Genomic DNA, 57,671 nt, shown 5'->3' with positions numbered 1-57,671 from the left:
AATTTTTATTACTTAATTATGACATAAGTGACTTCATAAAGGAATTATTTGAACCAAAAGATATTTATATTCTCAACAAATAAAAAAAGCCCATTAACCATACTTAAATATAAGCATGAATTAATTAGGCTCTCACTTTTCAATTAACTAGCCATTTTGCGGTTCTTTGCTTCGATTTTTTCTTTTGTACGTACTTCTCTAAACTTGTTCGTTTCTGAAACAATTACACCCGACAATAAACATAAAGCGATTAAGTTCGGAATCGCCATCAACGCATTAAAAGTATCGGCTATATCCCATACTAATTGTACAGTAGTTGTTGCACCAAAGAATACCGTAACCACAAATAACGCTCTATATATAAACGCCTTTTCATCCCCAAATAAATAACCAAAACATTTTTCACCGTAGTATGACCATCCTAATATTGTTGAATAGGCAAAAAACATGATTCCAAATACAACAATTAAATTTCCTCCAGGAAGAAAGTGTCCAAACGCTTGACCAGTTAAGACCGCTTGCGAATCACTTTCTGCACCTACATATAATCCACTCATCACAATCGTTAGACCAGTGATCGTACAAATAATGATTGTATCTAAAAATGTACCAGTCATCGACACAAGTGCTTGTCTCCCTGGATAATCGGTTTTGGCTGCTGCTGCGGCAATTGGGGCCGAACCAAGCCCCGCTTCATTGGAGAATACCCCGCGAGCGATACCGTAACGAATTGCTAAACCAATCGCTCCACCTGCTGCCGCTTCAGGATTAAAAGCTGCTGTAAAAATAACACCAAACGCTTCCGGAACTAAAGTAATATTCATAATAATAATGACTAAACCACCAATTAAATAAAATAATGCCATAAACGGGACAAAAATAGCCGTTACCCTACCGATACTTTTAACCCCACCGAGTAATACTAAACCCGTACATAGCATTAATGCTAACCCAGTAATCCAAGGAGCGATGTTAAAAGAATCGCTTAACGAATTTGCAACCGTATTAGATTGTGTCATATTTCCAATCCCAAATGAAGCAAGGCAACCAAATAAAGCAAAAAGAACAGCTAGCCACTTCCAACCTAAACCTTTTTCAATGTAATACATTGGGCCACCAGACATTTCGCCTTTATGGTTGACCACACGATATTTGACAGCAAGAATAGCTTCCCCATATTTTGTTGCCATTCCAAAAAATGCGGCTAACCACATCCAAAATAGGGCCCCAACTCCCCCTAATAAAACGGCCGAAGCCACTCCTGAAATATTACCTATTCCAAGCGTTGCTGCCATTGCCGTCATCAACGATTGAAAATGAGAAATGTCTCCTTTTGCCTCCTTGTCTTTGTTGCTACTTTTGGAAAAAGTCAACTTAAGTGCATAAGGTAAATCTCGAATCTGAAGAAATCCTAAACGAATCGTTAAAAAAATACCTGTACCTACAATAAGTATAAGTGTAAAAGGCCCCCAGACAAATCCATTAATAGCTCCAACAATATCTTCAATTATACTCAATTGATTCGCCTCCAATCCGTTTTTCATGTTTGTCTACTCTTAATAAAATAAAGCATTGCCATTATTTTAGTTGATTCTTGTCAGAAAATCTATCAGAAAATATATATTATTTATTTTTTTCTGATAATAATAAAGGTCACATCATTCTCTCACCATCAGGATGACCGTTCAGTTAGATGACTATAGATACGTTTAACTTTTCTCACATCAATTCTCTCTAAATTCATTTAAGCTTGTCTTTTCCGGAAACAAAAAACAACACGTCTCTCCTTACCTGAGATTCGTGTCTTATGAGTAAGAGATGTAGCAAGATCCCTTACGTAATTTCTAGCTTTTTTAATTCTTGCTGCAACTTCTTTAATTTCTCTAATGTCTCGAGTCTTGAAATGTCATCCTCTGTTAACAAAGCATCATGTAACGTCATCAATTCATAATCAATCTCGAGCTTCAGAACAATAATACGGTTCTTCACACCTGTAAGTTCAAACCCTTCCATGATCTGTTCCATTAACGACACCCCTCAAAGTAGGATTTTAATAATCTTAGGCCAATGCAACAAAGTAATGAGTTAGTACAGTTTATTAGCCTTTCAAAAAAATGTGCGGACTTCCAATCAATAAAATGATTACATCCTACTCTGATTGTCATGTTGGAATATTTCTAGGCAATACTAACGGGATAAGAAGCATTATATTCTCATTTAGTCGACATTATGTGTTAAAATTAAAGAATAATGATTATAATTAAGGAGTGTCAAATATGACTTTTTCTGGATTTAACGATGCTGATTTTAATGTATTTAATATAAAAGGCCTTGAGGAACGAATGAACGCATTAAAATCGAATATTCGTCCTAAATTTGAAGCAATTGCCACAGAAATGGAACCAACATTATCTTCTTTAACAGGAGACGAAATGTTTACACATATCGCTAAACACGCTCGCCGTACCGTCAACCCACCAAATGACACGTGGGTCGCATTTGCTAGCAGTAAAAGAGGATATAAAATGCTTCCCCATTTTCAAGTCGGATTATTTGAAACACATTTATTTGTTTGGTTTGCCGTTATATACGAATGCCCCAATAAAGCCCCCTTTGCAGAGAAGTTGTTAAAAAACGTTAATAAATGGAAAAAAGAAATTCCAAATGATTTTGTTTGGTCAATTGATCATATGAAACCGGAAGCGAAAAAACATGGCGATCTTTCCAAAAATGAATTGGAAGCGATGTTCACACGATTAAAAGACGTCAAAAAAGCGGAATTATTATGTGGTATCCACATTGATCGAAATGATCCAATCCTAAAAGACGGACAAGCATTAATCCAAAAAATTGAGGAAACGTATAAAACTGTATTGCCGCTCTATACGCTAGCTCAAAACGCACCTATTCTAGCTAAATAAAAATAAGCCCAAAGGCATTTTCAGTTACCTTTGGGCTTATTTCATCATAAAAAAATCAATCAATATAACGCCTCTAATATCTTCTTACTTAGCTCAATATGTGGACTTCGTTTATCAATAAAAGCAAACATTTCATTTGATAATTCAATATCCAATTCATCGATAAATCTTGTTTGTTCATTAATAGAAACAGCAAATAATTGTTCCTCGCCAGTTTCTTCATTTTCAACGACATATGGAGCGCTTCCTTCTATTGCCTCATCAGAAAAAAGCCCATCTAGTGGAACTAAACCGACCGGGTCAAAGAACACCTCTTTTGATTGATCAATAAAATATAAATCACCCTCTTCGGCGGCAATAACGACAAGAATTCTTTCATGTTGAACAGGCTCAATCGAAATGTAGATCTCTTCCTCAACTTCACCAATTTCATTTTCAATCATTTTATGTAATTGCTCTTCTCGGTCTCTTGGAACATCACCAAAAAAATAAATCGATAGTTTCTCATTATTCGCTCCGTTCGAACAAGCACTGAGAACTAGAAATCCAAGAATAAATAATATATTTAAAGGAAATTTCCCCATTTAATCCCCTCCCCCAAACATCACTTATTTCGTTAATCGAATCATTTCGCCATTTTGTTTCTCTTTTGCTGTTTTAACAGCTTGATAACAGGAGACCCCTGCTTGTTCATCAAATTGCTGACAAAGTTGCTTTTCTTCACTTTTTGATGGAACGATTTCTTTAAAACGTTGATAGTAGTTTAAAAATTCCGCTCGCTCCACCCCTCGACTAAAAACATCTTCCACTGCTTGATAAAAATCGAGGACATCAACGACCTCATCCTTTGTCCAATCAAGTGAAATCGGCATATTCATATCCATAAAATAAACCCCTTTCTTCTTTTCTCTACAATATGTAACACGTTCCTACCTTTTATGCAAGAATCTTCTCCATGAACCACTTAAGACACGAAAACGTTTCGAAAAATACATATTTATTTCTTCTTTTATCTATGCAAGTGAACTCCCTATTTGGTATACTCTTATTTGTTTTATATCACTATATCTTATATAGGGTAATTTTATTTTAAAAAGAGGTGACGTCTTTGTCGCGACAATATTCTACCCCATTATTTGATGGGGTCCGTAAACATGCAGAAAAACAACCTACTCAATTCCATATTCCTGGACATAAAAAAGGAACAGGGATGGACCCGGAATTTAGAGAATATATTGGTGAAAATGCACTTGCTATTGACTTAATTAATATCGCTCCATTAGATGACCTCCATCATCCTCACGGGATCATTAAAGAAGCACAAGAGCTTGCTGCAGAAGCTTTTGGGGCAGACCATACATTCTTCTCTGTCCAAGGAACAAGTGGTGCGATTATGACGATGATTATGAGTGTTTGTTCTCCTGGAGATAAAATAATCGTCCCGCGCAATGTTCATAAATCCATTATGTCTGCGATTATTTTTTCTGGAGCAAACCCTGTTTTTATTCACCCAGAAATCGATCCCAACCTAGGTATTTCCCACGGAATAACAACAGATTCGGTTGAGAAAGCTCTTCAGACTCATCCAGATGCAAAAGGATTACTCGTCATCAATCCAACTTATTTTGGAGTATCCGGAAACTTGGAGAAAATCGTGGAAATCGCTCACAGCTATCAAATACCTGTCCTAGTCGATGAAGCACACGGTGTTCATATTCATTTTCATGATCAACTACCTTTATCCGCGATGCAAGCAGGTGCAGACATGGCAGCGACAAGTGTTCATAAACTTGGCGGTTCAATGACTCAAAGCTCTGTCTTAAATCTTAAAGAAGGGCTCGTCTCTGCGAAAAGAGTGCAATCCATTATTAGTATGCTAACAACAACTTCAACCTCTTATCTGTTATTAGCTTCACTTGATGTCGCAAGAAGAAGACTCGCAACAGAAGGTCAAAAGCTTTTAACTAATACGATTGAACTTGCTGAAAAAACACGTGAACAGCTTAATACGATCCCTGGAATCATATGTGTTGGGGAAGAAATTCTTGGTACAAAAGCCACTTACGATATGGATCCAACTAAATTAATTATTTCGGTTAAAGAGCTTGGAATTACAGGCTCAGAAGTTGAAGTTTGGTTAAGAGAGCGTTATGCAATCGAAGTGGAATTATCCGATTTATATAACATTCTTTGTATCATTTCTCTTGGAGACACAGCAGAAGAAACGGCAAAACTTGTGGATGCCCTTGCTCAACTTTCCTTGGAAACGAGCGATAGCTTCAGGGAAAAGAAGGAAGTAAAAGTTTATGTCCCTAGAATTCCGACACTAGCTCTTTCACCCCGTGATGCTTTTTATGCGGAAACAGAAGTCATCCCTTTCTCAAAATCAGCAGGTAGAACCATAGCAGAATTTATTATGGTTTATCCACCTGGTATTCCGATTTTAATTCCTGGGGAAATTATCACAGAAGAAAACCTTGCGTATATTGAGGAAAATATTAAAGAAGGTTTACCTGTTCAAGGACCAGAAGATGAAACCTTCCAAACAATTCGAGTCATTAAGGAATTTGAGGCCATTAAATAAACAAAAGAAGGAGCTGTCCCATTAAGGTCAATAAATGTCCTTATAGGTACAGCTCTTTTTATTTTTTACACATGTAAGTTAAATTGGACATCATGACTGAGTGGATCTTCGTTAACAATTTTATTTTATTCACATCGTAATTTCGCTGTTCCTACTTTTTCATTACTTATTCCCTGCTATGTGTGACCTTCCCCCTATTAATTCATAAAAAAACCGACATCACTGTGGTCAGTTCTCCTAACCATGGTGATGTCGATTTCCCATTAATCGTTTTTTACTTGTTTTTTTGGCAGTGGCTACAATGAGAGCACTTCACATAGACTTTTGTCACTTTTTCGGATTCAAAAGCCATAATCGATTCGTGACAGGTTTGACAAATGATAGTTCCTAACATCACAATCATCTCCTCAATCCTTTTTTGTAAGCGCTTCAAACCACTGTATACCTTATGTTGAATCGTTCATAATTAGACTTAAATTATTTGATTTCTTTCGGATCCACCATTTTATACCCTTTTTCCTCTAAACCGTTTATAATACCAGTCAACGCTTTTGCTGTCCACGCTCGATCATGCATGAGCAAGTTTGCCCCATTTTGAAGTTCTTTTGCATTAACCATAATCTCTGTTAGAGCATCTGCATCCTGATAGTCACTTTCCCAGTCATAACCATAAGTCCAATTCATTAAAGTCATCTGTTCATCAGCAACGATCTCACGAGCATAATCCGTATTCGCTCCAAATGGTGCCCTAAAAAACCTCGGCCGTTCACCGATTATCTCTTCTACTAATTCATTTAATTCAACAATCTCCTTTTTTTGTTCCTCTTCACTAATTTGTTGTAAGTTCGAATGGGTCATCGTATGGTTACCAATTTCAAATCCCATCTCATAAATTTCCTTTAACTTATCACGACCAGCTTCGTCCAGTAGGAAATGTCCATTCACAAAAAAGATGGCTGGTACTTCTAATTCTTTTAAGTTTTTCGCCATTTCAACTGAATAGTTATCAGGTGCATCATCAATTGTGATTAAGACAACGTTCTCGTCGCCCCCCATTCCCTCAATAGGTTGAACAGCTGATGTTGTTGCATGGATCATATATTTTTTCTCTATTTCTTCAGCGGATTCATTGGCTTCATTGCTTTCTTCCACATCATCTTCCCCTTCAGTCTCCCTTTCATGCGACTCCGACTCCTCTACTTCATCCTCTTTTTCCCTTTCGTTTTCCACCATTTCGTCCTCTGGATCCGTACTCTCGAATTGGGATGTATCCGAATCATTTCCACACCCTACCAACAAAATGATTCCTAATAAACAAACAATCTTTTTCATACCGTTCAATCCTTTCAAAATATGTCCATAATTATGTGATTCATGAAGAAAATGTATAATTTATTCCCTTTACCCCGATACTAACTGCCGTATTCAATTATAACATTTAAGGAGTTACTATGAGAATAAAATGGCCGATTGGTAGACGCATCATCAAAACAGGGGTTGCCGTATTTATCACAGCGATTTTATGTCATACGATGAATTTACCCGCTTCTTTTGCGATTATTACGGCGATAGTCACCATTGAACCAACCGTCCATGCCTCCATAAAAAAAGGACTGATTCGATTACCCGCGGCTGCCATTGGTGCTTGTTTTGCCGTTTTATGTGATATTGCATTTGGTGAAACTGCCTTAACCTATGCCTTAATCGCTATTTTTACGATTACTACCTGTGCCGCTTTAAAACTAGATCCCTCTACTCTTGTCGCGACATTAACTGCAACGGCGATGGTACCTGGGATCGTGGATGTAAGCATTCTTGACGTTCTTTGGCGAATTACAGGTTCATTTATTGGCATTACAGTCTCAACATTTGTGAATTTTCTGATTTTACCAGCTAAGTTCGGTCCGCTTCTTGTTCAACGAATCGATGAGGTTAGTCATCATATCGGTACTAGTTTGCAATCTATGATAACAAACCTGCTTGATTCCGATCATGATCGTCGAGAAAGAATTTATACATATAAAAAAATATCTGAAAAAATACAGGGTGGCTACGAACTCTCATCCTTCCAAAATGACGAATGGCGTTATCGCAGTTCATCTGAATATGAAAGACGCTCTTTTGATTATTTACAGAAAAAATTAGACCATTTAAACCATTTAGCCATTCATTTAGGAAAAATGGCTCACCTTCGCTTGAGTCACCCAATCAGTGAACTACAAAAAACATGCATTATGGAAATTATTCAAGCATTTGTTAACATCTTAAAGGACCCGTTCCATCAAATCGACACATCTATTATCGTTAAAATAAATCAATTGTCTCCATCACCAGAAAGCAAACAAAAATGGTCACCTAAAACGATTCAAACACTCCATTATGAACTTCAATCCATTTATGTATTATTAGAAGAGCTTGCTCAAATAACAAAAGATGAAAGGCAATATTATTATGAAGAAGAACAATACCCTGCCTATATTTTTCAAAAAAAATGGCAATATGACTAACTAAATCTAAAGGAAAAGGGACGGACGATAAGATATCGTACTTCCCTTTTCTTTTATTTTTCAATCTCTATTTCCATATTTCTATTTGATTACATTTCGATTACCTAGGCCATTTTAAGAGTTTAATCATGCTAAAATAATACGTATCTTAATAATTACTTAGAATAATAAATAGGATGTGACAAGCTTGAAAAAGACTAACGTAATGATTATTTTATTCTTCTCTAGTATTCTATTATCAGCTTGTTCAACAGGTTTTTTAACGTCAACTTCACCTATCAATCATGATGCCGACCAGCATATGACCGTATTATTTTCTGATTCATCCAATATAAAAAAAGAAGACAGCTACTATGATGCGATATTAGAGTTGCAATCTGAAAACCCTGAACAGGCTCAACCTTTTCTTATTATCGATTCTGATGAACGGGACATTGTCCGCTATTATGACATTCAAGTTTTCCCTACGATGATCGTTTTAAATGGTGACATGGAACAATTACGAATGGAAGGTGTACAATCTAAAGATGAAATTGTCACAAGCCTGAAGAAAGTTCTACAACTGCCAATCCGTCATGAATCTATTAGCTTTTATCATTAAAAAAAGTCGATTAGAAGAAAATTCTTCTGCTCGACTTTTTTTTAATCTTTGGAGTGGTTTTGATGGCTTTGAGTTGAGTACTTTTGGTTTCATTCATTGATTCTAAAACCAGTCTGACATTCCCCACCTTCACTCAAATTGGTTCTGTCGTACATCTCCGTCCTTCTTACCTTATTTAGCCTTTCACAGCATGCAAAAAAACACCTACCCAAGAAACATACGATGTTCCTAGGGCAAGTGTTTTCAGTTAATTATTTTACAATGTGAATTGGAGTGCCTAAAGCAACTTCTGCTGTTTCCATTGTAATTTCCCCTAACGATGGGTGAGCATGAATCGTTAAGGCAATATCTTCAGCTGTCATTCCAGCTTCAATTGCTAATCCTACTTCTGAAATCATATCAGATGCATTTGCACCAGCAATTTGTCCACCTAACACTAGACCGTCCTCTTTACGAGTGATGAGTTTCATAAAACCATCTGTCTCATTTAAAGAAAGAGCACGTCCATTTGCTGCAAATGGGAATTTAGCAACAACTACATCGTAGCCTGCTTCTTTTGCCTCTTTTTCATTATAACCAACAGTAGCTAATTCTGGATCAGAGAAGACAACAGCAGGAATAGCTAAGTAATCAACCTCTGATTTTTCACCAGCAATCGCTTCAGCCGCTATTTTTCCTTCATAAGAAGCTTTATGAGCTAATGCTAGACCTTCGACAACATCACCAATCGCAAAAATATTGCTTACATTTGTACGACATTGTTTATCTACTTTAATTAAGCCACGGTCTGTCATTTCAACACCAATTTGCTCTAAACCAAGCTCATCTGTGTTAGGTCTACGTCCAACTGTTACTAGTACGTAGTCCGCTTCAAATACTTCTTCTTTTCCTTTAATTTCAGCTGTTACTTTGACGCCATCCTTCGTTTCTTCAACACCTTGAGCTAATGCTTCTGTATGGAATGTTACGCCGTTTTTCTTCAAGCGTTTTTCAACAAGTTTAGCCATTTGTTTTTCGAATCCAGGTAGGACTTGCTTTCCGCCTTCAAGTACAACAACTTCTGAACCAAGGTTTGAAAGTGCACCGGTTAATTCAATACCGATATACCCTCCACCAATAACGACTAACTTTTTAGGCACTTCTTTAAGAGCTAAAGCACCTGTTGAGTTAATCACACGATCCGTATATTTAAAAGAAGGTAATTCAATTGGACGAGATCCTGTTGCAATAATACAATTTTTAAAGTTGTATGTTTGTGAACTCTTATCATCCATAATACGAACAGAATTCTCTGATGCAAAGTAGGCTTCCCCTTGAACAAGCTCTACTTTATTTCCTTTTAAAAGTCCTCTGACTCCACCAGTTAACTTATCTACAACGCTAGCTTTCCATTCTTGGACTTTTTCGAAGTTCACAGAAACATTTTCTGCTACGATTCCGATGTCGTCTGAATGTTTAGCACTATGGAATTTGTGACCAGCATTAATTAATGCTTTTGAAGGAATACAACCTACGTTTAAACAAACGCCCCCAACTGTTGCTTTTTCTACAACAGTTACAGATTGTCCAAGTTGAGCTGCACGAATAGCCGCTACATATCCTCCTGGGCCTGATCCAATAACTAGTGTGTCTACCTCTTTTGCGAAATCACCAACAACCATTTCTTACCCCTCCATTAATAATAATTGTGGATCGTTTAACAAACGCTTAACATGGTTTAAGGCATTTTGAGCTGTCACTCCATCAATTAGACGGTGGTCATAACTGATTGATAGTGCAAGTACAGGTGCCGCTACAATTTCACCGTTTTGAACAATTGCTTTTTCTTCAATACGGCCAATTCCTAAAATAGCTACTTCAGGATGATTAATAACCGGCGTAAACCATAAACCACGTGCAGAACCTACATTCGAAATTGTTGCACTTCCGCCCTTCATTTCCGCACTGCTTAATTTAGCATCACGAGCTTTTGCTGCTAAATCGTTAATTTCATCTGCTAATACGAAGATTGATTTACGGTCAGCATCTTTGATGACTGGTACGAACAATCCGTGTTCAGTATCTGCTGCAATACCTATATTAAAGTATTTTTTATATACGATCTCTTCATTTGCATCATCAATAGAAGCATTTAATACAGGATATTTACGCAACGCAGATGTTAAAGCTTTAACAACATAAGGTAAGTATGTTAATTTTGTACCTTGCGCCGCTGCTGTTTCCTTGTATTGTTTTCTATGAGCAACAAGTGCTGAAACTTCAACCTCATCCATGTGTGTAACATGTGGTGCTGTATGCTTCGAGTTAACCATTGCTTTTGCAATTGCTTTACGAACACCTTTTAATGGAACACGCTCTTCTAACTCACCAACTGGGATAGAAGCAGGTGCAGATTTTTTCGTTTCAGTCGAAGTTGTCACTTCTTCTGATGATGTGTCTTCAGATGCTGTTTCTTGGCTACCGCCATTTAAGAATGTATCAATATCTTCTTTTAAGACACGACCATTTTTACCAGAACCTGAAACTTTTTTAATATTGACATCCTTATCACGCGCGTATTTACGAACAGAAGGCATCGCAATTACACGAGAACTATCATCTGAATCAGTCGATGCTGCAGGAGTCTTAGTTGCTTCTTCTTTTTTCTCTTCTTTAGGCTCTTGTGCTTTTGTTTCTTCAGCTGGTGCAGCTTCTTCCTCATAGCCTTCAGCTTCAATTGTTAAAAGAACATCACCAACGATACTAACTGTTCCTTCTTCAACTTTTAGCTCAAGAACTTTCCCATCTACTGGGGAAGGAATCTCTACAACTGCTTTATCATTTTGCACTTCTAAAAGTATATCATCTTCTTTTACTTCGTCACCAGCTTTAACGAACCACTTTACGATTTCGCCTTCATGGATACCTTCACCAATATCCGGCAATTTAAACTCATATGCCACTTTAAGTGCCTCCCTTATCATACATTTAGTTTGGCGAAGAGGAAAGCAATAATCAACTTTCCTCTTCAAAAAACTTTTATTAGAAATTAACGACTTTATTTACTGCATCAACGATATCTTTATGGTCAGGTAACCAAGAATCTTCCATTGCAGCGAATGGGTATACGGTATCAGGTGCTGTTACACGTAATACAGGAGCTTCAAGGCTTAAAATTGCACGTTCCGTAATTTCTGCTACTACGTTTGCAGCAATCCCTGCTTGTTTTTGTGCTTCTTGTACAACAATCGCACGGTTTGTTTTCTCAACAGAAGCGATGATTGTATCAATATCTAATGGACTAACTGTCATTAAATCGATTACTTCAACATCGACACCGTCTTTTTCTAATTCTTCTGCTGCTTTTAATGAAGCGTGAACCATTGCTCCATAAGTAATAATCGTTACATCTTTACCTTCGCGCTTAATATCCGCTTTTCCTAATTCGATTGTGTACTCTTCTTCAGGAACTTCTGCACGGAATGAACGGTATAATTTCATATGCTCTAAAAATACAACTGGGTCGTTGTCACGGATTGCAGAAATTAATAAACCTTTTGCATCATAAGGAGTAGATGGAATAACGACTTTTAACCCTGGAGTTTGTGCCATTAATCCTTCTAAGCTATCAGCATGCATTTCAGGTGTTTTAACTCCTCCACCAAATGGTGAACGAACCGTAATTGGTGTTGTCTGCGTTCCACCAGAACGGTAACGCCAGCGGCTCATTTGACCAGCTACTGAATCCATTACTTCAAATAAGAAACCGAAGAATTGAATTTCCATAACAGGACGGAACCCTGTAATACCTAGTCCAATTGCTAAACCACCGATACCAGATTCAGCTAATGGTGTATCAAATACACGATCTTCACCGAATTCTTTTTGTAGACCTTCCGTTGCACGGAATACTCCACCATTTTGACCGACATCTTCCCCAAAAATTAGGACATCTTCATTCGTTTTAAGCTCATTACGCATTGCATCCGTAATCGCTTGAATCATTGTCATTTGCGCCATTGGTTATTTCGACTCCTTTGCTGTAAATTCTTCCATTTGCTCACGAAGGTTAGCAGGGAGTTGTTCAAACATAACACCGATGATATCCGTTACTTTTTGCTTCGGAGCAGAGTCAGCTTCTTTAATTGCTGCTTTAATATCTTCTTTTGCTTTTTCAACTACTTCATTTTCTTTCTCTTCGTTCCATAATTTTTTGCCTTCTAAGAATTTACGGAAACGGATTAATGGATCTTTTTTCGTCCATTCATCATCTAAATCAGAAGTACGGTAACGTGTTGGATCATCACCAGCCATTGTATGTGGACCATAACGGTAAGTTAATGTCTCGATTAATGTCGGACCTTCACCATTAAGAGCACGCTCACGAGCTTGTTTTGTCACAGCATAAACAGCTAAAACATCCATTCCGTCAACTTGAATTCCTTCGATACCAGCTGCTGTTGCTTTTTGAGCGATTGTTTTCGCTGCAGATTGCTTTTCAACTGGAACTGAAATCGCAAAGCGGTTATTTTGAACAACGAAAATAGCAGGTACATTAAAAGCACCAGCAAAGTTCATTCCTTCATAGAAATCCCCTTGAGAAGCTCCGCCATCACCTGTGTAAGTGATCGCAACATTGTTTTTCCCTTTACGTTTTAAACCTAATGCAACCCCAGCCGTTTGGATAATTTGGGCACCGATAATGATTTGTGGCACAACAATATTTAATCCTTCTGGGAACTTACCTCCACCGATGTGACCACGTGACCATAAAAATGCTTGGTGTAATGGTAAACCGTGGAATACGATTTGTGGAATATCACGATATCCAGGTAAAATCCAATCCTCTTTATCTAATGCAAAGTGAGTTCCAAGCATAGATGCCTCTTGACCAGCAACTGGTGCATAGAAACCTAAACGCCCTTGACGGTTTAATGAAATCGCACGTTGATCCCAAATGCGTGTATAAACCATTCTTGTCATTAATTCTTGTAGCTCTTCATCACTTAGTTCAGGCATCGCTGCTTCATTTACAACTTCGCCCTCTTCATTCAAAATTTGAAATGTCTCAAACTTTCCTTCTACTTGCTCTAAGGTTTTAGTACTCACTACCTTCACCTACCCTTTCTATTCGGAAAATGTCAATCACTTTTCTGGTCTATGTCTTCATGTTCACATGTTGTAATTCATAGTCAGAAATCCTTCATTAGGATACCCTATTGTGCAATCAAACATTACATAATGATAAAAGAAAACACATATTCTTTGTTTTCATAAACTGTATTAGTCAATAGACAGAAAAAGTAATACAATTTACCCTATGAAAAACAGTCTACATCAATAGATAGAAATCCGTCAATCCTTTTGTTTTTCTGGACTTACAATTTATGACTACTTTAACTTTTCTTTATATAAAAGCATTTCTGTGTTATAGATCACTTCGCTATAAAATAGTACAGTTAGTTATACAAGCGTTTTCATAAGATGAACAAGCCCCACTCCAGATAAACATTCCTTTTTTGCTAAAAAGTAAAACCAAAAATGACAAAAAAATACCCTCAATAAAAAAAGGCCACTGAAAAAGTTAATTTTTTTTAAATGAAAAAATCGTCCCCAAAATTATGAATCGATTAAAATGGTGTTTTGCGGCCAATAGAACAAAACAAAGATCCCAAACGGATCAATCCCCAAAGACTTTTGCGGGACAAGTAAAAAACGAGAATTCTTTTCTTTCAAGAATCCTCGTTTTTGAGCCGGTTTTGCCTATTCATTTAATTTCCAATTTAAATCGGCAGAAGAATAATAAGCTTGTTTGCTTTCATTATACTCTACTGTGAACTGATTAAATACGTCTCTTGTTTCGTTTATATTGGAGTATGACTCATTAACCTCTTCAATTTTTTCCTGTAGCTCAACTAATTCAAAATCTTCCCTTTGTAATAATTCAAATAATTCACGATCAAGATTGATTGATTTCACATAGGCTGTATGTAGGTCTTGGTAGCTCTCATAACGGGCCTTCATTTTTTCCCTTAACGTTTGATAGTGTTCGAACCCTTCACCCTCATTGATTTCATTTTCGAAGGCTTCTACTTTTTGGAATTCTTCATAACTTTGTTCGATGCTTTCTTTTTCCAATGCCACTGCGTTCTCTCGAGTTTCAATAGAAGCAAGTGCCTCCTCAGTTAATGAAAGAATCAATTCAAACTCATCCATTCCTAAATCAATCACTTCTTCGTAAAGTTGTTGTTCATTATTTTCAGCCGCTTTCAAGATCTCTTGCTGTTGCTTAAAAGTTGATTCCAACTCAACGGCTTGTTCAAGATGGACAAATACATCTTCTGCCACATTTTTCCCACAAGCAACTAACACCAGCATCATCAAAAGCGATAGTGTCACATACCATCGTTTTTTTACAGACACACCATTTCCCCCTATTCTAATCCCAACTAAATCGTCACCTACTAAAGACACTAAAACAAACGAATGGAATTGGCAACCGAAATCCCTTTTCCCTTTCTAAAAATCTATATGAATTTCTAATAAAAAATATGCACTTGTCCACTTTTATTCTAAACATATATCCTCTTTTTTCTTTAAAAAATGGGCATTCATCCAATCGCCCTCTTTACTCATGCATATTGTAAATAGTGAGTCGCACATAGTGTGATGTACCAAAAAGGAGGAATTTACATGTACGGATACGGTTCAGATTGTGGATGTTATGATCCTTGTGGATATGGTTACGGGGCACCAGCAGCACCAGTTGCAGGTTTTGGCGGTGGATATAATAAAGGATTTGCGTTAATCGTAGTATTATTTATTCTATTAGTAATCGTTGGGGCAGCTTGCTTCAATGGTGGGGGCCCAGGACCAGACTGCAAAAAATAAGGAAATCATTTACTTAGCAGCTTCTGAGACATCTCAGAAGCTGTTGTTTTTTTAGAATTAAGCCTTCATTTCAATAAAAACTTGCCAACCCGCTACACTTTTCGATAAAGTAAGACATAGTAAAAGGAGATTTTATATTTCTCTTATCTCCTAAACAAACTAAACAAATTCCATTGACTATTATATAGCATTATTTGCTCTACAAAGGAGAGGTACATATGATTACAATGAAAGATATTGTTCGTGAAGGTCACCCGGTTTTACGCGAGGTCGCAAAAGAAGTAACATTGCCAGCAACAGCCGAAGAAAAAGAAATACTAAGTGAAATGCTTCAGTTTATTAAAAATAGTCAAGACCCAGAAATTGCGGACAAGTATCATTTACGTCCAGGTGTCGGAATTGCCGCACCGCAAATCGGCATCTCTAAAAGAATGTTTGCCGTCCACACTTATGATGAAAATGACGTCCTTTATAGCTATGGACTATTTAACCCGAAAATGATTAGTCATTCCGTTGAAGAGAATCATTTGGATGGTGGGGAAGGCTGTTTATCCGTTGACAGAGAAATATCTGGACTTGTACCACGCCATGCTCGGATCACAGTTAAGGGAACAACACTAGAAGGAGAAGAAATCAAGTTAAAATTAAAAGGTTATATTGCTATTGTTTTTCAACATGAATTAGATCATTTGGATGGCATTATGTTCTATGACCGAATCGAAGAATTTCAAGATAAGTTAAAGAAATCATTATAAACTTTTCAACAAGAAGGGCTGCCCGATAAGGTCATTAAATGGACTTTACCGGTACAGCTCTTTTTTACATTAAGGAAATGTAAACGGCCTTTATTCGCCTAAAATTTTTCCCCATCTCACTTTTCCATTCATTCCCACCAAAAGACCCTTTGATTTTACATATACTAACGATAAGGACTAAAAATAAGGAGGATTTATTATGTTAAAAAAACTTCGCAAAAAACTAGTCGATGGTTGCAAAAATCTGTTACCAAAGAAACGTTTGCTTGAGGTATAGAATAATTCAATAATGATTAAACTGTACAATTAGTCATTAAAACATGTAGGATAGAGAAAAAAGTTAGTTTCATTACAAGTGTTTACACCCTTTTTTTATTACGACCCTTAAAGAAAAACATGAAAAAGATGGTGGATTGCTTTATAATGAAAAAATAACCAATGTTTAAGGAGAGGTATTGTTATGTTATTTAAAGTTTTTTTCCAAAAGATCGCAAATCAAGTTCCAGTACGCGAACTTACAGATGCTATTTATGTTGAAGGTACAAGCGAGTCAGATGTCCGCAAAAAGCTCGCTGACCGCAATTACAACATCGAATTTATTACTGAAATCTCTGGCGCTCATTTAGAGTACGAACAGGCTCGAGAAGACTTTAAGGTGGAATCCATTTAATGAAACAAGTAAAAAATAATCAAACAGCCGTATTTGCTCTTGGTGGACTCGGGGAAATCGGAAAAAATATGTATGCTGTTCAGTTCCAAGATGAGATCATTATTATTGATGCCGGAATTATGTTTCCAGAGGACGAACTTCTAGGTATTGATTACGTCATTCCTGACTTTACTTATTTAAGTAAAAATATTGATAAGATTAAAGGCCTATTTATCACACATGGTCACGAAGATCATATTGGTGGTATCCCTTATTTATTAAGAGAGATTAACATCCCAATTTACGGCGGGAAGTTAGCACTAGGTTTATTAAAAGGAAAGTTAGAAGAACATGGTCTTATCCGAAAAACTAAACTAATTGAAATTCAAGAAGATCAAATTATTAAGTTTACGAAAACATCCGTATCCTTCTTTAGGACGACCCACAGTATTCCTGACTCATATGGTATTGTCGTCAAAACACCGCCAGGGAATATTGTACATACAGGGGACTTTAAGTTTGATTTTACACCAGTTGGTGAACCAGCAAACTTAACAAAAATGGCCAAAATTGGTGAGGAAGGTGTTCTTTGTTTACTTTCTGACAGTACAAACAGTGAAATACCTGAATTTACAATGTCAGAGCGAAAAGTCGGCGAAAGCATTGATAGCATTTTTAGAAAAGTGAACGGACGTATTATTTTTGCCACTTTTGCTTCTAATATTCATCGCCTTCAACAAGTAATTGAGTCCGCTGTACAACATGGGCGTAAGGTTGCAGTATTTGGACGCAGTATGGAGTCCGCCCTTTCAATCGGACAAGATCTAGGCTATATTAATGCCCCTAAAGAAACGTTTATTGAACCAAGCCAGTTAAACAAACTGCCTGACAATCAAATAACGATTCTTTGTACAGGGAGTCAAGGTGAACCAATGGCGGCTCTTTCTCGTATTGCTTATGGTACACACCGTCAAATTCAAATCATCCCTGGGGATACGGTCGTCTTTTCATCGTCACCAATTCCAGGTAATACTGTAAGTGTCGGAAAAACCATTAATCAGCTTTACCGTGCAGGGGCAAATGTTATTCACGGACCACTTAATGACATTCACACATCTGGACATGGTGGACAAGAGGAGCAAAAATTAATGCTTCGTCTGATGAAGCCTCAGTATTTCTTACCTATTCATGGTGAGTATCGGATGATGAAAATGCATATTAAATTAGCGAAGGATTGTGGAGTTGCTGAGGAAAATTGCTTTATTATGGACAATGGAGATGTACTAGCCCTCCACCCTGATGAGGCTGCTGTCGTCGGTAAAATTCCTTCCGGTTCTGTTTATGTAGATGGAAATGGCATTGGAGATATCGGCAATATCGTTTTACGTGACCGCCGAATTTTATCAGAAGAAGGATTGGTCGTTGTCGTCGTCAGCTTAGATATGAAAGAATTTAAAGTAACAGCTGGTCCGGATATCATTTCAAGAGGTTTTGTCTACATGAGAGAATCAAGTGACTTAATTCATGAAGCCCAAAAGTTACTTGCCAAACATCTAGATGATGTGATGGAAAAGAAAACATCACAATGGTCAGAAATCAAAAATGAAATGACTGATTTATTAGGACCATTTCTATATGAAAGAACAAAACGTAAACCAATGATTTTACCAATCATTATGGAAGTATAAAAATAATAGGACAGGCAATCGCAAAAATATTTTTCTTGCGGTTGTCTTTTTTCTGTTTCGAATAGAATCTCCTTCTCGTCCTGAACCCAATTACCAAAACAAAAAAAGATTAATTTAAAATTTTCTGATTATAAAGATTGAAATTCACACAAAAACTAGTTATGATGTACACGTGTACATTAATCATATTCTTACTAACAGGACTCCTGTTAGAAGTACGAGGAAAAGCAATCAAAATTCAGTATTAAGTTGTATCGAGTGTTTTTTGTTTAACCAAAACGGAGCCAGCGGAATACCCGAAGACTCCTGCGGGAGAAGTGCAACACGGGAGACCCCACAGCGACTAGTCGCGAGGAGGCTCCCGGTTCACCCGCGGAACGCGTAGGGTATGCAGCTGGCGGAGTATACCAACTCCACCTTTTCTTCGCTTCTGACCAAACGGACTTCGCTTTATCATGCTAGCTACGCCTGTTAGAAGCTCGAGAAAAATCGCCCATCTGATTGAAGACAAAGAGCGTCTTCATCAGCTGTTCTTACCCACAGGACGTGGGTACAAGGCGTTGCGACAGGATGGAGCGAACTTAGTGTTGATCCTTAGTACTTCTCTCTTCTGAACGAACAGGCTTCGCTTTTTATCATGCTAGCTACGTCCGTTAGAAGCTCGAGAAAAATCGGTCGTCTTTATGAAGTCAAAGAGCGACTTCAACAGCCGCCCTGTATTTTTTCTCGCTTCTGACCAAACGGACTTCGCTTTATATATAAGGAGGTGTCAGACGATAGGTACTAGAAAAGATGTCGCAAAACGAGCTGGGGTATCTGAAGCGACTGTATCACGTGTTTTTAATAATGTCCCCCCTATCCGTGAAGAAACAAAACAAAAAGTATTAGAGGCTGCCAAACAATTAAACTATCATCCAAATGTACTAGCCCAAAGCTTTGCCAAAGGAAAAAGTCAAAACATTGGCGTCATCGTCCCTTATATGCCTAAGGTTCGCTTGCTTTCCACTCACTACTTCTCTGAAATATTAAGTGGAATTGGCGTCAAACTTGGCGAAATGAATTATGGTTTGTTGCTATTATTTCAATCTCCACATGAACCAAGAAACTATGTCCACCTTTTTCAAACACAAAAAGTCGACGGTTGTATCATTTTAGGCTCACAAGATTTTTTAGATGAAAAGGCCGCACTAGAACAATTACATCAGTTAGCTCTCCCTTACTGCCTTGTTAATCAAACGTATGCAGATTACCCTTTTCACTCGATTGACGCTATGCATTATCAAGGAAGTTATGAGGCCGTATCGCTTCTTTTGCAAAAAGGCTTAAAACGGATTGCTTTTTTAAACGGACCAGTACATTACTCCAATAGCTTAGATCGGTTAGCAGGGTATCGCGATGCATTGCGAGACGCTAATATCAAATTAAATGAACAGTGGATATTTCAAGGAAACTACAGTCGGAAAAGTGGCTATCAAGCTGCGGCGAATATCGGGCCTCTCCTCTCACAAATAGATGCCATTTTTACTTCTAATGATCGGATGGCTGTTGGGCTCATGCAAGGACTGCGTGAACAAGGCTACCAAGCTGGTCATGATTATGCCCTGATGGGGTATGATGATTCTGATATCGTGAGCATGCTAACCCCACAGCTCGCTTCCGTAAATGTCCCTCTTTTTGAAATGGGACAGCTCGCTGCCGAAAAAGTATTATGTATGATAGCGGAAGGGATAAAAGAACAAATTCAAGTCAAATTACCTGTTTCAGTAATTGAACGCGAATCGATTCAAATAAATTCCAAAAAAAGGAGCTAAAAAGATGAAAAAACTGAGTATCGGTATGGTCGGGTATAAATTTATGGGAAAAGCTCATAGCCATGCTTATCGAGATCTCCCTCTCTTCTTTCCAAAACATATCCACCCGCAAATGAAAGTGATTTGTGGTCGCAACAGTGAAGGCGTTGCTGATGCAGCCGAACAATTTGGTTGGGAGGAGTACACAACAGATTGGAAAGAATTGATAAAAAGAGATGATATTGACTTAATCGATATTAATGCCCCAAGTGATGTACATAAAGAGATTGCGATTGAAGCTGCTAAAGCCGGAAAGCATGTATTTTGTGAAAAACCGTTAGCGCTTACATTAGCCGATTCTCGTGAGATGTTAGAAGCGGTTGAAGCAGCAGGCGTGAAACATATGGTTGGCTTTAACTATCGCTTTACCCCGGCCGTTATGTTAGCGAAAAAATTAATCGATGAAGGACGATTAGGTGAAATTTACCATTTCCGGGCTTGGTTTTTACAAGATTGGATCATTGACCCTGACTTCCCACTCGTTTGGCGCCTCCAAAAAGAAGTGGCTGGTTCTGGTGCTCACGGTGATTTAGGTGCCCACTTAATCGACATGGCCCACTATTTAATTGGCGATATAACAGATGTCATTGGGATGAGCGAGACCTTTATTAAAGAAAGACCTCTGCCTCAAGAAATGACTGGCTTATCAGCAACAGGTAGTCAAAATAAGGAAAAAGGACCTGTCACAGTTGATGATGCGACATTATTTTTAGCTAAATTTGCGAATGGGGCCCTTGGTAGCTTTGAAGCAACTCGTTTCGCGACCGGTCATAGAAGTACAAATTCTTTTGAAATTAATGGAAGTAAAGGAAGCGTTATCTTTGATTTTGAACGCATGAATGAACTACAAGTTTATTTTGTCGATGACAAGGAAGATGTCCAAGGTTTCCGTCGTGTCTTAGCAACGGATGCTGCTCATGCCTATTCCGATGCTTGGTGGCCTGCTGGTCATACGATTGGTTATGAGCATACTTTCATTCATTCAGCTGTAGAGCTTATGGAAGCTTTCCAAGAAGATCGGCAGCCCGTTCCAAACTTCAAAGATGGGGTCAAGTGTCAGCAAGTTTTAGAAGCTGTAGAACATTCCATTGAGCAAAAGAAATGGATCAAAGTAACAGACTTATAAACTTCCGCTTAAGAAAAAGAAATGAACACAATTAAGGAGGAGTTATTATGAAAAAGAAGGCTTTAATTGTATGGGGTGGTTGGGATGGTCATGAACCAGAACAAGTCTCAGCCATTTTTAAAGGAATTCTTGAAGAAGAAAACTTCCAAGTAGAAGTTTCTAATTCTTTAGAATCATATGCCGATGGGGAAAGATTGAAAACATTAGATTTAATCGTTCCACATTGGACAATGGGACAAATCGAAAAAAAATATGTACAGAACATTTCTGCTGCCGTCATGAACGGTGTTGGTTTAGCTGGTTGCCACGGCGGGATGTGTGATTCATTTCGAAACAATGTCGACTGGCAATTTATAACAGGTGGCAATTGGGTCGCTCACCCTGGCAATGACGGTGTTGAATACATGGTCAATATTAAACACTCCTCTAGCTCTTTACTTGAAGGGATAATGGATTTTAAAGTAGTTAGTGAACAATATTACCTTCATGTAGATCCTGCTGTGGAAGTGTTAGCGACAACACGTTTTCCTGTTGTTGATGGACCACATGCAACAAATAAAGCGGTTGATATGCCAGTCGTTTGGACGAAGCGTTGGGGAGCCGGTCGTGTCTTTTACAACTCATTAGGCCATGTAGCAGACGTCGTGGCCATGCCTGAGGTTAAAACGATTATGCGTCGTGGATTCCTCTGGACGGCGGAAGGAAAAACACTTTATGGTGATAAAAAAGTGAGTACATTTGCAGCATCAGGCAATGGTTCAGGGAATATTTACACCGGCATGGGAGATAGTCAGTAAACGAATTGGGGGGAGCGATTCATCATGGAAAAAATAAAAGTAGGACTTATTGGATGCGGAAACATCAGCTCCGTTTATTTTAAAAATTGTTTAGAATTTGAACATTTTGATCTGAGCGCATGTGCTGATCTCGACCTTGAGCGTACAAAAGCTCAAGCAACACGCTATGACGTAAAAGCCTATACGATACAAGAATTACTAAACGACGAAGACATTGAACTTGTCATTAACTTAACGACTCCAAAAGCACATGCAACCGTTTGTATTCAAGCACTTGAAGCAGGAAAGCATGTTTATACAGAAAAACCACTAGCGGTCACACGCGAAGAAGGGCGACAGATTTTAGATGTAGCCAAGAAAAAGGGGCTTCGTATTGGCAGTGCTCCTGATACTTTTTTAGGTGGGGGAATTCAAACTGCTATCCACCTCATTGAAAAAGGGGAAATCGGTACTCCTATTGGGGCTACGGCCTTTATGATGAGTCGCGGACATGAGCATTGGCATCCTGAACCATCCTTTTATTACGATGTCGGTGGTGGCCCAATGTTTGATATGGGACCTTATTACTTAACTGCATTAATCGCAATGCTAGGTCCAATTAAACGAATCTCTGGTTCTGCACGTATTAGCTATCCTGAACGAACCATTACAAGTGAACCAAAAGCAGGCACAAAAATTCAAGTCCAAACTCCTACCCATATTTCAGGAGTGCTTGATTTTGCATCAGGAGCGATTGGGACGATGATTACAAGTTTTGATGTGTTTGGTGGCTCTACTCTTCCACGTATGGAAGTTTACGGCAGTGAAGGAACGTTACTCGTACCTGATCCTAATACATTTGGCGGTCCAGTGTTCATACGAAAACGCGATGAACACGAGTTTGTTGAAGTTTCATTAACCCACCAATATGATCAAAATAGCCGTGGAATTGGCGTAGCTGATATGGCAAAGTCAATTCAACAACAAAAAGCTCATAGAGCGAATGGGGACCTTGCCTTTCACGTCCTAGAAGCCATGCATGGATTCCATGACGCCTCAAGCACTGGCACATATTATCACATGGAAAGTACGTGTTTAAAACCAGAACCCTTTCCTTTAAACTACCATTTTTCTACGAGAACTAACATAACTAACTCAACTTTCGCAGAGTATGATTGACTCTTAACCGTTGATAGAGATTGATTTTAGGGCGATACAAGACTCAAATTGACTTTACATGGACGGTTCAATCGTTGACAGTCTGAACACCTCTCTTCGTAGGCTGTTGAAGGAATCTGTTCACTAAAATGAAGCGCTTCGGTTGTCGCTCCCAAACAGACACCAGACATGGGAGTGATTTATGCTCTACTTGTTTCATGCCCTCCGGCGGTCGCTCCCAAACAGACACTCCGCGTCCTGCAGGAACCTCATGAGCCTCCTCAGCACGCTTGCGGGGTCTCATTGGACGGTTTATTCCTGCGGGAGTCTCCGTGTCTGTTTGTCCGCTAGATCATGGAATCGAATCTAGGTTCAGTTTTCTCATTAGAACAAAAAAACAGTCATGACTTCAACGTACATTAGCTTGAGAATGATTTTTCTCCTTTCATGACTCATTCCGTTCCAGTTGTAAACAAATCAGTGTTGATGCTCTGTACGTTAGCTAGATGATCGAGCTTGTTTCGATTGGAATCCTGTCTTTTCATGACGGCAGACTTAGGAAAAAAATAGCTGGCAACGACCTCTTTAGTTCCATAACCAACAAAGGGAAGAAGAAGGTCCTTCTGCGTTAGAAATAGCTGATTGAGAATGGCCATATCATCAAGCATCTCCACGACACTTAGCGGACAAAACCATACGGAGACTCCCGCAGGAATAAACCGGAGCGAGACCCCGCAAGGCTTGCCGAGGAGGCTCGCCAGGTTCCTGCAGGACGCGGAGTATGGTTTTGGGAGCGACCGCCGGAGGGCCTATTATTTTTTTCTTGATGCGCAGTTTATCCGTTTGGTGTGATAGTGCGTTCTCGCTTTTCAAACATGTCAAGGGCATTTGTTTAAGAGCTTCCCTTTCGCTCTGCCAACTAGTTGAACGGATTTTCTCGATGCGAAAGTTGAGTAACTAAGTAATCAAGATCTCTAACCTTTTATCAATTACTCTTTCAAAAAAGGAAAAGCGGTGCACTTGCACTGCTTTTCCTTTTTATGTAAGATGATTTACCTCTAACAAAATTTCTCTTTTACACACCTGAATAAGATAAAAATCCTCCATCAACTGGAACCGTAATTCCTGTTACAAAGCCTGACATATTCTCATCGGCTAACCAAATCAAGGTACCGAGTAAATCTTCTGGCTTACCAAATCTTTGCATCGGCGTATGAGTTAAAATTTTGTGAGAACGTTCTGTTAATGACCCATCTTCATTCGTTAATAGTTTGCGATTTTGTTCAGTTAAGAAAAAACCTGGTGCAATCGAATTTACTCTAATGCCGACTCCTGCCATATGAACAGCCAACCATTGAGTGAAATTATCAATTCCTGCCTTAGCTGCACTATAAGCGGGAACCTTTGTCATCGGAAACGGAGCACTCATGGAAGACATATTAATAATCGTTTTCCCAGGTTTATTCACCATCTTTTTTGAAAAAACTTGTGTGGGAATAACTGTCCCAATTAAATTTAAATGAAAAACAAATTGAAAGCCTTCTGTTGTTAAATCAAAAAAGGTTTTGAGTTCTTTATTATCTAAATCTTCTAATTTAAATGTTTCATTGGTTGTTGCTCCATCAGGATGGTTGCCACCTGCACCATTAATTAAAATATCACATTCTCCCAGCTGTTCTGTTATGAGAGCTTCTGCCTCGATCACACTTTGTTTATCGAGTACATCACATGAAACCGCTAGAGCGGTGCCACCCCTTTCCCGAATATCTTGTTCAACGGCTTTCCCTTTTTCAAGTTGGCGGTTTAAAATAGCCACTTTTACTCCTTGCCTACCAAGTTCGCGGGCCATCGCTCCACATAAAACCCCACTACCTCCTGTAATAACGGCCACTTTCCCTTTTAAATTTCCATTGATTGATAGCATTGTTTCTCCTCCAGCTTCAAACGTCCAAGTGAATCCCAAATTCCCCATAAGTACATAATGCCAAGGCCACGATCGTAAAGTCCATAACCAGGTCGACATTTCTCATCCCAAATATGGCGACCATGATCGGGTCTAGCGTATCCAGTGAAACCAATATCATGGTAAGCTTTCATAATACTTAAAATATCAACCGTTCCGTCAGAAGAGCGGTGAGACGTCTCAATAAAATCACCGTTTTCATACGTTCTCACATTGCGGATATGGGCAAAATGAATACGGTCCGCAAATTCTCTTACCATATGAGCCACATTATTATTTGGATTGGCTCCTAACGATCCACTACAAAGCGTTAACCCATTTGCCGGACGGTCCACAAGCTTTAAAAAGCGCCCGATATTTTCTTTATTAATAATGATTCTTGGTAAGCCGAAAACAGAAAAAGGAGGGTCATCTGGATGAATCGCCATTTTTATATTGTTTTCTTCTGCAACAGGTATGATTTGTTCTAAAAAGTATTGTAAGTTGTTCCAAAGGTCTTCTTCCGTCACCTTTTTATAGTCATCAAATAATTTGGATAAATATTTCAGTCTCTCGGGTTCCCAACCTGGCATTGTTAGGGAAGAGTTCTCAGAAATTTCTTTTACCAGTTCCATAGGATCTATATTGGCAATCTTGGCTTTCTCAAAAAATAAAGCTGTGGATCCATCTTCAAGCTCTTTAAATAAATCTGTCCGTGTCCAATCAAATACCGGCATAAAGTTATAACAAATTACTTTTACCCCGACTTGAGCTAATCTTTCAATGGTTATTTTATAGTTTTCAATATATCGCTCTCTTGTTGGTAACCCTAGTTTAATATCTTCATGTATATTTACGCTTTCAACGACATCAATATTGAGGCCATTAAGCAGAGCTTGTTCCTCCACTTCTTTTATACGAGCCAATGGCCATTCTTCACCTACAGGGATGTCATGAAGAGCCCAGACAATTCCTTCGACGCCAGGAATTTGTTTCACATGTTCTAGTGGAATGAGCTCATTCCCTTCACCAAACCACCGAAATACCATTCTCATCTGTTTACAACTCCATTTCTTCTAGTTCTAAAGCTAATTTGTCCTTCTCTGTTTCTAGTAAAAAATCATCATTCATAAAGGAAGTCACAATATCACCTCATCGTTTAAAATAATTGGGATAAGCGATTTTCAGCTCACTTTGATCGTTGTTCACGAGCGTAAGATGATGATGGATGATTTCTTTTGCTTTTACCGAATCTTGTGCTCGTATCGCTTCAATCATTCCTTCATGCTGGGATAAAAGAATATCCCAATTATAGTTGTCTGTCAGACTCAACATTCTTACGCGATTTAAATGAGTATTCATCTGCTGAATAATCATCCAAATTCTCTTTTTTCCACACCCTTCAGAAATAGTCTCATGAAACTCCTCATCCAGTTCAAAAAATTTCTTATAGTCTCCTACTTCAACACAACGTTTTTGCATATATAAATTAAATTCGAGTTTCTCCAAATAGGTAGGGGAAAAGAGCTCACAGGCTAATTGTATAGCGGCAATCTCTAAATGTTCACGAATAAATCTAGCCTCTTCTACATGCTTAAGATCAATGAGTGCGACAAATGATCCTCTTTGTGGAAATACTTCTAAGAGTTCATCTTGCACCAGTTTAACAAAGGCTTCTCTTACAGGAGTTCGGCTGACTTGAAGTTTTTCCGATATTTCTTTTTCTGATATGTTTAAACCTGGTTCAAGTTTTAATGAGATAATATTTTCTCGCAATACATGATAAACGTAATCTCGGGTCGACGCAAACTCGTTTCGTTCACTAATTTCAAAAATCAATTTATCCCCCTCCTTCCATACTTACTCCTAAAAAATCAAAGAAACGTATCCGTATCAGGATTTTTTCATTCTTTCTTGTGCATGTCTCTATTCTTTTAGCGCTAGACTTTTAGACAAAGGACTGCCCCCACTCTAATTGACTAACTAGTCAGGGCTCAGTCCTTATTCATTACTAAACATACTTGCTCACCAAATTATCTAATCATTTTTCTACCCTGAGCATCGCTTGGTCAACATTCAGTTCAATTAAATTCCGATCTGGGTCCATGCAAAAAATTTGAGCAAATCCACTGTCACTATTTGGTTTCTCTACAATCTCAATTCCTTTATTCTTTAAATATTGAAGAGTTTTTTTATAATCTTTCACACGGATAGCAAAATGACCATCCTTTGTCTGAATATCGCCTTTTCTTAAAGTATCAGAAGTTGAGTGCACAATTAAATGAAGTTGCTGGTTCCCAATTTGATACCAAGCACCAGGAAAATCAAAATCAGGACGCTCTATTTCTTGAAAACCAAGAATCGTGCCATAAAAAAACTTTGCTTTTTCTAAATTCGTAATAGAAAGGCTCACATGATGTATCGACTCAATTTCAAACAAATGGATCACCCCTTCGATGGTATCAAGCTTACCTGTGTTTCAGCGGTTTCAATTTTTAGTGCTTGTTCCTGTGCAATAATACATAACTCAGCCGCTTTAAAAGCATGTTCTTGTGTCATCGCATTTTCCGTGCCTTCTAAACAATCTAAAATAAACTGTCCAAAATAAGGGAAGCCAACTTTTCCCGATAACTCGAAATGCTTCTCTCCTTCTTGATTAACAAGATATAAATGATTTGACGTGTTATCACGAGCAATATCAATATATTTACGAATTTCAATATACCCTTTTGTACCTAAAATAAGTGCACGTCCATCTCCCCATGTCCCGAGTCCATCTGGGGTCAACCAATCAACCCGAAAATAAAAAGTTGCCCCATTATCGGCCACAAGTGTCGCATCACCAAAATCCTCAAAATGAGCGTATTCCTTAAAATGATAATTCGCTACTTTACTGTGTAATACCTTTGCATCTTTTGCTCCTGTATAATGAAGAAACTGTTCAATCTGATGACTGCCAATATCACATAAAATCCCACCGTAACAATTCGGATCAAAGAACCAATCTGGTCTACTGTTAGCATTGGCACGGTGCGGCCCCGTTCCTATTACTTGAATGACTCGCCCAATCGCCCCTTGTTCAATTAATTGTCCAGCAAACACAGCACTTTCGACATGCAAACGTTCACTATAATAAATGCCCCACTTCAGCCCTGTTTCCGCTGTTTTCTGCCTTGCTTTTTCGACTTGCTCAAGCTTCGTAAAAGCTGGCTTATCCGCAAAATAATGCTTCCCATGCTCCAACGTTCTAAGACCTAACTCTCCCCGTTCATTCGGGATACAAGCGGACGCAATGAGCTTAATTTGAGAATCATTTAAGATTTCTTCTTCTGATGATGCGACTTTTACTTTAGGAAAAATCTCGCAAAATTTTTCTACCTTTTTAGGATCTGGATCATATACGGCCACTAGTTCTGCACCGGCTTCAAGCAACCCATTACACATTCCATAAATATGACCATGATCAAGTCCAATAGCAGCAAAAGGAAAACTCCCACTTTCGATAACTTGGTTAACCTTACCTATTGGTGCATAATTCATTCCGTCTTGTTTATCCATACTGTCCACCCCTTATCAATCGTTTTATTGATCGTGTGAATAATTTCCACCCGTCGTAATCTTATTTTCCGTAAAATTCTCAATGCTACTTTTCTTCTCATAAAAATGAGTGGCCTGCTTCATAACTCCTTCTCTTGTATAAAATGGACTGTTTTCATTTAACGGGAGAGTCACCGATGTGTTCAAACTTGAAGCTTGGTAAATAGCTGTAATAAGTTCAAGTGTTTGTCGACCTTGGATACCATCCACGAGCACTTCTTTATTTCCTTCGACCGCAAGGAGCACATCATTAATTTGACCCGTATGTCCTTCGTATTGAATATCTGGTTGTTTATCATACACTTGCTGGATTTTCTCTTCTAATTCTTGATCTTTTTCTGGAAAACCATTTGATAAAGATTTGGACGCGGTTAGTTTCCATGGAACCGAAACACGAGCTTTTTTCCCTTGGAAAATCAATTGTTGCTCTTCTCCATGATGAACAACTGAGCTCGTCACTTGCGCTAAACTTCCATCATCATAACGACAAATCGCAATTGACAAATCTTCCACCTCTGCATTGTTGTGAGAAGTATTTGTTGATACAGCTGTTACTTCTTTTGGCATCCCATTCATCCATTGGAAAATGTCAATATGATGGACGGCATGGTTTAAGGTACACCCACCGCCTTCTTTTTCCCACGTTCCTCTCCACCAAAGATCATAATAACTATGGCCTCTCCACCAAAATGAATCAACTTGTGTATGAACGATTGGACCCATCAGCTTTGTCTCAAGAACCGTTTTTAGTTTCATCATTGGCGTCTGAAAACGATTTTGAGCGACCACTGAGAGCACTTTTTGATTTCTTTTTGCTGCTTCATTCATCGCATCACATTCTTCTAAAGAAGAGGCCATCGGCTTTTCAACTAATACATGCTTGCCAGAATTTAATAAAGCAATCGCCGTTTGGGCATGAGTATAAGGAGGCGTACAAACTGAAACAAGATCAATATCCGTGCGCTCAGCTAACTCCTGATAATCTGTATACACATTTACATTCAGACGATGCTCACTTGCTAGTTTTTCAGCTTTTTCTGGATAAATATCACATAAAGCCACGATTTCACAACGTTCCGAAAATTGTTGATACGCTTTAATATGAGCTGGGGCAATCGCACCAGCTCCAATAATGGCTACTTTTATCATCAAAACCCTCTCCTCTTCCATAGTGAATTGTCGTTGGTAAGTTCATTTAACCTAAAGAACCATTATTTTTCTGATATTTTCTCTTTCAAGTTGGGATAAATCATAATTTTTATACTTGTTTCCTTTTGGGTTCTCGCCATTTCGACCGCCTCTTTAATATCTTTCAAATCATAACGGTGCGTAATGATGTTTCGTATATCAACATCCGCTCGACTTAAAGCTTGAATGGCAGCTGGATATGTATTGGCATAACGAAACACCCCATATACATCAATCTCAGCATCAATTAAAGTAGAAATATTGATCGAAATGTCATCAGTAGTTGGTAAGCCAACAAGGACAACACGCCCACCGCGGTTAACGATCGTAACCGTTTCGGAAATCGCTCGTTGATTTCCTGATGTTTCAATTACCACATCTACCCCTTGTTTTTCCGTCAACTTCGAAATCTGTTCTTTGATTGAATCTGAGAGTGGCTCTAAAACGGCTGTAGCACCGATCTTTAATGCCAATTCTCTCCGCGATGAAACAACATCACTTGCATAAATTTCTCCTACACCAAAAAGTTTCGCACTTTGAATGGCTAAAAGCCCGATCGGCCCTAAACCTGATACAAATAAACGATCCGCCGGATGAACATTGCCACGAATCATGGAATGAAAACCAACGGAGAACGGTTCAAGTAATGCCCCTTCCTCATAACTCATTTCATCTGGAAGTTGATAGAGAAAATCACTACGAATCGTGACATACTCAGCCCATGCTCCATCTACTGGTGGTGTTGCCATAAAGACGACATCTGGACATAAATTATAACGCCCGGATTTACAATATTTACAACGCCCACACGTAACACCTGGCTCAACAGCTACCCGCTCTCCAACCGTAACATTTGTCACCTCTGCTCCTATTTGAACGACTTCTCCAGCTAATTCATGTCCTAAAATAAGAGGCTCTTTCACTTCATAGCGACCTATTTTTCCATGTTCATAATAATGGATATCTGACCCACAAACGCCAATACAATACACTTTTACTAATGCCTCATCAGCTGCCGGCTTTGGTACAGCTACTTTTTTCACTTCAATTGATAATCGTTCATTTAAAATCGCTGCATCCATTAATTGTGGAGACATCAGATAGTCCCTCCTCCAAGCTTTCAGACATACTACTTCCATAATAAAAATGAAATACTTGCCACCTAATCATACTAGTATGGTATAGACGTTTAAAAAAACAGAAAACTTACTAGTTATTCTTTCTCTGCTCCTAAGACAATTCCCTTTACAAAATACTTTTGAATAAACGGATAGACAGCCAACATTGGTAATGCGGCAATAAAAATTTGAGCGGATTGTACCGTACGTTGTGATAAATTACGCAATGTTTCTGCATCTGTTATTTGGCTAAAATCTTGTTGCACAATAATCGTCTGTAAAAAAGTTTGCAATGGATAATTCCTTGCATCATTGTTATAAATCATCCCATCAAACCATGAGTTCCAATGAAAGACCATTGTGAATAATGAAACGGTTGCAATCGCTGGAACAGCAATCGGCAAATAAATTTTCAAGAAAATCTGAAAATGGTTTGCTCCGTCAATTAAGGCCGATTCCTCTAGCGACTTAGGTACAGATGTACGGAAGAAGTTTAAAAGTAAGATTAAGTTAAAAGCATTTATAGCGGTTGGCAATACTAAAGCCCAAATTGTATTCGTTAAACCTAATCCTGTTACAACCATATATGTAGGAACCAACCCACCATTAAATAGCATTGTAAAAATAAAGAACCAGACATATATTTTACGCCCTTTGAATTCTTCATCATACTTTGAGAGCGAATAAGCCGCACATAGTAGTGCCCCCATAGAAATGACTGTACCTAGTACTACTCGAAGAACCGAAATAAAGAAAGAACGAATAAAATTTTCGTTTGCTATTGTTCGTTCATAGGCATCGATCGTAAAATCAATCGGCCAAAATGAAACAATATTTGCTGCTGCAGCTCCACTTCCACTTAACGATACAGCAAAAATATGAACGAGCGGAAGTAGACAAAGAACAGACATCAAGATCATAAAGCTATAATTAAAAATTGTAAAAATGGTATAGCTTTTTGTTTTATACATCCGCATAGGAAACCCCTCCTAGAAAATTCTCCAGTTTGCATACTTGTAAGCTAAACGATATCCTACAATGATTAACACTAAGCTAATAACCGATTTGAATAAGCCTACAGCTGTACCATAACTAAAGTCGCCACTCACTAATGAAACACGATATACATATGTATCAATAATATCTCCTGTTTGATAAACGAGCGGATTATAAAGGTTAAAGATTTGGTCAAAACCAGCATTTAATACATTTCCTAATGATAATGTTCCAACGACGATAATGATTGGTAACATAGCTGGTAATGTAATAAACAAAGTTTGCTTCCAACGATTCGCACCGTCAACAACTGCCGCTTCGTATAAACTAGGATTCACAGCCGTAATCGCGGCAAGGAACACGATCGTGTTAAATCCCGTTTCTTTCCAAAGATCACTAATAATAACCGTCGTTCTGAACCAGTCATTACTTCCTAAGAAAAAGATGGGATCGACACCAAACCATAATAGTCCTTGGTTCACGAGCCCTCCATCTGGTGAAAGTAAATCAAGCAAGATACCACCTAAAATAACCCAAGATAGAAAATAAGGTAAATAGATAATCGTTTGAATCGTTCTCTTAATCGCCATTTTGTACATTTCATTTAATAACAGAGCAACTGTAATCGGTACGATTAATCCAAAAATCATTTTTAATAAAGAAATAATGAGCGTATTCCAAATGACTTGCCTTGCATAGTCATATTCAAACATCATTCTAAAATGTTCAAGCCCAACCCACTGAGAGTCAAAAAACCCTAACCAAGGCTTAAAATCTTGAAAGGCCATAACGACACCAAACATCGGGGCGTATTGAAAAATAAGGCCGAGAACAAGTGCGGGTATCAATAAAACATGTAGTTGCCAAGTTCGTTTAAAATTCCATATTTGTTTCTTCTTTTTCATTTTTGGAGTATTGTTCGTTTTTTTCCCTACTACCGGCTGACTCTCCATGACTTCCCCTCCTTATACGTAAAGAAAGTGACTGATCTTCAAAAACAAGATGCGAACGATTTCATCGGTTCTATAACCGTTCGCACCGAAAGCTTTTAAATTGTATTAATTACGAACCGAATCGTACCACTCGTTTACTTCTTCAGTAATTTGATCGCCACCAGCTTTTTTCCATTCTTCAACGAAGTCATCAAAAGCTTCTAATGGTTTGTTCCCTAAAATAATGTCAGCAAATAATTCATCTTCTAATCTTTCTAAATGCTCTGATCTAGAAATCATTGTATCTGTTGGTGGTCCTGTGAACTCTTGCACAATTCGAATATCATTTTGTTTATTCACAATCGCTGCAGCTTCAATATAATCTGGTTGTCTTCCTGCAAGACCTGCTTCATAACCATTGACTGGGTCTCTTCCCGTATCATGAAACTCCTCTAGAAGACTATACATTTCATACGGAATGGTTGGGATATTAGTAGGTAAGAAATATCTACCTGGATCGACATGCTTTTCTCCCGTAACCTCTTCAAATTCATCAATATTATAAACAGGCTCTCCATCTTGTAATACATAGTCATAACCTTCGAATAGACCGTATTCAAAATGCTCCGACTCCCCTAATGTATAACCAATAATGGCATCCCAATATTCAAAAAATTTATCCATATGTTCAAATTCACTATTAAACAAGAAAGAACCTACAATTAATCCTTCTCCTCTTCGACCTGCTTCACCATCTGGACCCGTCACATGGGCAAAAGGCTTAACGACAGCATCTGGAATAACTTGTTCTATTTCACCAATCGGGTAACCGTGAGCCCATGGAGGAGCTGCCATTATTCCAGATCTTCCAGAAATAAAACTTTCCTGAGCATCACCCGCACTTAAAATAGCAAAATCAGTTGCTAAGTAACCTTTTTCGTACCAGTCTCTAATTTTAGCTAAGCCATCTTTCACACTTGGTTGAATAGAACCGTATACAAGGGAACCATCTTCTGCTTGACTCCAAGCACCAGGAACATAATCACCATATGCACCAAACACCCAACTGGCGTCAGCGATGTTTCCACCACGGAAACCATTATCACCAGCAGCAAGAGTAATACCCATTGTATCGTTTCGCCCTGAATCATTAGGGTCTTCATTAACAAAAACATCCATAACTTGTTCTAATTCTTCTATTGTTTTTGGAGCCTCTAAATCAAATTTATCAAGCCAATCTTGGCGAATCCAAAGCAGTGTGTCTGAACCATTCCCACCAGAGTATCTAGGAATACCATAACGTTCGCCATCTCTTGTTGATGGATAAAAGGCTTCTGGAAATCTTTCAAATAATTCTTTCAGTCTTGGCGTTGCATGTTCTTCAATCGCTTCATCAAGCGTCATTACTTGCCCTGACTGAAGCAAATCTGCCTTAATATTATTATTTGAAACTAAAAATACATCTGGTAATTTTTCACGTGAGGACATCATTAAACGTAGCTGAGTATTAAACTGTTCATCATTAGGCTGTGTCCACTCTGTCACAAACTTAATTCCTAGTTCCTCTTCTGCCCATCTCGTTACAACATTATCATGAACATTTTCTCCGTCCTTAAACACCGTACCGTCATCGAGGATACGTGCGGTTGTAATCGTTACAACTTCATCACTGCCCTCTGAACCTGGATCTGAGCTTGAATCTGAACTACTTTCATCGTTTGAACAAGCCACTAAAACAAGACTTGTAAGTACAACTAAGAAAAACAGATAACTTGATTTCTTTAACATTTTTTATCCTCCTTTTATGATTCATTAAACCCCTTTTCCTTAAGTACAGAAAGAACAACTAATTATGAAAGCGTTATCATTTATTTTAAAAAACCTACCTCCATTCACCTCCTTTCATAATCCCTTCCAATCAATATGATGAACCCTTCGTCAAAAGCAGATTAAACAACTAAAACCTATTCCTAATTCCGCATACTAATCGGACTAGTATAGCAGTGCAATGAATAAGAGAGTGAGTTTTTTAAGATATTCACAAAATCTCTTTCTCATAAAATAGAAAAATAATATGATTGAATTTTTTGGTAAAAATAAAAAGTAACATACACGGTATGCTACCATGCAAGTTACTTTTATTTTAACAATGGAAATATTCAGAATCCATGTACATTTCTGTATAGTTCATTACCCAAATCTGTACTTTATTACTTTATCGTTTTTTTCGCTTCACATTTACCAATCGATATTGACTCGGTGTTAGGCCTGACCATCTTTTAAACTGTCTACTAAAATGGGCCGTATCATGATAACCCATTGTGTAAGCAATTTGTTCTACTGTATTATCTGCTTCTGAAAGTAATGCCTTTGCTTCATTTAACTTTTTAAATGATAAATATTGACGGGGGGACATATTATAAACCTTTTTAAAAATCTTGTGGCAATAGGAGCTACTAATATTTAGTTCATTCGCAATCTCTTCGATTCCTACTTTGTCGATATTATCAGAATTAGAATCTTCTGTTCGTTTAACTACCTGCTCAATCCGCTCAGCAATTCGATAAGCGATTTTTACAACTTTGTCACTTTCAGATTCATAATCGTCCTGCTGTATAAGTCCTTCAATTAAAGCACTTAATAATTCAAACATAAGTGAATGCACTTTCATTTTCTCACTCAAATTCACTTGAGGAGCCCTACAAACTTGGATCAATCGATTTAAATACGGAGTAATTAAAACACTCAGCTTTGAACTTGATGGAAAAAAAACATCTTGTGAATTTTTCAAAAATGGAAGAAAGAGTTTATCATCGATATCAAAATGGAGACAAAAATAAGTAAATCCATCTTTTCCTCCACATTTACTTGAATGAACATCACCAGGGCGAGTAATGATGATATCCCCTGCATGCTGCTCATACGGTTGCCCCTTAACATAAAAAATTTGATGGCCTTCTAACACCATATTAATTTCATATTTCGGATGCTCATGTTCAGGGTATTCCCACGTATTTTTGACCGTACGAAGATGCATTCCATACAACTCAAATCCCGTTTTCATATCTGGATAAGTGTATTCTTCTAAACTGTATTCGGTTGTACAATAATGTTTATCAACTACCTTCCTATCTAAAAAAGTAAATTCCACACTTGCCCCTCCCCATTTAACTGAAATCGTCTTTTCAGTTCTGGTAAACAATCAGCTCATTCACTAAAAATAGTTTTGCGTTATCAACTTCGATATAGAAGATCCTTTTAGTGAGTCGACTCTTTTAACTCTTGTGCTTTTTGTTTTCTTGTCTCCAAACGTTTAAATGCAAAGTATGCGGTTCCCATCATGATACAACCAAATACACTCACACCAAATACGGGAATTAATCCAGGAACTAACCAAAAAACATAGTACGTTAAGGACAATGTAATAACCAAAATAATCGTCATTAAAGGGCTCAATAGTCCAATTAGAAAGGCATTTTTAATATATTGAAAAAATTTAAGATCATAGTGAACAAATACTGGAATAAGATAAGCAACTGCAACAAAATAAAAGAAGCCAACCATAACAAATACAAAAGTTAAGATAAGTTGTAAGACACCACTCACATGGTTGATGAATTGGAAATCAATATACAAAATATAGCCAACAACCCCAACAAGCACTCCGAGCAAATTTGCCTTTATAAACTCTTTTTTATAAGTAGTAAAAAAAAGTTTAAATATACTTACATCTGTTTCACCCATAAACCATCTACGGATGACCGTAAACATGGCAACTGTCGCAGGCATCCACCCAAACACAACAAACCCTATTAAGGTAAAAAATATCCATAATAGATTAATATAAGCCAATCGCATAATCCACTCACTTATTCGATAAAATCCACCCATAAAGCCGCCTTGATTTAGCATAATTCACCTCCACCATTCATTTAGAATATGTAACCCCTTTCATTATATCATTTTAATTTTTGCTTTTTACCAGTATGCTCATAGATACTTACTATTAAGCTAACCTCCTTCCTACTTTCCTTATGCTCCACTCTAATAGATGGTCCTATTCTTTTCGTCCTTTATTCCTGACTTACGAAAAAAATAAGTATTGATCATATCGCGCCATTGTTTGGCATTTTCAATTTGTCGTTTCAAGCGTTTCATGACATTTTGATAACGCTCTTCATCCACTTTATCTTTTAACAAACTCCAACGTTCCTTTAAACCGACCGCTTGCTCCACCCCTTCAAAGTGAGTGTTATAAATATGCTGAATAACTGTCACACCTGACTTTAACTTATGTGTATACGGAACGTGATGGAAAAATAATAATAAATCATCTGGACACGTTTCAAGAGATTCATATATTTCTTTATTCTCTTTAAAATATTGTGCCGTATATCCTGTTCCACTGCTTACTGTTCGATCGACACCGATTCCTTGGTTATCAGCAAAGTGATACGTTCCCCACACAGAGTATTCGTATCCGTCTACATTAGGTCCATAATGATGATTCGGGTTCACCATCCAACCAACACCAAGTGGTGATGTATAGTTTTCATAAATAGGCCAAGAATCTAAGAGCATGGCTGTTACGTACTCGACCACTTCAGGATCATGACCAAATGTCGCTCTAACCCACTCATCCGTAATCACTTCCGTCGAAAGATCTGGATTCCATATTAATCTTCCATACCCATACAAGTTTGCTTGAGCTAGTTGATGGCCCGTCCAATTGTCATCATTTCCAATATTAGAGACAGCCGCAATACCACTTAATTTATTTTCAAAAGTCGATCCGTCTACAATCCTTTTGATAGGCGTCCCTGCTCCAGCTGCAAATGTATCAAACTCAAGAATTTCCTTCCACTGCGGAATGAGGTAACATAAATCGATCTGTTGTCCTGTGTATTCTTGTGTCACTTGAAACTCTAACATTTGATTCGTTTCCGTCATCGCTCCAAATAATGGAGAGTTTGCTTCACGTACTTGAAAATCCATTGGTCCATTTTTAATTTGCAAAATAACGTTATCATGAAACTGTCCATCTAATGGTTTAAAATGATCGTAGGCCGCCCGAGCTCGATCCGTTTTACGATCGCGCCAATCTTGCATACAATTGTAAACAAAACATCTCCAAATCACAATCCCACCAAAAGGTTCTAAAGCTTCGGCAAGCATATTTGAACCGTCCGCATGGTTTCTGTCATATGTAAAAGGACCTGGTCGATGTTCGGAATCCGCTTTGACAACAAAACCTCCAAAGTCTGGGATAAAGCGATACACATCTTTGGCTTTTTCTTTCCACCAATCGCGAACATTTGGATCAAGAGGATCAGCTGTTGTTAATTGATCTAGTTGAATCGGACTCGCATAGTTTATACTTAAAAAAGTTTGAATGCCATAACTTCTAAAAATATTAGCAACACTAGCTACATCTGGAAGAAATTCATCTGTAATCAATTTCGTTTCAACCGTATGAACATTGACATTATTAATCGAGATTGCATTTATGCCGACAGAAGATAACATTCTTGCATAATCTTTTATTCTCTCTAAGTTTGTCGTAAGAGCATTGTTCTCAAAGAAAATCGATTTTCCAGCGTAACCACGTTCAATACTACCATCCATATTATCCCAATGATTAATCATCCTTAGCTGATTTTTCGGATTTTCAACAATATTCAGACTTCCTAAATGCTGTTTGGTTTGAATCAGTCTTAAAAAATGAAAACTTGCATACAAAACTCCTTTATCTGTTTTACTAGATAACAGAATAGTAGGTTTCTCACCATCAGCGATTGTACGGATTATATATCCCTCTTCATTTAAACGCTCAAAAAGTTGATGACTTACCAAACTTTGATTCTCCGCAGTCGCTAAAACAATCTGATGAGGAGAAGTAGAGTCAACCGTTGAAGGCTTTTCACCGCTCATTTTTGTAATCGCATCATAAAGCTCCATTTTTGCTGAGCTACCTAGCTCTGTATCCACTAAAGAAACAATCACCTTTAGCCACTTTTCGTTTTCATTTAACCAATCTTTATCCGAAATCGTTTCGTACCTCAACCACGCTTTGTACGCTTCCATGCTTTTTTCATTTTTAATCATCAAAGTTCCTCCATTCATTAGACTTACTTTCAATTAACAATATACTTCTTCTCCTACATGAGCGAAGTTTAAGAGAGTTTAACAGCTCACACATGTAAACACTTACATTATAACTTAAATTGAAAAGCACGCAACCATAAAACGAAAGATCCGACAAAACGGATTTTTTTCTCCGCGGAACGCGTAGGGTATACAACTGGCGGAGTAAGCCAAACTTATTTTAACTACAAGGACTTTTTAAGTGGTCTCACCATTAATAAAAAAACTACTAATTCCCCGTATGATTTCGGGAAATTAGTAGCTATCATAAAGCTTTGAATATTATTTAATACCTAATACTCGGTTTACGCGTTTTGTGAGCATTTTCATGCCACCGCCACCTGCTTGAAAGTGACGCAATTGACCTTCTTCATCAAATACATAATAAGCAGGAACGTATTCATTTTCGAATGCATCTGTTAATTTATGTTGGTTATCAACAAAAATCGGTTGTGTGATCCCATGCTCTTTAGCCACTTTTTCAATTTCTTCTAAGTTTAAGTCCTTTTCAGAGCGCGGCATATGAACCGCAATGACTTCTAATTGATCTTTGTACTCATCACGGAACTCATTTACATTTGGCATTGCTTCTTTACATAAACCACAACTGATCGACCAGAAGTGAATTAGTACTGGTTTTTTTAAGTCTGCTTTTGAAACTTCACCGTTTAACCACGTTGTCGCTCCATCAAGCTCTGGCATTTGAGATCTTAATTTTAAAGCCATATCATCATCCTCCTAAAATAAAAAGCGAAGTCCGTTTGGACAGAAGCGAGAAAAAATACAGGGCGGCTGTTGAAGACGCTTTTTGTCTTCATAAAGACGACCGATTTTTCTCGAGCTTCTAACGGACGTAGCTAGATTGATAAAAAGCGCAGTCCGTTTGCTCAGAAGCGAGAAAAAATAAGAACAGCTGATGAAGACGCTTTTTGTCTTCACTCAGATGGGCGATTTTTCTCGAGCTTCTAACGGACGCAGCTAGATTGATAAAAAGCGCAGTCCGTTCGCTCAGAAGCGAGAAAAAATAAGAACAGCTGATGAAGACGCTTTTTGTCTTCACTCAGATGGGCGATTTTTCTCGAGCTTCTAACGGACGCAGCTAGATTGATAAAAAGCGCAGTCCGTTCGCTCAGAAGCGAGAAAAAATAAGAACAGCTGATGAAGACGCTTTTTGTCTTCACTCAGATGGGCGATTTTTCTCGAGCTTCTAACGGACGCAGCTAGATTGATAAAAAGCGCAGTCCGTTCGCTCAGAAGCGAGAAAAAATTAGGGGCGGCTTCTGAAGACGCTCTTTGTCTTCATAAGACGAACCGATTTTTCTCGAGCTTCTAACGGACGCAGCTAGATTGATAAAAAGCGCAGTCCGTTCGCTCAGAAGCGAGAAAAAATTAGGGGCGGCTTCTGAAGACGCTCTTTGTCTTCATAAGACGAACCGATTTTTCTCGAGCTTCTAACGGACGCAGCTAGATTGATAAAAAGCGCAGTCCGTTCGCTCAGAAGCGAGAAAAAGTGGAGTTGGTTTACTCCACCAGCTGCATACCCTCCGCGTTCCGCGGGTGAACCGCGAGCCTCCTCGCTCATCGCTGCGGGGTCTCCCGTGTTTCACTTCTCCCGCAGGAGTCTCCGGGTATTCCGCTGGCTCCGCTTTGGTTAACAAAAAACCACTCGATTCAACTTAGTACTGAATTTTGATAGCTTTTTCTCTCTAAAGATGAAAAGCCTAACACATGGTTAGACCTCATCGCTAAAATAAATTAAACGTTAAGTGTTTCTTGACCTGGCTTCCAGTTTGCTGGGCAAAGTCCACCAGTTTGTAATGCTTGAAGGACACGTAATGTTTCTTCTACGTCACGACCAATGTTGTTATGGTTAACAACAGAGTACATTAACTCACCTTCTGGACTAATGATAAATAACCCACGAAGAGCGATACCTTCTTCTTCAATTAATACTCCGTAGTCACGAGCTACTGTGTGGTTTGTATCAGCAGCTAATGGGTAAGCTAAATCGCCTAAACCATTATCATCTCTTGAAGTGTTGATCCATGCTTTATGAGTATGAACTGTGTCTGTAGAAACACCGATTACTTCAGCGTCTAAATCTTCAAACTCATCGAAACGGTCACTTAAAGAAGTGATTTCTGTTGGACATACAAAAGTAAAATCCATTGGGTAGAAGAATAATACTGTCCATTTGTCTTCTTTCATGTTTTCTTCTAAACTTACTTTACCAAATTCTTTATTCGGTAATACCGCATCCATTTCAAATCTTGGAGCTTGCTTTGCAACCATACGCTTGTCTGTCATATATATGACCTCCTCAAATTATCATGCTGTAAACATGTGCAAAATGAAAAAGTTATTTGTGAACTTTTATCATAATTCCTTTGCTACAACATTTCTTATACAAGAACTATTATAACTAATTTCTAATCAAATTGCGAAAGGAATAGACCCTATTTTCACTGATTTGTCATATTCGCATGAGAAAAATGTAAAATAATCATCAATCTCCTACCTCTCTCAGCTAATTATTAACAATAAACCATCATTTTATGATGTTTATAGACTATTTTTCCCAATAAATCATTCGACAATTTTTGCAATCGTTACCTAGTCATATTATCAGTCCGAGTCTTTTAATTGAAAATGAACGTATAAAGATGATGAGAAATATAAAAAAGAAGTCTAATCAAATCGACTAGTCCTTCTTTTTCTTCATATATTCCAGCTAAATTTAGAGAAAACTATTTCCCTATTTTTTGTTCCACCTGCTGGCACACTTCTTGGGCGGTCATCCCATCTGCATTAATAACTGAACCTTGAGTAACGGCCGTTTGAATACCCATTACGTTTTGATCTTGACCAGAAATCACACAACAATCACAACCTTGTGCATCCTGCTCGTTATTTAACTGAACAATATCATATCCCTTTGCTTGAAGCTCTTGTTGCACATCTGTTAATGTTTGTTCAACACCAATTCTTGCCATTGAAATACCTCCATTATTTAGGAAATTCGTACAGTTGTTAGAATCTCCTTAAGCAAAGAAATTATTCATCGATGACTCAAATTAGCTTGCTGCTTTTTTCGTTAAATAATCGGTTAACAGACTTACTGCAAGTGGAATCGCTTCTTCATTTGGTTCTAACCTAGCATCATGTAACCCATATGCACTGTCAACCCCGAGCCAAAACATAAATCCAGGAATTTGTTCTAAAAAGTAACCAAAGTCTTCACCTGTCATCGCTTCTTGACAGTGAATGTATTCAATCCCTTCCCATTCAGATACATAGTGGGAAAAATCAGCAATTAACGCTTCATCATTATATACTTGGCAATAGTTTGAGCCGTAATCAATCGTCACTTCACATTCATATCCTATTTCAATGCCTTTTACTAAAGCTTCCACTCGTTCTTTGATTCTTTGCATCGATTCAATTGATAAAGAACGAATCGTCCCTTCTATTCTAGCCGTCTCAGCAATAATGTTTTGTTTTGTTCCACCTTTTATCACACCGATTGTGACAACCCCTGAATCAAGTGGGTCGACATTTCTTGAGACAATCGTTTGTAACTGAATGACTAAAGAGCTCGCTGCAACCACCATATCATTTGCTGTATGAGGGTAGGCTGCATGCCCACCTTTCCCTTTTAAATCAATAAAAAGCTCAGATGTATTCGCAAATAAAAGCCCTGGTTTTGTCGCAACTTGCCCAACCTTATATTCCGGTGCTATATGCAAAGCAAAAATCTCATCAGGTCTCCAATGTTTAAATTCTTCTGATTGTAATAATGGTAATGCTCCACCAGGACCTTCTTCAGCTGGTTGGAAAATAAACAATAAATTATCGGTCGGTTGATGAGCAGCAAAATGGGTTAAGACCCCTAACGCAATCGTCATATGAAAATCATGTCCACAGGCATGCATGAACTCTGGATGGGACGACCGAAACGTTTGATACGATGTTTGTTCAACGATTGGCAAGCCATCAATATCTGCTCGGTATCCATACGTCTTATTCCCTACTTTACCATTCACTTTTACTAAAATACCTGTTTCCCACGTTTGGACATCTAAATACTCATTTGGTAATGAATGTATATAGTGTAATAAATAGGCCTGTGTTTTAAATTCAGCAAAACCAGGTTCTGGAATTTGATGTAAATCTCTTCTTAATTGAAAGAGTTGCTCTTTATTCATGCTTCTAACCCTTTCTCTTTTAACCGCTCTAATTCTTCCTTAATAGCTGAAATCAATAAATCAATTTCAGCGATACTTATCGTTAAAGGTGGCAATAAACGAATGATTGTTTGTTGAGTCACATCAACCATAAACCCTTTCTCGAGGAGACGCTTTTGCACATCCTTCACGACCGGACCTTCTGCAGATAACATGAGACCAACCATCATCCCTTTTCCGCGTATACCTAACACTAGTTCTGAATAAGTTTCTTTTAATTGAACAAGTTTAGTCCAGAGCTTATCCGAAGTTTCTTTACTCTTTTCCATTTGACCATCTTCTAATAAAACTTCTAATACCGTATTTCCTAAAGCCGCACTTAACGGGGACGGAGCAAAAGTTGTTCCGTGATCACCTGGTTTAAAAAGCTCGGCATATTGTTTAGCTACAATGATTCCACCAAGTGGCAACCCACCACCTACACCTTTAGCAAATAAAATCAAATCAGGCTCCACATTTGTTTGTTGATAAGCAAAAAAGCTTCCCGTCCGACCGATTCCAGTTTGAATTTCATCCATACAAAATAAAACACCATGCTTGCGACATAATGCCTCTGCTCCTTCTAGAAATTCCTTAGATAGCGGCAGAATTCCACCCGAACCAAGAATTGGCTCCATAATCAAAGCTGCTGGCTTATATTGTTCAATCGTCGTTTGGAGCATATCTAAATTTTCTGGCTCGACCTCATAAACAGGTGTGTCTGTTGTCGGGAAATCTTGGTAAACCCCAGGCTGTCTCGTTAATTTAATCGCACCTAATGTTCTTCCGTGGAAGCTCTTTTTTAGGACGATAACCCCTTGACGATTCTCTCCTGTCGATACGGAATGTTTATGAATTAACTTTAAAGCCGCCTCAGTCGCTTCTGCTCCTGAATTGGTATAAAAGACTTTCCCTTCGATCGATTGCTTCATTAACTTTTCAGCAAGGGTGATCGCCGGTTTATTTAAAAAGACGTTAGAGATATGTAAAAACTGTTCTCCTTGTTCTTTTAAAGTCTGAACAATTTTCGGATGTGAATGTCCTAATAAATTCACGGCAAGCCCTGTAAATAAATCAAGATACTTCCTTCCGTTCACATCGATTAAATAACTTCCTTCCCCTTTTTCAATCGCTACAGGTAAACGATTATAGGTCGACATAATCGAATTTTTATCTCGTGTAAACCAATCTGACATATCTATTCCCCTTCCCTCTATGTAAGGAAAGAGCCTTGCTGACGAGTCGACTCGCACAACAAAGCTACTTTCTCCCTTACTTTTTAGTTATCTTCATTTAAACGACGTAGTTCTTGTTTAATTTCTGTTTTACCTTTTGTTTTTTCATCAATCTCTTTAATAACTCGTGCTGGAATTCCTGCGACAACGGTGTTAGGAGGAACATCTTCTGTTACAACTGCTCCAGCTGCTAATACCGCACCTTTCCCAACACGTACGCCTTCTAATACCACAACGTTTGCCCCAACCACAACATCATCTTCAACGACAACTGGCTGAGCAGAAGGTGGCTCGATCACTCCAGCTAATACAGAACCAGCTCCGATATGACAATTTTTACCGACAGTAGCTCGTCCACCAAGAACAGCATTCATGTCAATCATCGTTCCTTCTCCGATAACCGCCCCAATGTTAATGCTTGCTCCCATCATGATAACGGCATTGTTGCCAATTTCCACTTGGTCGCGGATAATCGCACCTGGCTCAATACGAGCTTGAATGCCTTTTAAGTCAAGCATTGGAATCGCCGAGTTACGACGGTCATTCTCAACGACATAGTCTTCTACTTTGTCTTCGTTTGTTTGAATAGCTTGTTCGATGTCTTTCCATTCACCGAATAGAACGCCTGTATTACCTGTAATAAAAGCTTTTGTATTAGCACCGAAATCAATACCTTCGATTTCGCCTTTAATATGTACCTTTACTGGTGTCTTTTTTTCACTTGTAGAAATATACTGAATTATTTCATTTGCATCCATCATTTTCATCGTTATGTATCCTCCTAAAACAATATCTAATCTTCTCTTATGATAGAGATATCTAAGAAAAAAAGCAAACAAAAATCGTTACAAAAAACAAACTTTTGCCTTATCCAAGTAAGATGAGTAAGCCTGTAATCGTAAAAAGGCTTAAAACGGTTGTGATAAAGGTAACAGTTGAGACAAATTGTGGTTTTGAGTCAAATTGAACCGCAAACATGACAATCGTAGCCGCTGAAGGCATTGCCGCTGAGACAATTAGCACTTTTTGCAATAACGGATCAATCGGTAATAGTAGAACAATTCCAAAAGCAATGAGCGGTGATAAGATCAACCTTATGATGACTGAATAAGAAAGCAAAGACCATTCAAACTGGCTCATGCTTATGTTCGCTAGCTGCATCCCCAAAATAATCATAGCTAACGGGATCGATGCCTCCGCTAACATATTAATAGGGAGAAATACATTTTCAGGTAATTCAACATTCATAACATTAATGATTAAAGCGACAAGCATCGCATAAGTTGCCGGCATTAACATCACCGTCTTTAACGCAACGCTTACCCCTAAATTTCCTCTTGCCGCATAATACACACCGAATGAGTTCATAATGATCGATTGTAAAACCATATACATAACAGCTAAAGCGAACCCCGCTTCTCCGTAAGCAAATAAAATAATCGGAGCTCCGTAATTCCCAGCGTTTTTAAAAACAGTAGCTAAAATTAACCCACTTTCGGTTGCAGGATCTAGTTTTTTTATTCTCGAAAAAATTTTATTTATCAAAATCAAACTAAAAAGTATCGTAAGAGCAAAAACGACCATATAAAAATAATCCATGTTTAATTCAGAAGTCGCAAACGTGCGAAAAACTAAAGCAGGTGTCAATACATAAATAACAACCGTCGAAATCGGCTTAATATCGACTTTACGCCATTTTTGAATCAAAAATCCAATCGCAAAGATCATAAATACTGGCAATACTACTTCGATAAATATTGTCATCTTATCGCCTCTTCTACTCTATCTTCTTTAAACTAGATTAGTATATCATAAATCCATTTCCTACATATTACATTCTGTGTCCGTAAAATAAAGCCTTTTTGGAATAATTTTTAGAAATATTCTCATCCTAAAAAGGTAATAACTCAACTTTTGCATCGAGAAAATCCGTTCAACTAGTTGGCAGAGCGAAAGGGAAGCTCTTAAACAAATGCCCTTGACACGTTTGAAAAGCGAGAACGTATTATCATACAAAACGGATAAACTGTGCATCAAGAAAAAGATAATATAGGCCCTCCGGCGGTCGCTCCCAAACAGACACTCCGCGTCCTGCAGGAACCTCATGAGCCTCCTCAGCGTTTCACGCTTGCGGGGTCTCATTGGACGGTTTATTCCTGCGGGAGTCTCCGTGTCTGTTTGTCCGCTAGATAATGGAATCGAATCTAGGTTCGGTTTTCTCATTGAATAAAAAAAACAGTCATGACTTCAACGTACATGAGCTTGAGAATGATTTTTCTCCTTCCATGACTCATTCCGTTACAGTTGTAAACAAATTCGTGTGGATGCTCTGTACGTTAGCTAGATGATCGAGCTGGTTTCGATTGGAATCCTGTCTTTTCATGACGGCAGACTTAGGAAAAAAATAGGTGGCAACGACCTATTTAGTTCTATAACCAACAAAGGGAAGAAGAAGGTCCTTCTGCGTTAGAAATAGCTGATTGAGAATGGCCCTATCATCAAGCCTCTCCACGACACTTAGCGGACAAAACCATACGGAGACTCCCGCGGGAATAAACCGTGGAGCGAGACCCCGCAAGGCTTGCCGAGGAGGCTCGCAAGGTTCCCGCAGGACGCGGAGTATGGTTTTGGTAGCGACAGCCGAAGCACTTCATTTTAGTGAACCGTTTCCTTCAACAGCCTACGAAGAGATGTGTTCAGACTGTCAACGATTGAACCGTTCATGTAAAGTCAATTTGAGTCTTGTATCGCCCTAAAGTCAATCTCTATCAACGGTTAAGGGTCAATTATACACTGCGAAAGTTGAGGTAATAAATAAAGGGAGGAATTTAAACATGCCATATCAAAAAGATAAACAACAAGCATTCCATGCGGCTCAACAAGCTTTTTTGCAAGCAGAAGAAGCAGTCGGTCATATTGAAGTTCATGCACCTGAATATGGAAGGAACCTGAAAAGAGCCCACAAGGAAATAGAAGAGGCAACGCAGCAAATAGACAAAGCTTTAGGTGTAGCATCCGAACATCAAAAACAGCAACTTCAGCAATTTCAAGAACAACTGGAAGGTTTTACATCTTCTATAGAATGAAAAAAACAAGCTCCCCCTAAAAAAGCTGTGCCGAAGTCTATTTAACTTTGGCACAGCTTTGGGCTTTCAAATTTTATTGATACTTCGAATTATGAATTGCCTTCTTTTAAACGCTTATCATTTTCAAGTTCTTTTACTACTTTTTGTACATCTTCTTCTTTTTCTGGTTCGGCGACAATCAAATTTTGACTTGGGATCGCGACGTCGACCTTGTCTTCTTTTAAGATGTTTAAAATCTTCTTATTGACATCTTCTTTGACATTCAAGTATTCACTCCAAATGGTTGTCTTTGTGAAGTAATAAATGAAGATGCCAAGTCGTGATTCTCTAAACTCTGTGAAGTTCACCATAATGACATCTTGATGAACCCCTTCATGAGAACGAAGCATTTTTTCGATATCTTGAACAGCTTTTTCAACTCTTTCTGTTGGGGTATCAAACATGATCCCTAACTCAAAATCGACTCTTCTTTTTCTCATTGTCGACCAGTTCGTGATTGGGTCGTTAGCAATGGTTGAATTCGGAATCGTCACGATCGTATCTGAGAACGTCCGGATTTGAGTACTTCTAAAAGAAATATCTTCAACCGTTCCTTCGATAGTTGGCGTTTCGATCCAATCTCCTTTTGAGAATGGTTTCTCAGTGACGATAACCACACCACCTAAGAAGTTGCTAATTGTATCTTGAGCAGCTAACGAAATCGCTAAACCAGCAACCCCTAAACCAGCGACAAATGCTCCGATTTCGACCTCATTCTCACTTAAAATAATAACAAATGTTAACACAACGATAGCGGCACGAATAAATTTAGAAAGGAAAGGAATGAGCATCGAATCCTCTTCCAAATTCGTCTTTTTCGCAAGCTTTGTAAAAATTGTTGAATGTTGAGAGAAGTAGTTAAAAAAGCCCCATCCAAACAACGCAATAATTAATGATTTGTAAATTTGATAAACAAAGTCATATGGCGTAAATGGTAAGTAAGCTAACGCCAAAAATGTTCCGATAATAACCCAAAACCAACGTAATGGTTTTTCAAATGAAGTTAAAATATTTGTAACAGTTTCTGCTGGTGTTTTTTTTGCGGTCGCCAAAATAAACTTATAAATATACTTCGTAAAAACTTTCCTAAACAAAAGGAAAATAAGAAAAATGACTAACGCAATTGCAAAATCTTCCCAATGTAAGTTTAAGATGGTCTCCCAAGCATCCATCCATTGGGCTTGTGTTCTTTCCAAATGTTCTTGTGTATTTTCAATTACCTCATCCATACAAAATACCCCACCTTTTTATTTCGTAAATATTTTATCATACTTCAGTGTGAATGAAAGTAAAAAAGGTGCGAAAGAATAAGGCAAAATATCAAAAAATGCTAAAATTCGATTCTGAACTCGTTATTTTACGGTTTTGTCAGATCTTCTTTATCTAACGCGGTTTGAATTAATTGTCCAAGTTCAGATTGATTCTTATTGGTTGTTTTTGCTTTTTTTTGTTCTTTTAAAATATTTCCTACTTCCTCTGACCATTCAGAACCAAGTTCGAGTAAATGTTGCGAAAGTTTAGGTGCCTTTTCTTCCATCTTTCTTTTTTGTTCCTCCCACATCCCTTTTACTTTCTTTTTATTTTCCGGTTGCATTAACAGAGCCCCTGCTACACCAACAAAACCTCCAATAGCCGAACCAATTAAATAAGCCGCTTTATTTGACTTCCTTCTTTTCATAAACATAAAAATAGCCTCCTTAATGTTTACCTGTAGTTTCTTTTAAAGAGGTTTTTTTTATACGAAAAGAGTGCTTCGGTTTCGTTGTGAGAAGACGTCGTATCATTCCATCTTTCAAACCATTAATCCGACTACATCGATCCTATACCCGACCTTGCTATAATTAACACTTCTTTCAAAAAATCTAAAAGGCGATGAGAGCTCTTATCGCCCTCATCGCCTTTTGTTTCATTAGTCACTCTTTTTAGAAGCCACCATTTTCTTTATTTCGTTAAAACACCTTCATTACGAATCGTTGCTTGCGCTGCTGCTAGGCGAGCTAATGGGACACGGTACGGTGAACAACTGACATAATCTAAGCCTGTTTTCAAGCAAAATTCGATTGAATTCTCTTCTCCGCCGTGTTCTCCACAAATTCCTGTTTTTAAAGAAGGTTTGACGGCTCTTCCTTTTTTCACACCCATTTCAACTAATTGCCCAACCCCTTCATTATCAAGGACTCGGAATGGATTTTCAGGTAAAATCCGATCTTCTAAATAACTTTGAAGGAATTTCCCTTCCGCATCATCACGACTATAGCCAAATGTTGTTTGCGTTAAGTCATTTGTACCAAATGAGAAAAAGTCAGCTTCGTAAGCAATTTGGTCAGCTGTTAAGGCCGCACGTGGCACTTCAATCATTGTCCCAATTGTATATTCAACTTTCACATTCGCTGCTCCTAAGACTTTCTCTGCCGTCTCAATGACTAATTGACGCATGATTTTTAATTCATTGGAATGACCAACTAGTGGAATCATGATTTCTGGCTTAACTTGAATTCCTTTTTTGTGTAAAGTAATCGCTGCATTAAAGATTGCCTCTGCTTGCATCGCATAAATTTCTGGATGAATTAAACCAAGTCGGCACCCACGATGACCAAGCATTGGGTTCATTTCAGCAAGCTCATTTACTTTTTTCAATAAAAATTCTTTTTCTTTCAACTCTTCTGATTGTGGTTCTGTTAAACGTAAAGTTGTGACTTCAACAATTAACTCTTCTTTATCTGGTAAGAACTCATGTAATGGAGGGTCTAATAAACGAACCGTTACTGGAAGCTCTTTCATTACTCCAAAAATACCTTCAAAATCCTCTTGTTGAATCGGCAATAACTTTTCAAGTGCCTCTTTTCTTTCCTCAACAGTAGAAGACAAAATCATTTCCTTCACTAGCTTTTGACGGTCAGGTTGCATGAACATATGCTCTGTACGGCAAAGTCCAACCCCTTTTGCCCCCAGCTCTAATGCTTTTGAAGAATCTTCTGGGTTATCCGCATTCGCACGGACTTCAATCGCTTTTTCTTCATCTGCCCACTGTAAAAGTTGGTTAAACTGCTCAGATATTTTAGGCTCAATCATTGGAACTTCACCCAACATAATCGCACCGGTTCCACCATCAATTGTAATCGTATCTAAATGACGAACCTCAATATCCCCCACTTTAAACGTCTTAGCAGGCGTATCAATCTTTAGAGACTCTACTCCACAAATACACGGTTTCCCCATACCACGTGCGACTACCGCTGCGTGAGAAGTCATTCCACCACGGCTTGTAACAACCGCTTCAGCCGCAATAATCCCTTGAATATCATCAGGTGTTGTTTCTGGACGAATTAAAATTACTTTCTCCCCACGAGCATAAAACTCTTGGGCTTCTTCAGAATCGAAGACAACTTTCCCTGTTGCCGCCCCTGGAGAAGCTGGTAACCCTTTTGTTAACTGGTTAAGTTCGGCATTATCGTCAATACGACGGTGTAATAATTGATTTAGTTGCTCAGGCTCAACTCGTAACAGGGCTTCTCTTTTATCAAGTATTCCTGCCTGTGCCATTTCTACCGCTACTCTTACAGCAGAAGCTGCGGTACGTTTCCCATTTCTCGTTTGTAAAATGTATAATTTACCTTGCTCAACCGTGAACTCAATATCTTGCATATCACGGTAATGTTTTTCTAATAAAAGCGAAACATCAACAAATTGTTTGTATACTTCAGGCATAACCGACTCTAATTGAGCAATTGGTTGTGGAGTACGAATCCCTGCTACGACGTCTTCACCTTGGGCATTTAATAAAAACTCGCCGTATAATAAATTTTCTCCTGTCGAAGGGTTACGAGTGAAGGCAACTCCTGTCCCAGAATCATCCCCAGTATTCCCAAACACCATACTCTGAATGTTAACCGCTGTTCCATATGAGTCAGGAATTTTATTTAAATTACGGTAAATAATCGCACGTTTGTTATTCCAAGAATCAAAGACAGCATTGACCGCTAACATTAATTGTTCAATTGGATCCTGTGGGAAAGGTTGTTTTGTATGCTTTTGCACAATTTCTTTATAAGCTGTCACAACTTCTTGCCAATCTGTTTCTGTCATTTCAGGATCGTTTTTATATCCTTTTTGTTCTTTCATTTCATCTAAATGACTTTCAAAGAAGTACATATCAATTCCAAGGACAACATTTGAAAACATTTGGATAAAACGACGATAAGAGTCATAAGCAAAGCGACCATTTTCTGTTAAGGCTTTTTGGGCTTCAACGGTTTCATCGTTCATCCCTAAATTTAAAACGGTATCCATCATACCAGGCATAGAAACGACCGAACCTGAACGAACCGAAACAAATAATGGGTTCTCTTTATCCCCTAATTGTTTGTTCGTGCTTTCTTCTAATTTTCTTAAAGATTGAATAATTTCTTCTTTAATCGTAGAACTTAACTGTTTGCCATCTTCATAATAATCATGACATGCATCGGTTGTCACCGTAAAACCATATGGAACCGGTAAACCAATTTGCGTCATTTCCGCTAAGTTGGCTCCTTTTCCCCCTAATCTTTGTCTCATATCCTTATGACCTTCATCAAACATATACACGCGTTTTTGCATTGTTATATCCTCCGTTCTATATTTAAAACCTTCATAATATAATCAGCTGTTTCTTCAACCGCTTTGTTGGAAACGTCAATAATCGGACATCCAATTCGTTTCATAATTCCTTCTGCATAATCAAGTTCATCAAAAATACGTTGTAAATTAACATAGGCGGTATCAGAAGTAATCCCTAATGACTTCAGTCTCTCTTTACGGATTTCATTTAAAGTATCTGGTCGAATAATTAATCCAACACATCTTTTTTTCGAAACATTCATAAGTTGTTCAGGAACTGGAACTTCCGGAATCAAAGGAATATTGGCCACCTTATAACCTTTATTAGCTAAATACATCGATAATGGTGTTTTGGATGTTCTCGATACCCCAATCAATACCAAATCAGCGAGCATGATTCCTTCTGCATCTTTAGCATCATCGTATTTAACCGCAAATTCTATCGCCTCAACTTTACGAAAATACTTTTTGTCTAACTTTCTCATTAACATCGGTTCATTGATTGGGTCTTCTTTTGTTTTCTTTTTGAAAACATTTAATAAAGGCTCTAATAAGTCGACAGCTTCAATTTCATATTCGTTTGATTGTTGGTCAATATATTCCTTTAAATCTGGAACTACAAGCGTATACGCTACGACAGCTGAATTTTCTTTGGCCATCAAAATGGCTTGTTCTATATCATCTGTCGATTTAATATAGGGAAAACGTTTGATTTCAAAAGGGCTTCGAAACTGTGTCGCAACCGCTTTTATAACATATTCAGCCGTTTCTCCAACTGAATCTGACAATAAATAAACCATTGTCGGTTTATCCATAGCGACACCACCAATTCAGAATATTCAATATATTTAGAGTGAAAGGAGAGTATGCTCTCCTTTTTTCACTCCTATATTTAAAGTGATTTCTACTTTTTATTCATTAAACTTAAAATTTCAACTGCGGCTTCTTCGATTGATTTGTTAGACACATTAATAACTGGACACATAAGTTGTTTCATAATCATATTCCCATAACTCAACTCACTTTTAACGGGTTCAAATTCGGTATAACTCGTTGTGTTTGGAAGTCCAATTACTTTTAATCTTTCCGTACGAACCTTTAATAAATGGTTCGGGTCCATTGTAAGACCGACGATTAACGTATTTTGTAACGTAAATAACTCACTTGGAGGAGCAATTCCTGGAATTAAAGGAAGATTCGCTACCTTAATTCCTTTATGGGCTAAATAGATGCTTAGTGGTGTTTTGGATGTCCTCGAAACCCCTACTAAGACAATATCTGCAGCAAGTAGTCCGCCAATGTTTTTTCCATCATCGTATTTAACCGCAAAATCAATCGCTTCAATTCGGTTATAATATTTTGCATCAAGTTCATATTGAAGACCCGGTGTTTCTTTTGGTTTATCATTAAAAGTATCGATATATGCTTGCATTAAAGGTCCAATAATATCGATAGCTTGGACATCATGTTCAATCGCACTACGCTTCATAACTTCTCTTAAGTTAGGCTCGACTAATGTATAAGCGACGATCCCTCCGTTTTCTTGAGCCTCTAAAATTAATGTATAGATCTCTTCTTCGGTTTGGATATAGTGGTAACGTTTAATATTAACCTCATCTACAGAAAATTGTTGCATGGTCGCTTTCACGACCATTTCAGCTGTATCCCCTAATGCATCTGAACATAAGTAAAAAGTTGGCTGCTTTCTATTCACAATCCTAGTCCCTCTCCTTCTGCTATTCGCCATTTTCTAAATCAAGTAGCATTCTCGTCATGTTTGTCTTTGTGATTCGTCCGATAACCATTTTTTTGTCATCGTTTCCACCGACAGAACGTTCGACGACAGGTAAACTGTCTACTTGAAAATGAATCATTTTTCTGGCTGCTTCTAACACAGATTCATCTGGGAGGATTGTTACAATATTTGGATGCCTTGTCATCACTAAATTAACAGGCATTGTCGTTGCATTTGCATTACCTAAAGTTACTTTGAGCAAATCTTTACGAGATACAATTCCTTCTAAATAACCTTTTTCATCTACGACCATGATCGAACCGACATTTTCTAAAAATAATTTAATAACGACTTCTTGAACCGTAGATTTTCCATCGACAACTATAGGTACACTTTGAATATCTTTCACTTTTAACTGTTGTAAATACCCGACATTCGCCTGACCATTATATAATGTTTTGCCGACAAAATAACCGACTTTTGGTTTTGATTCAAGAGCATTTGTCATCACTAACACAGCTAAATCCGATCGTAATGCAGCTTTACTGACCCCCACTAAATCCGCAATATGCTCAGCTGTAATCGGTTCTCTCTTTTTCACAATTTCAATTATATTTCTTTGTCTGTTTGTAAATTCAATCATTATACCCCTCCTCTCAACAATAACTCCCAATCGAATCATACCCCTAAAAGCCCCATTCGATCAATCGTTTTCACATTAAGGACTACCATGAACGTTTGCGAAACATTATTGAGTTAGAGGGATAACGTCAACTCTTATGAACAAAACACTCGTTATTTGTTGTTACAATTTGTACACTTGCAACTCGAAAAATAAGTGAGCACTCTATTTGCTTCAAAAACATCAATAATAGAGCGACAATCCTTACATAGAACCGTTCCTAATTCTCTGTTATCACTTGCATTACGCAAATACTGTACTGTTGTGTTCATTTTCTTCAATCCCCCTTTTTACTAAATCGGCTAATTCACAAACTCTAGAAGCGTACGCCCATTCATTGTCATACCAAGCCATTACTTTTAATTGGTCTCCCATTACCATAATGGAGTCAAGGTCAACAACTGCCGAGTGTTCACTTCCGACAAAATCAATTGAAACTAAAGGTTCATCATTTGTTCCCACCACTTTGGCAAGGTTTTCATCTTTAATATTTAAAAAAGCTTCTTTTACATCTTCAGCTGACATTTCCTTTGACAATTGTACGGTTAAATCAATTAACGAAACATCCTGAGTCGGAACGCGAAGAGCTGTCCCTTGCATGACAGGTGCTAAATGAGGAATGACTTCTTTTAACGCCTTTCCTACACCAGTTGACGTAGGCACAATAGAAGAGGTTGCACTTCTTGCTCTTCTTAAATCCTTGTGCGGATTGTCTAATAGTTTCTGGTCAGAAGTAAAAGCATGAACCGTTGTTAACCAACCTTGTTTTACTCCAAATGCATCATCTAATACTTTTAAAACAGGAGCTGTACAATTTGTTGTACATGAAGCTGCAGATATCAATTTATGTTCATTTAAGTTTAGCTTGTTTTGATTTACACCCATTACGATGGTTGCATCCATTTCTTTCCCTGGTGCCGTAATAATAACCGACTCTGCTCCTGCAGCTAAATGCCTCTTAGAACCAGCCTGGTCATTAAACTTCCCTGTAGCATCAAGTACTAATGCCACTCCGTTTTCCTTCCAAGGAATATCTTCTGGCTGGCGAGTATTACTCATTTTGATTACGTTTCCATTTATGATTAAAGTATCTTCTACTATTTCAATTTTGGCATCCCATCTACCGTGAACAGAATCGTATTTCAATAGGTGTGCAACAGTTTCAGCAGGGTACGTACTGTTAATAACTTTTAACGTATCCTTCATCGTATCATTAGACATCATTTTTCTAATTAATAAACGTCCAATTCTTCCTGTACCACTTATTCCAATTCCTACCGTCATCGATAATCCCATCCTTTAATAACTTTATTTCTTGTATATAATATAACACATTAAATATAAAATGTACATTATATTTTTATAAATCTTATAAAATATGATTTAACGTACTTTTTTATAGATATACACACTAAATAAATGAAATAACAGACGCTTAATTAAGATTTATTGCCCCCTACATAAATCGTGTTCGTAAAAGAAATTGTCAGATGGAAAAATTATTATTGTATGTATTTTTTTTATTCGTCATGGGGATAGCTTAGGCTGGAGGATTTCATTACATAAAAAAAACTGCCCACTTGTCAATTTTGACCTTGGGACAGTTCCTTTAAATGGTTTATACACATTGAAAAGAAGCAATTCTCCTTGTATCGATTCCAAAATAGCTCCAGCGGAAGAAACTCCAACGAAATCCAGCTACAGAAGTTCGACCAATAAAGGTTGGATAAAACCAAAATGAGTCACCATTATTTAGCCGAATAAATGTAAAGCGATATAAACAACCTCTTAAACCACCTGGATCAACCGCAAAAGCAGTTGGACCGCTCGCTTGTAAAACACTTATATCTGGTGGAGGTGTCGTCGGTGGTTGTGCACTCCCAGGTGCTCCTGGTGAAGTGTGGGGTGGTCCACCTGGTCCTGGTCCAAATGGAGGCGGTGCTGACGGTGCTCCACCTGGCCCTGGTCCAAATGGAGGAAAAAAGGAACCTCCACCAAAAAAAGGACTCCCTCCTGTTCCCGGTCCACTAAACGGAGGGAAGTTCCCAAAAATCTGACGTTGATTATACATAAACTAATCTCCTTTCATCAAATGAATTGATATAATTTATGCATCTGCCTATGTATACGTGAATTATCGTCCTTTACTTTTATGCTCTTGATAACAAAGTCCTAAAGGAAATACGGCACTATCAAAATAACACCTACTAATGAGCATACAAATATAAGAATAAAACATTCAATCTATAATTAACTATAGCCTCCTGATACAGGTTTCTATATAATTAAGAAGAAATACGACTTTTTATAATTTTCTTTTTTTTCGAGAGGTGAAATTATGGCTCAAAACAACACCCTTAAGAGCTGGGTGATAAACTTCTTATTTTATTATAAGTACCATACACTTCTAATTATTGTCATTAGTATTCTTTCCTTTTTTATTCTTTCTTCTTTATTTGCCGAAGAAAAAGTTGTACACGATTACAACAGCGATAAACCGCCTTTACATATCCTCATTTTCGGAGAGTTTGAGGAGGATAAACTAGAAGAGATTCATGCCCAAATTAATATGCTTTTTCCATTATGGGATCCCATTCATCTTGAATTCGTTTATGCTCCGACTGAAATTATGGAATACAATGACCTTGCAAGCTTTTATCAAAATCAAGTCGT

At 38.0% G+C, this 57,671-nt stretch carries 54 protein-coding genes and 1 pseudogene (1 of these 55 running past the window's edge); 14 read left to right on the top strand and 41 right to left on the bottom strand.

The genetic code is table 11. The features are described from left to right. Positions 1 to 143 precede the first annotated feature (143 nt). Positions 144 to 1,517: an alanine/glycine:cation symporter family protein gene (locus tag AA0017_RS04825; RefSeq protein ID WP_413379970.1), complete on the bottom strand. Its 1,374-nt coding sequence runs from the start codon at positions 1,515 to 1,517 to the stop codon at positions 144 to 146. A 316-nt stretch (positions 1,518 to 1,833) separates the two neighbouring features. Then, positions 1,834 to 2,025, bottom strand: coding sequence for a hypothetical protein (locus AA0017_RS04820; protein WP_413379969.1), 192 nt, complete (start codon positions 2,023 to 2,025; stop codon positions 1,834 to 1,836). Between the two features lie 251 nt (positions 2,026 to 2,276). Between AA0017_RS04820 and AA0017_RS04815 the strand changes: the two genes are divergently transcribed. Further along, on the top strand, positions 2,277 to 2,921 hold the full coding sequence (locus tag AA0017_RS04815; RefSeq protein WP_413379968.1) for a YktB family protein: 645 nt from the start codon (positions 2,277 to 2,279) through the stop codon (positions 2,919 to 2,921). Positions 2,922 to 2,980: 59 nt separating this feature from the next. On the opposite strand, the gene AA0017_RS04810 is transcribed toward AA0017_RS04815, so the two are convergent. Next, positions 2,981 to 3,505 carry a hypothetical protein gene (locus AA0017_RS04810; protein WP_413379967.1) on the bottom strand — a complete coding sequence of 175 codons (525 nt, stop codon included), beginning with the start codon at positions 3,503 to 3,505 and terminating at the stop codon, positions 2,981 to 2,983. A gap of 24 nt (positions 3,506 to 3,529) precedes the next feature. Further along, positions 3,530 to 3,805, bottom strand: coding sequence for a UPF0223 family protein (locus AA0017_RS04805; protein ID WP_413379966.1), 276 nt, complete (start codon positions 3,803 to 3,805; stop codon positions 3,530 to 3,532). Between the two features lie 224 nt (positions 3,806 to 4,029). Between AA0017_RS04805 and AA0017_RS04800 the strand changes: the two genes are divergently transcribed. Then, entirely contained in the window at positions 4,030 to 5,505 is a 1,476-nt protein-coding gene (locus AA0017_RS04800) for an aminotransferase class I/II-fold pyridoxal phosphate-dependent enzyme (protein ID WP_413379965.1), read from the top strand. A 274-nt stretch (positions 5,506 to 5,779) separates the two neighbouring features. On the opposite strand, the gene AA0017_RS04795 is transcribed toward AA0017_RS04800, so the two are convergent. Both AA0017_RS04795 and AA0017_RS04790 read right to left on the bottom strand, forming a co-directional pair. Continuing rightward, entirely contained in the window at positions 5,780 to 5,899 is a 120-nt protein-coding gene (locus tag AA0017_RS04795; RefSeq protein ID WP_136445982.1) for a GapA-binding peptide SR1P, read from the bottom strand. Between the two features lie 83 nt (positions 5,900 to 5,982). After that, positions 5,983 to 6,837 (bottom strand): polysaccharide deacetylase family protein, encoded by an 855-nt coding sequence (locus tag AA0017_RS04790; RefSeq protein ID WP_413379964.1) that lies wholly within the window; start codon positions 6,835 to 6,837, stop codon positions 5,983 to 5,985. A 119-nt stretch (positions 6,838 to 6,956) separates the two neighbouring features. Here AA0017_RS04790 and AA0017_RS04785 point away from each other — a divergent pair, with 119 nt between their 5' ends. Further along, complete coding sequence (locus AA0017_RS04785; RefSeq protein WP_413379963.1) at positions 6,957 to 8,012, top strand: FUSC family protein; 1,056 nt, start codon at positions 6,957 to 6,959, stop codon at positions 8,010 to 8,012. Between the two features lie 187 nt (positions 8,013 to 8,199). Continuing rightward, on the top strand, positions 8,200 to 8,613 hold the full coding sequence (locus tag AA0017_RS04780) for a thioredoxin family protein (protein ID WP_413379962.1): 414 nt from the start codon (positions 8,200 to 8,202) through the stop codon (positions 8,611 to 8,613). A gap of 251 nt (positions 8,614 to 8,864) precedes the next feature. Here the strand turns inward: AA0017_RS04780 and lpdA are convergent, their stop codons facing one another. The 5 genes from lpdA to AA0017_RS04755 form a co-directional block, all read right to left on the bottom strand. Beyond that, positions 8,865 to 10,274 carry a dihydrolipoyl dehydrogenase gene (gene lpdA, locus AA0017_RS04775; protein WP_413379961.1) on the bottom strand — a complete coding sequence of 470 codons (1,410 nt, stop codon included), beginning with the start codon at positions 10,272 to 10,274 and terminating at the stop codon, positions 8,865 to 8,867. A gap of 3 nt (positions 10,275 to 10,277) precedes the next feature. Then, positions 10,278 to 11,555 (bottom strand): dihydrolipoamide acetyltransferase family protein, encoded by a 1,278-nt coding sequence (locus AA0017_RS04770; protein WP_413379960.1) that lies wholly within the window; start codon positions 11,553 to 11,555, stop codon positions 10,278 to 10,280. A 79-nt stretch (positions 11,556 to 11,634) separates the two neighbouring features. Next, complete coding sequence (locus AA0017_RS04765; RefSeq protein ID WP_413379959.1) at positions 11,635 to 12,612, bottom strand: alpha-ketoacid dehydrogenase subunit beta; 978 nt, start codon at positions 12,610 to 12,612, stop codon at positions 11,635 to 11,637. Between the two features lie 3 nt (positions 12,613 to 12,615). After that, positions 12,616 to 13,701 (bottom strand): pyruvate dehydrogenase (acetyl-transferring) E1 component subunit alpha, encoded by a 1,086-nt coding sequence (gene pdhA / locus AA0017_RS04760; protein WP_413379958.1) that lies wholly within the window; start codon positions 13,699 to 13,701, stop codon positions 12,616 to 12,618. A gap of 654 nt (positions 13,702 to 14,355) precedes the next feature. Next, complete coding sequence (locus AA0017_RS04755) at positions 14,356 to 15,015, bottom strand: YkyA family protein (RefSeq protein WP_413379957.1); 660 nt, start codon at positions 15,013 to 15,015, stop codon at positions 14,356 to 14,358. Between the two features lie 357 nt (positions 15,016 to 15,372). Here AA0017_RS04755 and AA0017_RS04750 point away from each other — a divergent pair. From AA0017_RS04750 to AA0017_RS04715, 8 genes and pseudogenes are all read left to right on the top strand, one after another. Next, positions 15,373 to 15,441: pseudogene (locus AA0017_RS04750) on the top strand (YjcZ family sporulation protein); the annotation flags it as partial. 260 nt (positions 15,442 to 15,701) lie between these two features. After that, positions 15,702 to 16,238, top strand: a complete 537-nt coding sequence (def, locus tag AA0017_RS04745; protein WP_413379956.1) for a peptide deformylase — start codon at positions 15,702 to 15,704, stop codon at positions 16,236 to 16,238. A gap of 460 nt (positions 16,239 to 16,698) precedes the next feature. Next, on the top strand, positions 16,699 to 16,908 hold the full coding sequence (locus AA0017_RS04740) for a DNA-dependent RNA polymerase subunit epsilon (protein ID WP_413379955.1): 210 nt from the start codon (positions 16,699 to 16,701) through the stop codon (positions 16,906 to 16,908). Next, entirely contained in the window at positions 16,908 to 18,575 is a 1,668-nt protein-coding gene (rnjA, locus tag AA0017_RS04735; protein ID WP_413379954.1) for a ribonuclease J1, read from the top strand. Before AA0017_RS04740 ends, rnjA begins: the two co-directional genes overlap by 1 nt. A gap of 776 nt (positions 18,576 to 19,351) precedes the next feature. Beyond that, on the top strand, positions 19,352 to 20,386 hold the full coding sequence (locus tag AA0017_RS04730) for a LacI family DNA-binding transcriptional regulator (RefSeq protein WP_413382387.1): 1,035 nt from the start codon (positions 19,352 to 19,354) through the stop codon (positions 20,384 to 20,386). A 4-nt stretch (positions 20,387 to 20,390) separates the two neighbouring features. Further along, positions 20,391 to 21,551 (top strand): Gfo/Idh/MocA family protein, encoded by a 1,161-nt coding sequence (locus AA0017_RS04725; RefSeq protein WP_413379953.1) that lies wholly within the window; start codon positions 20,391 to 20,393, stop codon positions 21,549 to 21,551. Between the two features lie 47 nt (positions 21,552 to 21,598). Continuing rightward, on the top strand, positions 21,599 to 22,348 hold the full coding sequence (locus AA0017_RS04720; RefSeq protein ID WP_413379952.1) for a ThuA domain-containing protein: 750 nt from the start codon (positions 21,599 to 21,601) through the stop codon (positions 22,346 to 22,348). Between the two features lie 24 nt (positions 22,349 to 22,372). Continuing rightward, on the top strand, positions 22,373 to 23,506 hold the full coding sequence (locus tag AA0017_RS04715) for a Gfo/Idh/MocA family protein (protein WP_413379951.1): 1,134 nt from the start codon (positions 22,373 to 22,375) through the stop codon (positions 23,504 to 23,506). A 431-nt stretch (positions 23,507 to 23,937) separates the two neighbouring features. Here the strand turns inward: AA0017_RS04715 and AA0017_RS04710 are convergent, their stop codons facing one another. From AA0017_RS04710 to AA0017_RS04610, 21 genes are all read right to left on the bottom strand, one after another. Next, positions 23,938 to 24,141, bottom strand: coding sequence for a hypothetical protein (locus AA0017_RS04710; protein WP_413379950.1), 204 nt, complete (start codon positions 24,139 to 24,141; stop codon positions 23,938 to 23,940). A gap of 419 nt (positions 24,142 to 24,560) precedes the next feature. Continuing rightward, positions 24,561 to 25,409, bottom strand: a complete 849-nt coding sequence (locus AA0017_RS04705) for an SDR family oxidoreductase (RefSeq protein ID WP_413379949.1) — start codon at positions 25,407 to 25,409, stop codon at positions 24,561 to 24,563. Continuing rightward, positions 25,385 to 26,482 carry a mannonate dehydratase gene (uxuA, locus tag AA0017_RS04700; RefSeq protein WP_413379948.1) on the bottom strand — a complete coding sequence of 366 codons (1,098 nt, stop codon included), beginning with the start codon at positions 26,480 to 26,482 and terminating at the stop codon, positions 25,385 to 25,387. Before uxuA ends, AA0017_RS04705 begins: the two co-directional genes overlap by 25 nt. 97 nt (positions 26,483 to 26,579) lie before the next feature. Continuing rightward, positions 26,580 to 27,266 carry a GntR family transcriptional regulator gene (locus AA0017_RS04695; protein WP_413379947.1) on the bottom strand — a complete coding sequence of 229 codons (687 nt, stop codon included), beginning with the start codon at positions 27,264 to 27,266 and terminating at the stop codon, positions 26,580 to 26,582. A gap of 202 nt (positions 27,267 to 27,468) precedes the next feature. Beyond that, positions 27,469 to 27,867 (bottom strand): VOC family protein, encoded by a 399-nt coding sequence (locus AA0017_RS04690; RefSeq protein WP_413379946.1) that lies wholly within the window; start codon positions 27,865 to 27,867, stop codon positions 27,469 to 27,471. 5 nt (positions 27,868 to 27,872) lie between these two features. Beyond that, a complete protein-coding gene (locus AA0017_RS04685) occupies positions 27,873 to 28,985 on the bottom strand; it encodes a Gfo/Idh/MocA family protein (protein WP_413379945.1) in 1,113 nt (370 codons plus the stop codon). A gap of 24 nt (positions 28,986 to 29,009) precedes the next feature. Beyond that, the gene (locus AA0017_RS04680; protein WP_413379944.1) at positions 29,010 to 30,173 is read right to left on the bottom strand and encodes a Gfo/Idh/MocA family protein; all 1,164 of its coding nucleotides are present in this window, start codon (positions 30,171 to 30,173) and stop codon (positions 29,010 to 29,012) included. Positions 30,174 to 30,235: 62 nt separating this feature from the next. Next, entirely contained in the window at positions 30,236 to 31,309 is a 1,074-nt protein-coding gene (locus AA0017_RS04675) for an NAD(P)-dependent alcohol dehydrogenase (protein ID WP_413379943.1), read from the bottom strand. A gap of 116 nt (positions 31,310 to 31,425) precedes the next feature. Beyond that, positions 31,426 to 32,307, bottom strand: a complete 882-nt coding sequence (locus tag AA0017_RS04670) for a carbohydrate ABC transporter permease (protein WP_413379942.1) — start codon at positions 32,305 to 32,307, stop codon at positions 31,426 to 31,428. Positions 32,308 to 32,319: 12 nt separating this feature from the next. After that, the gene (locus AA0017_RS04665; protein WP_413379941.1) at positions 32,320 to 33,279 is read right to left on the bottom strand and encodes an ABC transporter permease; all 960 of its coding nucleotides are present in this window, start codon (positions 33,277 to 33,279) and stop codon (positions 32,320 to 32,322) included. A 105-nt stretch (positions 33,280 to 33,384) separates the two neighbouring features. Next, on the bottom strand, positions 33,385 to 35,046 hold the full coding sequence (locus AA0017_RS04660; protein WP_413379940.1) for an extracellular solute-binding protein: 1,662 nt from the start codon (positions 35,044 to 35,046) through the stop codon (positions 33,385 to 33,387). Positions 35,047 to 35,473: 427 nt separating this feature from the next. After that, entirely contained in the window at positions 35,474 to 36,409 is a 936-nt protein-coding gene (locus AA0017_RS04655) for an AraC family transcriptional regulator (protein ID WP_413379939.1), read from the bottom strand. A 107-nt stretch (positions 36,410 to 36,516) separates the two neighbouring features. After that, positions 36,517 to 37,170: a YesL family protein gene (locus tag AA0017_RS04650; RefSeq protein WP_413379938.1), complete on the bottom strand. Its 654-nt coding sequence runs from the start codon at positions 37,168 to 37,170 to the stop codon at positions 36,517 to 36,519. A gap of 132 nt (positions 37,171 to 37,302) precedes the next feature. Then, on the bottom strand, positions 37,303 to 39,363 hold the full coding sequence (locus tag AA0017_RS04645; protein WP_413379937.1) for an alpha-glucuronidase family glycosyl hydrolase: 2,061 nt from the start codon (positions 39,361 to 39,363) through the stop codon (positions 37,303 to 37,305). Between the two features lie 321 nt (positions 39,364 to 39,684). Continuing rightward, the gene (locus AA0017_RS04640; RefSeq protein ID WP_003324821.1) at positions 39,685 to 40,128 is read right to left on the bottom strand and encodes a TlpA disulfide reductase family protein; all 444 of its coding nucleotides are present in this window, start codon (positions 40,126 to 40,128) and stop codon (positions 39,685 to 39,687) included. Positions 40,129 to 41,157: 1,029 nt separating this feature from the next. Continuing rightward, complete coding sequence (locus tag AA0017_RS04635) at positions 41,158 to 41,709, bottom strand: peroxiredoxin (protein ID WP_413379936.1); 552 nt, start codon at positions 41,707 to 41,709, stop codon at positions 41,158 to 41,160. 440 nt (positions 41,710 to 42,149) lie between these two features. After that, positions 42,150 to 42,395, bottom strand: coding sequence for a YkuS family protein (locus AA0017_RS04630; RefSeq protein ID WP_413379935.1), 246 nt, complete (start codon positions 42,393 to 42,395; stop codon positions 42,150 to 42,152). Between the two features lie 81 nt (positions 42,396 to 42,476). Beyond that, positions 42,477 to 43,607 carry an N-acetyldiaminopimelate deacetylase gene (locus AA0017_RS04625; protein WP_413379934.1) on the bottom strand — a complete coding sequence of 377 codons (1,131 nt, stop codon included), beginning with the start codon at positions 43,605 to 43,607 and terminating at the stop codon, positions 42,477 to 42,479. Continuing rightward, positions 43,604 to 44,821 carry an aspartate aminotransferase family protein gene (locus AA0017_RS04620; protein ID WP_413379933.1) on the bottom strand — a complete coding sequence of 406 codons (1,218 nt, stop codon included), beginning with the start codon at positions 44,819 to 44,821 and terminating at the stop codon, positions 43,604 to 43,606. Before AA0017_RS04620 ends, AA0017_RS04625 begins: the two co-directional genes overlap by 4 nt. A gap of 83 nt (positions 44,822 to 44,904) precedes the next feature. Further along, positions 44,905 to 45,627, bottom strand: coding sequence for a 2,3,4,5-tetrahydropyridine-2,6-dicarboxylate N-acetyltransferase (gene dapD / locus AA0017_RS04615; protein WP_413379932.1), 723 nt, complete (start codon positions 45,625 to 45,627; stop codon positions 44,905 to 44,907). Positions 45,628 to 45,727: 100 nt separating this feature from the next. Next, positions 45,728 to 46,624 (bottom strand): AEC family transporter, encoded by an 897-nt coding sequence (locus AA0017_RS04610; RefSeq protein WP_413379931.1) that lies wholly within the window; start codon positions 46,622 to 46,624, stop codon positions 45,728 to 45,730. Positions 46,625 to 47,694: 1,070 nt separating this feature from the next. On the opposite strand from AA0017_RS04610, the gene AA0017_RS04605 reads away from it, so the two are divergent. Beyond that, positions 47,695 to 47,946 carry a hypothetical protein gene (locus tag AA0017_RS04605; RefSeq protein WP_413379930.1) on the top strand — a complete coding sequence of 84 codons (252 nt, stop codon included), beginning with the start codon at positions 47,695 to 47,697 and terminating at the stop codon, positions 47,944 to 47,946. A gap of 89 nt (positions 47,947 to 48,035) precedes the next feature. Here the strand turns inward: AA0017_RS04605 and AA0017_RS04600 are convergent, their stop codons facing one another. From AA0017_RS04600 to AA0017_RS04560, 9 genes are all read right to left on the bottom strand, one after another. Further along, positions 48,036 to 49,214 (bottom strand): mechanosensitive ion channel family protein, encoded by a 1,179-nt coding sequence (locus tag AA0017_RS04600; RefSeq protein WP_413379929.1) that lies wholly within the window; start codon positions 49,212 to 49,214, stop codon positions 48,036 to 48,038. A 128-nt stretch (positions 49,215 to 49,342) separates the two neighbouring features. Next, entirely contained in the window at positions 49,343 to 49,669 is a 327-nt protein-coding gene (locus tag AA0017_RS04595) for a YtxH domain-containing protein (RefSeq protein WP_003324778.1), read from the bottom strand. A gap of 257 nt (positions 49,670 to 49,926) precedes the next feature. Then, entirely contained in the window at positions 49,927 to 52,581 is a 2,655-nt protein-coding gene (ppdK, locus tag AA0017_RS04590) for a pyruvate, phosphate dikinase (RefSeq protein ID WP_413379928.1), read from the bottom strand. Positions 52,582 to 52,583: 2 nt separating this feature from the next. Then, entirely contained in the window at positions 52,584 to 53,396 is an 813-nt protein-coding gene (locus tag AA0017_RS04585) for a pyruvate, water dikinase regulatory protein (protein ID WP_413379927.1), read from the bottom strand. An 89-nt stretch (positions 53,397 to 53,485) separates the two neighbouring features. Beyond that, positions 53,486 to 54,295, bottom strand: coding sequence for a pyruvate, water dikinase regulatory protein (locus AA0017_RS04580; protein WP_413379926.1), 810 nt, complete (start codon positions 54,293 to 54,295; stop codon positions 53,486 to 53,488). A gap of 22 nt (positions 54,296 to 54,317) precedes the next feature. Continuing rightward, positions 54,318 to 54,959, bottom strand: coding sequence for a helix-turn-helix transcriptional regulator (locus tag AA0017_RS04575; RefSeq protein WP_413379925.1), 642 nt, complete (start codon positions 54,957 to 54,959; stop codon positions 54,318 to 54,320). Positions 54,960 to 55,111: 152 nt separating this feature from the next. Next, positions 55,112 to 55,270, bottom strand: a complete 159-nt coding sequence (locus AA0017_RS04570; protein ID WP_413379924.1) for a GapA-binding peptide SR1P — start codon at positions 55,268 to 55,270, stop codon at positions 55,112 to 55,114. Beyond that, positions 55,242 to 56,282, bottom strand: coding sequence for a type I glyceraldehyde-3-phosphate dehydrogenase (gap, locus tag AA0017_RS04565; RefSeq protein ID WP_413379923.1), 1,041 nt, complete (start codon positions 56,280 to 56,282; stop codon positions 55,242 to 55,244). The genes AA0017_RS04570 and gap overlap by 29 nt, the downstream gene beginning before the upstream one ends. Before the next feature lie 334 nt (positions 56,283 to 56,616). Beyond that, positions 56,617 to 57,069, bottom strand: coding sequence for a hypothetical protein (locus AA0017_RS04560; protein ID WP_413379922.1), 453 nt, complete (start codon positions 57,067 to 57,069; stop codon positions 56,617 to 56,619). Between the two features lie 267 nt (positions 57,070 to 57,336). Here AA0017_RS04560 and AA0017_RS04555 point away from each other — a divergent pair, with 267 nt between their 5' ends. Continuing rightward, positions 57,337 to 57,671, top strand: partial view of a hypothetical protein gene (locus AA0017_RS04555; RefSeq protein WP_413379921.1) — the 5' portion only. The gene runs 295 nt beyond the window's last position; 335 of the gene's 630 nt are visible here — the first part of the coding sequence; it begins with the start codon at positions 57,337 to 57,339; its stop codon lies off the right edge, out of view.

It is taken from the genome of Alkalihalobacillus phoenicis (genome assembly GCF_047302405.1).
Taxonomy (GTDB): Bacteria; Bacillota; Bacilli; order Bacillales; family Bacillaceae_D; genus Alkalihalobacillus.
This window is presented reverse-complemented; position numbering and strand designations above follow the sequence as displayed.

What these genes read in the sequence shown, in the direction of transcription:
- AA0017_RS04820 (WP_413379969.1), bottom strand. Translation starts at nt 2,025, where the DNA reads ATGGAACAGATCATGGAAGGGTTTGAACTTACAGGTGTGAAGAACCGT.
- AA0017_RS04815 (WP_413379968.1), top strand. Translation starts at nt 2,277, where the DNA reads ATGACTTTTTCTGGATTTAACGATGCTGATTTTAATGTATTTAATATA.
- AA0017_RS04810 (WP_413379967.1), bottom strand. Translation starts at nt 3,505, where the DNA reads ATGGGGAAATTTCCTTTAAATATATTATTTATTCTTGGATTTCTAGTT.
- AA0017_RS04805 (WP_413379966.1), bottom strand. Translation starts at nt 3,805, where the DNA reads ATGGATATGAATATGCCGATTTCACTTGATTGGACAAAGGATGAGGTC.
- AA0017_RS04795 (WP_136445982.1), bottom strand. Translation starts at nt 5,899, where the DNA reads ATGTTAGGAACTATCATTTGTCAAACCTGTCACGAATCGATTATGGCT.
- AA0017_RS04790 (WP_413379964.1), bottom strand. Translation starts at nt 6,837, where the DNA reads ATGAAAAAGATTGTTTGTTTATTAGGAATCATTTTGTTGGTAGGGTGT.
- AA0017_RS04785 (WP_413379963.1), top strand. Translation starts at nt 6,957, where the DNA reads ATGAGAATAAAATGGCCGATTGGTAGACGCATCATCAAAACAGGGGTT.
- lpdA (WP_413379961.1), bottom strand. Translation starts at nt 10,274, where the DNA reads ATGGTTGTTGGTGATTTCGCAAAAGAGGTAGACACACTAGTTATTGGA.
- AA0017_RS04765 (WP_413379959.1), bottom strand. Translation starts at nt 12,612, where the DNA reads ATGGCGCAAATGACAATGATTCAAGCGATTACGGATGCAATGCGTAAT.
- def (WP_413379956.1), top strand. Translation starts at nt 15,702, where the DNA reads ATGATTACAATGAAAGATATTGTTCGTGAAGGTCACCCGGTTTTACGC.
- AA0017_RS04740 (WP_413379955.1), top strand. Translation starts at nt 16,699, where the DNA reads ATGTTATTTAAAGTTTTTTTCCAAAAGATCGCAAATCAAGTTCCAGTA.
- rnjA (WP_413379954.1), top strand. Translation starts at nt 16,908, where the DNA reads ATGAAACAAGTAAAAAATAATCAAACAGCCGTATTTGCTCTTGGTGGA.
- AA0017_RS04725 (WP_413379953.1), top strand. Translation starts at nt 20,391, where the DNA reads ATGAAAAAACTGAGTATCGGTATGGTCGGGTATAAATTTATGGGAAAA.
- AA0017_RS04720 (WP_413379952.1), top strand. Translation starts at nt 21,599, where the DNA reads ATGAAAAAGAAGGCTTTAATTGTATGGGGTGGTTGGGATGGTCATGAA.
- AA0017_RS04715 (WP_413379951.1), top strand. Translation starts at nt 22,373, where the DNA reads ATGGAAAAAATAAAAGTAGGACTTATTGGATGCGGAAACATCAGCTCC.
- AA0017_RS04710 (WP_413379950.1), bottom strand. Translation starts at nt 24,141, where the DNA reads ATGGCCATTCTCAATCAGCTATTTCTAACGCAGAAGGACCTTCTTCTT.
- AA0017_RS04705 (WP_413379949.1), bottom strand. Translation starts at nt 25,409, where the DNA reads ATGCTATCAATCAATGGAAATTTAAAAGGGAAAGTGGCCGTTATTACA.
- uxuA (WP_413379948.1), bottom strand. Translation starts at nt 26,482, where the DNA reads ATGAGAATGGTATTTCGGTGGTTTGGTGAAGGGAATGAGCTCATTCCA.
- AA0017_RS04685 (WP_413379945.1), bottom strand. Translation starts at nt 28,985, where the DNA reads ATGGATAAACAAGACGGAATGAATTATGCACCAATAGGTAAGGTTAAC.
- AA0017_RS04680 (WP_413379944.1), bottom strand. Translation starts at nt 30,173, where the DNA reads ATGATAAAAGTAGCCATTATTGGAGCTGGTGCGATTGCCCCAGCTCAT.
- AA0017_RS04675 (WP_413379943.1), bottom strand. Translation starts at nt 31,309, where the DNA reads ATGTCTCCACAATTAATGGATGCAGCGATTTTAAATGAACGATTATCA.
- AA0017_RS04670 (WP_413379942.1), bottom strand. Translation starts at nt 32,307, where the DNA reads ATGCGGATGTATAAAACAAAAAGCTATACCATTTTTACAATTTTTAAT.
- AA0017_RS04665 (WP_413379941.1), bottom strand. Translation starts at nt 33,279, where the DNA reads ATGGAGAGTCAGCCGGTAGTAGGGAAAAAAACGAACAATACTCCAAAA.
- AA0017_RS04660 (WP_413379940.1), bottom strand. Translation starts at nt 35,046, where the DNA reads ATGTTAAAGAAATCAAGTTATCTGTTTTTCTTAGTTGTACTTACAAGT.
- AA0017_RS04650 (WP_413379938.1), bottom strand. Translation starts at nt 37,170, where the DNA reads ATGCTAAATCAAGGCGGCTTTATGGGTGGATTTTATCGAATAAGTGAG.
- AA0017_RS04645 (WP_413379937.1), bottom strand. Translation starts at nt 39,363, where the DNA reads ATGATTAAAAATGAAAAAAGCATGGAAGCGTACAAAGCGTGGTTGAGG.
- AA0017_RS04640 (WP_003324821.1), bottom strand. Translation starts at nt 40,128, where the DNA reads ATGGCTTTAAAATTAAGATCTCAAATGCCAGAGCTTGATGGAGCGACA.
- AA0017_RS04635 (WP_413379936.1), bottom strand. Translation starts at nt 41,709, where the DNA reads ATGACAGACAAGCGTATGGTTGCAAAGCAAGCTCCAAGATTTGAAATG.
- AA0017_RS04630 (WP_413379935.1), bottom strand. Translation starts at nt 42,395, where the DNA reads ATGGCAAGAATTGGTGTTGAACAAACATTAACAGATGTGCAACAAGAG.
- AA0017_RS04625 (WP_413379934.1), bottom strand. Translation starts at nt 43,607, where the DNA reads ATGAATAAAGAGCAACTCTTTCAATTAAGAAGAGATTTACATCAAATT.
- AA0017_RS04620 (WP_413379933.1), bottom strand. Translation starts at nt 44,821, where the DNA reads ATGTCAGATTGGTTTACACGAGATAAAAATTCGATTATGTCGACCTAT.
- dapD (WP_413379932.1), bottom strand. Translation starts at nt 45,627, where the DNA reads ATGAAAATGATGGATGCAAATGAAATAATTCAGTATATTTCTACAAGT.
- AA0017_RS04610 (WP_413379931.1), bottom strand. Translation starts at nt 46,624, where the DNA reads ATGACAATATTTATCGAAGTAGTATTGCCAGTATTTATGATCTTTGCG.
- AA0017_RS04605 (WP_413379930.1), top strand. Translation starts at nt 47,695, where the DNA reads ATGCCATATCAAAAAGATAAACAACAAGCATTCCATGCGGCTCAACAA.
- AA0017_RS04600 (WP_413379929.1), bottom strand. Translation starts at nt 49,214, where the DNA reads ATGGATGAGGTAATTGAAAATACACAAGAACATTTGGAAAGAACACAA.
- AA0017_RS04595 (WP_003324778.1), bottom strand. Translation starts at nt 49,669, where the DNA reads ATGTTTATGAAAAGAAGGAAGTCAAATAAAGCGGCTTATTTAATTGGT.
- ppdK (WP_413379928.1), bottom strand. Translation starts at nt 52,581, where the DNA reads ATGCAAAAACGCGTGTATATGTTTGATGAAGGTCATAAGGATATGAGA.
- AA0017_RS04585 (WP_413379927.1), bottom strand. Translation starts at nt 53,396, where the DNA reads ATGGATAAACCGACAATGGTTTATTTATTGTCAGATTCAGTTGGAGAA.
- AA0017_RS04575 (WP_413379925.1), bottom strand. Translation starts at nt 54,959, where the DNA reads ATGATTGAATTTACAAACAGACAAAGAAATATAATTGAAATTGTGAAA.
- AA0017_RS04570 (WP_413379924.1), bottom strand. Translation starts at nt 55,270, where the DNA reads ATGAACACAACAGTACAGTATTTGCGTAATGCAAGTGATAACAGAGAA.
- gap (WP_413379923.1), bottom strand. Translation starts at nt 56,282, where the DNA reads ATGACGGTAGGAATTGGAATAAGTGGTACAGGAAGAATTGGACGTTTA.
- AA0017_RS04560 (WP_413379922.1), bottom strand. Translation starts at nt 57,069, where the DNA reads ATGTATAATCAACGTCAGATTTTTGGGAACTTCCCTCCGTTTAGTGGA.